This is a genomic window from Bacteroides faecis MAJ27 (assembly GCF_900106755.1).
GTDB classification, from domain to species: domain Bacteria; phylum Bacteroidota; class Bacteroidia; order Bacteroidales; family Bacteroidaceae; genus Bacteroides; species Bacteroides faecis.
The window spans coordinates 57,672-108,498 of the sequence record NZ_FNNN01000021.1; the positions used below are offsets into that span (position 1 = coordinate 57,672).

Consider the following 50,827-nt stretch of genomic DNA (forward strand, 5'->3'; position numbering starts at 1 on the left):
AGCGGAGTCAAACATAATCAGTTTCCTGATGTTCATCTGAGCCAGTTGCCGGCAAAGCTCGCTACCAATACTACCGGCAGCTCCCGTTACCAACACGACCTTGCCACAGAACTCGGTCATCACTTCCTCCATATTGATATGAATCTCTGAACGGCCTAGTAAATCCTCAATTTTGATAGGACGTACCCATTGATGGAAACTTCCGTTCTCATCGGCCTCACTAATACTTGGAGATATTAGTGTCTTCAATCCGCTTCTTTTGCAATACTGGAGCAGGCGGTCTTCCTCTTCACGGGTATTTTCATAGCGGGCAAACAGGATGCCTCCGATACATTTCTTATGAATCAGTTTGTTGAAACATTCTTCATCCTTAAAAGAATAAACGGGAAGGTCAGCCACACGCCGGATAGAATCTCCTGTTCCATAAATGCAAAAACCTACAACTTTATAGTGGGAGCTATTCATTAGACGGACTTTCAATGCCACACTCTTATCATCAATACCATAGATCAGAATATGCATATTCTTCTTATTCAGCAGATTCAGCAAGAACTCATAAACCAGAATCAACTGGATACGGAACCCTACCATGACAATAAAAGTAAGCATGCCATCGAACAGTACAAAGACTATTTTCTGACTGTTGTGCAAGCCCGTTTGAGACAGGAGGAACCAGATGGCAATTGCTAAGCAGACGGCCTTTATCAGTGCACTCCCCGCCAGTCGCCACAATTCCTTCAACTGGGAAAAACGGATCGTATTGCGATAGGTATGAAATAAAACGGAACCTAAAATACTGGATACAACAGAAATTGCCAGAATATAAAATAACGCGGTAATTTCCTTGGGAGTTTCCGTAATATAATGAATGCCGATAAATGACACCCAGGTACAAACCAAAGCTATGAATGTATCAATTCCCAATACAATCCAATAACTAAAGTAATTTTTCTGCAAGTATTGAACAAAACGGTCAAATGCGTGTTTCATAATTAAATACCCCAATAAATTATAAAGTCTTTATAAAACGTAATTCATAGACATACTATGATAGTAGTTCATTGTAAATGGTGTGTAACCGATTTTTCAATGGTGAGGAGAATAGATTTTGTATAATCTTTTGAGAACGAATAAGAATGGTTTGTTTTTTTATCTCATCTTCAGGATTAGCATACATAGATACACTATATCCCATCAAAAGAGATAAACATAAAGCAGCTTCCTGCTCGGTTGTTTCACCATGATAAAGATACAGATCATTGATCTGTTCATGAATTTCCTTATTGAGTAGTGCTAGATCGTCGACACATATACAGCTCGCATTCTCACCCATATGGAGCAAAGTATCAACTGTTTTTTGAAGTTTATCTATTTTCCCCTGTATACTAGTGAAGGTCCCCATCACCCACTTAATTTCTCTCGTCAATTTGCTCTACATATCCGACAGGCATATCGACACAAGCGCATCCCAGCATATCCAAACGAACTGCTATTTTGTTTTTGCCATCTAATGCAACAAGCTCCCCTACAAGTCCCGTCAAAGGTCCTTTGATAACACGAACCTTTTTACCACGGGCCAACGGAGAATAACTCATACAGATTGCCTCTTCCGAATAATCGAGCATAAAACGGAAACGAGCCATCTGTTCATCAGGAATCACAGCAGGCTTCCCCTCACCACGCAACACCATATAACGGCTTACGGTAGAAAGAGTCAGAGCAGCCATGCGTTCTTTAGGATCAGCATGAACAAATACCATCATCGGAAGAAGAACGGTCTCGACTAATTTGCGGCGATCACTCCATTGATGAATTTCTTGCTGGACAGGAACAAAAGTCTCAATTCCCATTTTCCCCAAATACTCAGCTACTTTTTTTTCGTGATGTATGCGAACATGTGCCACATACCAGCGTTTTAAGCATGCTACGCCCTCCCCTGTCCCATTTTTGGTTCCGAGGATGGCTGATTTCTCTTTTGTTAGAATCATGTTTTTTTACCCCATATGTTTCCGTTACTTCTTAGGTAACGGAAAAAATCATAACTATACTGTACCAAAAGAGAAAAGTTAAAAACAAAGACAAATAAATGAATGAGGGCGTGTACACCCTAAGAGAAGGGGTATATTCCAGTGGAAATTAGGTATATAAGTGGCTGGACATAAAAATAAGCATTTTTCATGTCACAATATATTTTTGCCTTATATTTCGGATAAAACTAAAAAAAATGTGGTTTTATTTGTTCTCTATTTATGTTTTTGTCTATCTTTGCGTCAAAATCAATTCCGTTACCTAAGAAGTAACATACATACTTTAGTGTTGATTATTAAAATTTTGAATATTTACACCCGAGAATTCGGAGCACTCCTCACGTAATATAAATTCATTCGATTTACTTCCGTGCGCTCCCGCAGTTCAAAACCCTTCAAGTAGATTTGTGTCGTCTTTATTGATTTATGCCCCAACAACTCGCTAATCATTTCAATGGAAACTCCCCGATATTTTGCCGTAGTAGCCCAAGAATGACGAAGCGTATAAGAAGTCACGGGAGAAGTAAGGCGCAAGGCCTTCGCAAGCCCTTTCAGCCGATTATTAAATCGACGGAGAGCAGACTGATATTCGCGGTAGCCACTCTCATCTTTACGCTTCTTATCTCCCGAGAGGATATTAAATAGGTAGTCGGGACAATTCGGATGAGGAGGCTGACGATTGCGAAGCTGATTAATCATATCTTTAGCTGTATCCAGGATTTCTACGCTTATAGGCGTTTTGGTCTTGACGCGATTGTATCGAATGACATTCTGTTCTAAAGATGATTTCTCCAGATGAGCCAGATCGGCAAAAGACATTCCGCAAAACTGAAACATCAAAGCAGCAATCATTTGCGTATTCCGCAGATAATCTGACTTGGGATCTTCATAGAGAAGTCTGCGAAGCTCACCTACAGGCAATGCCTTCTTCTGACGAACATCCACACCCGTATACACCTCATGAAACAAACGGTGCACATATGGAGCACTACCGGCTTCCACCCCCCGATTGTAAATGCTCCGAAGCATACGCATATAGGTAGAAACGGTGTTGGGCTTTAAACCGGCTTCATAAAGATACTCCCCATAACGCCGCAAACGCTCGCGGGTGATGTGTCTGAAAGCTATACTTTTTGTGCCACAAAACTTGGTAAAAGAGAAAAGGGCATTCTTGTAAACATGGGCAGTAGAATAGCGCCCTTCTTTTCGTAAACGACCGATATACAACTCTGCACAACGGCTAAATCCATTTTTATTCATCTTATATAATCACTAGTAATTTTATACAAGTATAAGACGAAAAAAGCGATTTAACAACAGATTTTTAAACCTTTCCAAAAAATATCAAAAATAAAGTGGAGGTAAAATCCGGCTAATACCATAAAATAGCAAACTAAGGAAGTGCATAATGCTTTTCATTAATCTGTTTGATGGCTTCTTCAGCACACCTTTCTTTCTATAACGCAAAGCAGGCGAGAAAGTTTTTCTCGCCTGCCCGGTCTATACTTTTATCAATAATATTGTCTATTATTTATACGTATGTTTCCAGCAATTTTACGTTTCCAGCTTCCGGAGTAATTGTTACATCCTGTGTGGTAGCAGGAAGCAGAATAGATTCTCCGGCACCTACTTTCAGTTCATTACCTTCATTGTCTTTTATCCTGCATGCACCTTCCATACAAATGAAGATCACGAATGAATCGAGTTCTGAATAATCACAGCTGATTTCTTCGGTCATATCATACACGGAAGTAGTGAAGTACGGACAAGCTACAAGTTCCACCGGCTCATCTTTCACTGCCTCGTATTTGGTACGGTAATCATCCAGCACCTCGTAATTGATAGCCTCACGCGCCAGGTCGGTATGCAATTCACGAGTCTTTCCGTTTGCATCCTTACGGTTGAAGTCATAGATACGGTAAGTGATGTCCGAAGTCTGCTGAATTTCGGCAATAAACGCACCGGCACCAATACTGTGAACACGTCCGGCAGGAAGGAAGAATACATCTCCCGGCTTAATCTCATACTCCTGCAACACATCGGTGATCGTATTGTTCAACACACGCTCTTTATATTCTTTCGGGGTGATTTGCTCGGAAAAGCCAGAACGCAGCTTCGCTCCTTTATCAGCATCCACTACATACCACATTTCCGTTTTACCCATTGAGTTGTGTCTCTTCTTTGCCAGATCATCCGCCGGATGCACCTGGATAGACAGATCCTGCTTCGCATCGATGAATTTAATAAGCAACGGGAATTTGTTACCAAAACGAGCATAATTCGCTTCGCCAACCAATTCCTCGCGATATTTTCTCACCATATCAGCCAAGGTTAAACCTTTGTCCGGGCCATTAGCCACAACAGATTCATTGTCCTCTACGCCGGAAATCTCCCAGCTTTCTCCTACTCCTTTCAAGTCTGAGTTCAAATGCTTGAACGGAATAATTTTGTCGCCCCCCCAAAGCGTCTGCTTCAGAATAGGTTCGAATTTTAATGGATACATTTTTGTTTTTCTTGTTAATAAACTTAGATTAAATTCTCCCGGATTATTATAATCCGGGAACAAACATACGAAAAAATGTTCACTTTAAAAGAAAAGAAGGATGAAAAATACAGAAACCTAAGTGAGAACGCTAAACTTTCCTAAACTACCCACTATATTTAGCCGGAATAATTTGTGAGTAACAAAGAATTTACCTTTATTTGCAAGAAAATTTTAAGAATACCAGACATGAATAACACATTCCCAACAGAAGGGAATCTATCAGGGCTCAGCCGGAAAGATTTCCAAAAGGAGATAAATGATAAAGAAACTGATTTATTTATCCTCAAAAACAAAAAGGGAATGGAAGTCGCCGTAACTAACTACGGATGCGCCATTCTCGCTATCATGGTACCGGATAAAAATGGAAAATATGCAAACGTTGTCCTCGGACACGACAGCATAGACCACGTTGTCAACAGCCCGGAACCATTCCTCAGCACTACTATCGGACGCTACGGCAACCGTATCGCCAAAGGAAAATTCACTTTGTATGGAGAAGAGCATGAGCTCACTATCAATAACGGACCCAACTCCCTGCACGGAGGACCCACCGGTTTTCACGCCCGCGTCTGGGATGCCGATCAACTGGCTGAAAATATAATCCAATTCAATTATATCTCAGCCGACGGCGAAGAAGGTTTCCCGGGCAACCTGGAGGTTGAAATGGTTTATCGCCTGGAAGAAGAAGAAAATGCATTGGTTATCGAATATCGTGCCACAACGGACAAAGCTACTGTAGTCAACCTGACTAATCACGGTTTCTTCAATTTGGCTGGTATCAGCAATCCTACTCCTACTATCGAAAACAACATTGTTACTATCAACGCTAATTTCTATACGCCTATTGATGAGGTTTCCATCCCGACTGGAGAAATTGCCAAAGTAGAAGGTACTCCGATGGACTTCACCACTCCGCATGCCGTAGGTGAACGCATCAACGATAAATTCCAACAACTGATTTACGGTGCCGGATATGACCACTGCTATGTACTGAACAAGATCGAAACAGGTTCATTGGATCTGGCTGCTACTTGTTTCGAACCGAATAGCGGTCGTACCATGGAAGTATATACTACCGAAGCCGGCGTACAGCTTTACACCGGTAACTGGCTGAATGGATTCGAAGGTGCTCACGGAGCAACATTCCCTGCAAGAAGCGCTATCTGCTTCGAAGCACAATGTTTCCCCGACACTCCGAACAAACCGCATTTCCCCTCGGCTACTTTATTGCCGGGTGACGAATACCAGCAGGTGACTATCTACAAATTCGGTGTGGAAAAATAAAAGATGAAAAAATAACTAACCTAATTTTATAAACTAACATTTTTAATAGAACCATGACACAAGAAAAAAAGAATGGAAAAATCATTGCCATTATCACGATGATTTTCCTTTTCGGTATGATTTCATTCGTTACTAACCTCGCAGCTCCTATGGGTATTGTGCTGAAGAATCAATTCGACGTATCCAATGCCTTGGGTATGCTGGGAAACTTCGGTAACTTTATAGCTTACGCAGTAATGGGTATCCCGAGCGGTATCTTGTTGCAACGTGTAGGATATAAGAAAACAGCCCTCATCGCAGTAGCTATCGGTTTTATCGGCGTAGGTATCCAATTCCTGTCCGGTCATTCAAGCCCGGAAATGGCTTTTGCCGTTTATTTGATTGGTGCATTCGTAGCAGGTTTCTCTATGTGTTTGCTTAACACTGTAGTAAACCCGATGTTGAACAAACTGGGTGGCGAAGGTAACAAAGGTAACCAGCTTATCCAGGTGGGCGGCTCTTTCAACTCAGTAATGGCTACCATTACTCCGATGTTCGTTGGTATCTTGATCGCCGGATCTATCGAAAAAGCTACTATTTCTCAGATTTTCCCTGTAATGTACACTGCAATGGCTGTGTTCGCTTTCGCTTTCTTCGTACTTTTGTTTGTACGTATTCCGGAACCCAACGCTGCTACTACAACTGAACCGATCAGCACACTGATGAAAGGTGCTTTGAAGTTCCGTCACTTTGTATTAGGTGCTATCGCTATCTTTGTATATGTAGGTATTGAAGTAGGTGTACCGGGTACTCTGAACCTGTTCCTTACTGACCCTGTAGAAAAAGGCGGTGCCGGTATCGCTTCTACTATCTCCGGTTTCGTAGTAGGAACTTATTGGTTCCTGATGTTGATCGGTCGTCTGGCCGGTGCTTCACTCGGTGCAAAAGTTTCCAGTAAAGCGATGCTTACATTTACATCTGGACTGGGATTGATTTTAGTATTCCTTGCCATCTTCTCTTCTACAGGAACATTGGTTAATCTGCCTGTACTTCAACAAAGTGCAACCGGCGGTTTGTCATTCGGTTTTGCAGAAGTGCCCATCAACGCTATGTACTTAGTATTAGTCGGTTTCTGTACTTCTATCATGTGGGGTGGTATCTTCAACCTTGCTGTAGAAGGATTGGGTAAATATCTTGCTGCTGCTTCCGGTCTGTTTATGGTATTGGTATGTGGTGGAGGTATCCTGCCTGTTATCCAGGGATGGGTAGCTGACGTTGCCGGTTTCATGCCAAGTTACTGGGTAATCATCATTGCTCTGGCATACTTGCTGTACTACGGTCTGGTAGGTTGCAAAAATGTAAATAAAGATATTCCAGTAGAATAAAACTCTGAATTTAATTTATTCACCTTATAAAATTGATTTATCATGGATATAGAACACGTAAGAAGTCGCTTCATTAAGCATTTTGATGGAACTACAGGATTTATATATGCCTCTCCGGGTCGCATCAACCTGATTGGCGAACATACTGACTACAACGGTGGATTCGTATTCCCCGGAGCTGTGGACAAAGGTATGCTTGCTGAAATCAAACCGAACGGCACTGACAAAGTAAGAGCTTATTCTATCGACCTGAAAGATTATGTAGAATTTGGCCTGAACGAAGAGGATGCTCCCCGCGCAAGCTGGGCAAGATACATTTTCGGTGTATGCCGTGAAATGATCAAACGTGGCGTAGACGTGAAAGGATTCAATACTGCTTTCTCCGGTGATGTGCCTCTGGGTGCCGGTATGTCTTCTTCAGCTGCTTTGGAAAGTACATATGCTTTCGCTCTGAACGAACTGTTCGGTGAAGGTAAGATCGATAAATTTGAATTGGCTAAAGTGGGTCAGGCTACTGAACACAACTATTGCGGTGTAAACTGCGGTATCATGGACCAGTTCGCTTCTGTATTTGGTAAAGCAGGCAGCTTGATCCGTCTGGACTGCCGTTCACTGGAATACCAGTATTTCCCATTCCATCCGGAAGGTTATCGCCTGGTATTGATGGATTCAGTAGTGAAACACGAACTGGCTTCTTCTGCTTACAACAAGCGTCGTCAGAGCTGCGAAGCTGCTGTTGCTGCTATCCAGAAAAAACATCCGCACGTAGAATTCCTGCGCGACTGTACAATGGATATGCTGGAAGAAGCTAAGGCTGACATCAGTGCTGAAGACTATATGCGTGCCGAATATGTAATCGAAGAAATCCAACGCGTACTTGACGTTTGCGACGCGCTGGAAAAAGACGATTACGAAACAGTAGGTCAGAAGATGTACGAAACTCACCACGGTATGAGTAAATTGTACGAAGTGAGCTGCGAAGAACTTGACTTCCTGAACGATTGCGCTAAAGAATATGGTGTAACCGGTTCACGCGTAATGGGTGGCGGCTTCGGTGGTTGTACTATCAACCTTGTCAAGAACGAACTGTATGACAACTTCGTTGAAAAGACAAAAGAAGCTTTCAAAGCTAAATTCGGCAGAAGTCCGAAAGTATACGATGTGGTAATCGGTGACGGTTCTCGCAGAGTAGAATAAGCTATTATTCATCAGAATAAATAAGAAGGGCGTCTTTCCGGAATGGAAGGACGCCCTTACTTTTCAATTAACAAAAAAGCTAAAACCTATTATCTAACCTAACCCTATAATTTACTGTTTATTGTACGCCTTCCGTTGTCATCTGAATGCGTTTCATGGTACCATCCTCGTTATAATACAAGCGGTCTATGCAGACAGAACGACGGAAACTGCCTCCGGCTGTATTGATGCTTCCATTATGATAAATGAAATACCAGTCGCCCTTGAACTCGATAATAGCCTGATGATTGGTATTGGAATTGCCGGCTATCTCATTAAGGATGCCTTTGTATTCCCAAGGTCCGGTAATGCTACGGCTCATGGCGTAACATATCTTTTCCGGAAATTCAGAAGCATATGAAAGGTAGTACCACTCTCCACGCTTATGTATCCACGGAGCTTCCGTATATCGGGGCAGATGAACCGGTACGATAGGACCATCCAGCTCAATCATATTCTTTTTCAGTTTGACATAGTAGCATTGGGTATTCCCCCAATAAAGATATGCCTGTCCGTCGTCGTCAATAAAAACAGTCGGGTCGATATCTTCCCAGGAGATCTTGGTAAATTCGGTCGTCATATCATTGGTGATCAGTGCGGAACCACGGGCATCCACAAAAGGACCGACAGGCGAATCAGATACGGCTACACCGATGGATTTTCCGTGAATAGTGCCATGTTCCACTGTCACATACCAATAGAACTTTCCGTCACGTTCTATCACCTGACTAGCCCATGCTTCCCCTTTTGCCCAACTGAAATCTTTGGCTTTCAAAGGAACTGGATGCTCCGTCCATGTCTTCATATCGGGAGACGAGAATACACACCATTCATTCAACTGGTAATGTTCTCTGGGAGGAGGACATTCGTCATGTCCGGCATAAATGTACACCTTACCGTCATGCACCATAGCACCCGGATCGGCTGTATATTTATATTTTATGATGGGATTGCCATTGGCTACAAAAGTAGTGTCATTCTGCGCAGACAGCCCGGAAAAGGCTGCCAATGCGCATGAAATCATAACTAGTTTAACGCTATTCATTTTATTTCTTCGTGAATTTATAAACTGCAAATGTGTTCGGTCCGAGTTCGGTGGTTAACGCATGACCATTGATCGTTACCGGTGTCTCCTGCGGAGTGATGGCAAACGGTTGTTCAAGCGTATTATCTTTGTCCTGATCGAGTGAGCTAAGAGTGATGCAACGTCCTTCGGACAATACATCCTGCTTTTTCAGACCTTCGAAAGTCAAGGATACAGGCTGTGTCTTATCGGAAGTATTAGCTACTTTGACAATCAGTTCGTTCTTATCCTTATCATAGACTGCACTGGCAAAAAGTCCGTTTTGTCCTTCCGCCCCCGTTACCGGTTTCTTGTTCATAGTGAGAGGAAGTACATTCGTTCCTTTGTTCTGTGCGTACAGCTGCTGCACATAATAACTTACGGTACGCACCGAGTTAAGATTATCAAACCAAATCATGTCCGGACGCCATTGCCATCCCTCCACATGAGCGAAAAGCGGCGCATAAGTAGCCATATGTACGATATCGGCATTGCGTTCCAATCCGGTCATGAAGGCTGCTTCGAGCAAGGCAGCATGGAAGTGGTTCCATTTCTTTCCTTTTCCGTGACAAGCATATTCGCCGGCAAATACTTTCGGTCCTTTGCGGTCATAGTTATCATAGCGTGCTCCCTGACTGAGGAACCAGCTTTCGGGACGGTAGAAGTGTTCGTCTACCAGATCAGCTTTCAGACGTTTCATCTCAGGCCACAGGTAATCGAATTCTTTTCCTTCGGAGTTCGGGCCGGAACTGCCTACAATCATGATTTCCGGATGCGCCTTGCGAAGAGCCTTGATAAACGGTTCGAGACGTTCGGGATACTCTTTTCCCCACTGTTCATTACCGATGCCCAGATATTTCAAATTAAAAGATGCCGGATGTCCCATATCGGCACGTACTTTCCCCCAAGTCGTGTTCACGTCTCCATTGGCAAATTCGATCAGATCGAGTGCATCCTGAATATAGCTGTCCAGGTCGCAAACTGCTACGTGAGCTTTTTCTTCATTGTTCTGATACTGACAGGCAAGTCCGCAGTTCAGGATCGGAAGCGGTGCCGCTCCCATTTCTTCAGAAAGAAGAAAATATTCATAGAATCCCAGTCCGTAGCTTTGATAATAATCCGGATAGAAACGATGGGTAAAGGTATATTGCCAACGATTTTCGTTCAATGGACGGTTTTCTACCGGCCCCACGGATTTCTTCCAGTCATAACGGGTTTCGAGATCCGTACCTTCAACGATGCAACCACCGGGGAAACGGAAGACTCCCGGATGAATATCCGCCAAAGCCTGTGCAAGGTCTTTGCGAAGACCGTTCTCATGTCCCTTCCAAGTATCGACAGGAAAAAGGGAAATATGCTCCAAGTCTACCGTACCCTGGGAAGCAAGGAAAATACGAAGCGTTGCTTTGGGATTGGTAACACCCGCTTTTAAGATTACCTGATACTTCTTCCAGTCTTTGGAATCAATGGTCAGTGTCTGAGAGGCAAAAGCCTGATGTTCGCCCATAGATTTGGTATCTACAAGTTCCACACGTATCTTTTCACCTGTACCTCCGTGCGGCAGACGTGCCCACACAGAGAAGCGGTATTCTTCACCTTGCTTAACCCCGATGCCGAAGAAGCCTTCATTATCCAGTCCGGTATGCTTGTGGGCATGTCCCGGATTATCAAGACGCACATAATGCGGATTGCGTTCAAAAGGACCGTCATCCTGCAAAGTCACCTTTCCATAAGTCTTCCATCCCATCAGACGCTGGGGAAATTCGAATGAACGGTTCTTTACCAGTTCGGCATAAAGTCCGCCATCGGCAGCATAATTGATGTCTTCAAAAAAGAGTCCGTACATTGTCGGCTGGATTTCAGCACCCAACTTCTTAGCCTGGATCACCATTTCATTGGTTTGTGCATGAAGTGCCATGCCGGTAGATAAGGCTAATGCAGCCAGTAATTCTGTGTATCTTCTCATGGTTTTCAATAAAATTATATATAGTTATTTGATTCTTTTTCCCCAGACAGAACGTCCCCGGCTATCGAGTCCGGTAAAGAGAATTGTTTCGGTTTCGTTCTCCCAATCGTGTCCTGCAAAGATAACCAGATTCTCAATCTTCTCCGAGTTCAAATCTACCATTAATAGATGTTTTTCGGTCAAAAAGGACCATTTTCCATTCATTTGAACTATATTCCATTCGTTATCGGTCATCTGCCCTTTGCACGTGCCGTCTTTTGCCAAAGTCATTCGGGTGGACAGGTTCCACTCCTTCTCTTTCAGTTCTCCTTCTCCCCATAAAATCTGTCCGGCTTCCAGCTGACGTTCGTATGCCGGTTCCTGCACTCGTATGATTTCCCATTCACCGACCAGATCTTCTTTGCTGAATTGACGCGAAGCAGTCCCTGCATATCTCTCGGGAGAAGCGACTGGCCAGCCTTCGGGAGTGAAGAACAACTGCCGTATATGCAACACCATTAACTGATTTTGCGGTGACAGACGTCCCTGATGCGCCATAAAATAGTTTCCCTCATTATCTGAAAAGACAGCACAATGTGCAGTACCCGCCCATCCGGTATGATTCTCAAAACGGTATGGTGCGGTCAGTATCGGAAAATTATTGGTTGTATCCTTCACTGCCTTACCGAAATAGTCTGTAAACGGACCTTCGGCGGCATCCGAACGGCTGACACGTACATTATAAGTCGTCATCAGCGGATCATAGGAAGTGAAAAGATAATATTGTTTCAGCTCCGGATGATAGATAATTTCCGGTGCTTCGAGATTATCCTTCCGATAGTTGGCACGTCGTGCTACAAGGTGGCCCCAATCGCCTTCGTTTAAAACCAATCCGGTTTCCGGATTCAGTTCGACGCAATACAGACCACCGAAGAAGGAGCCGTAGTGCATCCACCATTTACCGGTACTCTCGTCAGCTATAACACTTGGATCGATGGCATTCATCGCGGTAGAATCATCTGTTTTAACGATACAGCCCTTCTGCGTCCACGGCCCTTCGGGAGAAGTTGATTCGGCAAGTCCGATATAGGATGTCTTACGTCCGAATGCGGATACGCAATAATAGAGGCGGTATTTATCTTTATAAGGAATGATATATGGTGCCCAGATATTAGTTGCTCCCTGCCCATTCGCATGAGATTGTACCCATTGGACAGCTTCTTCCGGTATTTCCGGAAATGCCCATCCCAGAAACTCCCAGTGTACCAGATCCTTGGAACGGCGCATCTGGATAAATCCCAACGGCACGCCTTTCTCTCTCGCCTCTTTCCGGTTTTCACCGAAAATTGCATCTGTAGAATACATATAGTAATAGTCGCCCAACTTCCGGCAGGACGGATCGTGTACATTGTATGTTCCCCATTGACGGTAATCTTCCATTTTGGCTACTGATAAATAATTATCATCCCAAGGATTAGCAGAAGGAGTCGGAGTAAACACGGCAGAAGTGCAACTTGCAAAGAAGCTGCCTGCTACTAAAAGAACTGGCAAAAACAAGTTTTTCATAATATCTGTGTATTCGTTCATCAATTATGCTACAAAAATACGTCCCGTTTCCCCTATGAAAGGTGGACATACGAACACGATTGGTGGACAATCCGATAATCTGCTGAAAAGAAGTTCTTCTCATTTTTGTGATTGAAGAGATTCTTCTAACTTTGCCCTTATTAATACGTACATATATGAAAAAACACCTACTTATATACCTTATAATATATAGTATCTGTTCACTGGCCGGGCAGGTTCGGGCACAGGAACGTTTTGCCGACCGCTATAATATTACGTATGTGACCATGAACGAGGGGCTTCCACATAATTTTATCGACGATCTGTACAAAGACAGCCGGGGATTTATGTGGATTTCGACTGCCGGAGGCGGGCTTTCCCGTTATGATGGCTATGAGTTTGTAAACTACACTCCCAATAATCACCAATGCAAACTAAAAAGCAACTTTATACGCAATGTCTGTGAAGACGCCTTCCAACGCCTTTGGATCGTCTCCGAAGGGGGAACGGATATTATTGACTTATCCACTTTAAAACCGATTATCCCCCGTGACCCGAAAGGGATACTTCCAAAGATACTGGAACTACCGGCTACCCGTATCATGAAAGATACGCAAGGCTGTATCTGGCTTCATTGCGACAATGCCCTTCACCGTATCGAATTCAATGACAAAGGAGAAGTGCAAATCCTGTCTACCCTCAGTCCCGTCTATCTGAATGGTCCGGACATTGCTCTGAAAGACATTGACGAGGATGGAAAAATATGGATGGGAAACAATGGAGAAATACGAAAAGTGGCATTAAGTCCGCAAAAGAGACTGATAACCATCCCCATAGCCGACTGCCTGAAGTTCGAAACGGGAACTTATATTTCGGATTTCCTCTGCAAAGAGAATGAAGTCTGGATCTCCAGTGACCGCGGACTATTCCGTTATAATAAAAGCGGCAATGTGATAAAACGATATGAGCATGATTCCGGCAATTCCTATTCGCTATCGCAAAATTACCTGACAAGTTTAGCTATCACCAGCGACAAACAGTTAATCGTCGCGACGCTACGTGGCATTAATATCTACAACCCGATGACGGATAATTTTGAACGTATAGCCTGTGACCTTCCGAATGGCGGTACCAATCTGCTGAACAGCAACTTTATTAATTGCATATTGACTGATGGAGAGCATATCTGGTTCGGTACGGAAACCGGAGGTATCAATCTGTTAAATCCACGACAACTATCGATACGGAGCTACCGACATGACAAGGAAAACCCGTCAAGTCTATCCTATAATCCTGTCAATGCAATTTATGAAGATGCATACGGAACCTTATGGGTAGGGACAGTGGAAGGCGGACTGAACAGAAAAGAACGGAACAGCGAAGATTTTACCCATTATACACGTGAACACGGAGGACTGAGTCACAATTCCGTCAGTGCCCTGACTTCCGATGCCGACAACCACCTATGGATTGGCACATGGGGAGGAGGTCTCAACCTGCTTGATCTGAAAGCTCCCCGACAGATACAGGAGGTGATTTCCTCACAGACCAGCGGAGGCTTTCCGATTAATTTTATTGGGGTATTGAATTATGACCCTATTAATAAAGGTATATGGATAGGCGCCAATCAAGGACTCTATTTTTATGATCCGATAAAAAAAGAGATAACTGCTCCATTACCGGATAAGATTGCTGAAAATATCCATGGCTGTATCGGTTCTATCATCGATAAGGAGGGTAAACTCTGGGTCGGTTGTCTGGAAGGGGTTTATATCATCGATTTGCATTCCCGTTCCTCCAAAGGAGAATTCCAGTACAGGCACCTGAACTACAAACTGGACGATCCGTCCTCCCGCCTGATTGAGAAAATAACCTGCTTTTATGAAGGTAAGGACGGTACTTTATGGCTAGGCAGTAACGGATATGGCATTTATCAACGAAAAATCGATGCTCAAGGAAAAGAACAGTTTATCTCTTATAGCACAGCGCAAGGACTACCGAACAACAGTGTTCGGGGAATACTGGAAGATAACAACGGTAACTTATGGATCAGCACCAATAATGGACTCTCCTGTTATCATCAGGCAGAGAATCGCTTCATTAACTATACCATACAGGATGGTCTGATTGACACACAGTTTTATTGGAACGCCTCATGCGGTTCTTCTCATGACTTACTCTATTTCGGCAGTGTAGGCGGATTGGTTGCAATCGAAAGCAATCGTCCGGCGGCGTCTCTTCCGGCTGCCAAAGTCCGTTTCACCCGCCTGCGGATAGGTAATGAAGAAATATTGCCGGGCAGCGAATACCTGTCGGAAGACATTGCCATAACGACGGAACTGAGGCTGCATGAAAAAGAAAAATCTTTCTCACTCGAATTTGCAGCGCTCAACTTTGAGTCAAACAATACAGCCATATACAGTTATCGTCTGGTCGGTTTTGACGATAAATGGGTACAGGTTCCGGGGAACCGGCGTTTTGCCAGTTATACGAATTTACCTCCCGGTTCATATGCTTTACAAGTCAGATATACTCCTGACGGTGAAAACGAAGGAGAAAACATAACGGAACTGAAGATTACGATTGTACCTTATTTCTATAAAACTGTATGGTTCATTCTACTCACCATCGCATTGTTGTCTGTCAGTGTATGGCAATTCTATCAATGGCGCATCCGCAATCTGAAACGGCAGAAAGAATATCTGCACCGCACGGTAGAAGAGCGCACTCATGAACTGGAACAGCAGAAGCATCTGTTAGAGAATCAAACGGAAGAACTGTCGCGCCAAAATCAGATGCTGATTCAGCAGAATGAGAAAATCACGAGGCAGAAGGCACAACTGATTCGTATGTCCCGCAAAGTGCAGGAATTGACGCTTGACAAGATTTCATTCTTTACGAATATTACCCACGAATTCCGCACGCCGATTACTCTCATTATCGGTCCTATCGAACGTGCATTGAAATTAAGCTACAATCCGCAAGTCATTGAGCAATTAAACTTCGTAGAACGCAATTCCAAATATCTATTGTCTCTCGTCAATCAGTTGATGGATTTCCGGAAGGTAGAGTCCGGCAAACTGGAGATTGTGAAGACTCGGGGAAATTTTCTGAAATTTATCGATTCACTGATCACTCCGTTTGAAGTATTCGCCCAAGAGCGGAACATTGTGCTCAAACGCTATTACCGGATGGAGATGCCGGAGATTTTGTACGATGAGGAAGCAATGCGTAAGGTGGTCACCAATCTGTTGAGTAACGCTATCAAGTTTACTCCGAACGGGGGAACTGTGTCTCTCTACCTATCTGCTTTTTTCGCCAAAGACAGTGAAAAGGAGACTCTGTATATTTGCGTCAAAGACAGTGGTTCGGGCATCCCTGAAGAAGACCTCAACCGAATTTTCAACCGTTTCTACCAGTCGCAGAATCAAGTGAAATATCCGGTATACGGACAAGCAGGCACTGGCATCGGTTTATACCTCTGCAAGCGGATTGTACAAATGCACGGCGGAGAGATCAAAGCATTCAATAACCGTCATGCAGGATGCTCTTTCCGCATCCTCCTCCCCTTGCAACGGGAAGAAGGAAAAGACGAAAAGACAATCATTATTGATCACAACGATTCGTCCTCAATCCCTGTTCAGGATTACGGCTCTCCCAAAGAGAAAGAAGCTTTAAATATGCTGGTTGTGGAGGATAATGCTGATATGCGGGGATATATCCGCTCTATTCTTCGTGAACAGTATCATGTGCTGGAAGCTGCAAATGGCGAAGAAGCGCTACATATACTTAACAGTAATCCAATAGACTTTATTATCAGTGATTTGATGATGCCTGTCATGGACGGAATCGAGCTGTCCCGAAAGGTAAAGGAAACATTTGCCATTTCGCATATTCCTTTCCTGATGCTGACTGCCAAAACCTCACAAGAAGCCCGACTGGAAAGCTATCGTATGGGAGTGGACGAATATCTGCTGAAACCTTTTGATGAAACATTATTATTGACCCGTATTCAAAATATTCTGGAGAACCGGAAACGATATCAGCGTAAATTTACACTTGATATGGACGTGGACATACTCAATATGGAAGAAGAATCCGGTGATAAGAAGTTCCTCAATCAGATAATGGAGGTTATCAAAGAGAACTACAAAAACTCGTATTTCGAAGTCAGCGATTTTTGTGAAGCCGTCGGGGTAAGCAAAAGCCTGCTGAACAAAAAACTGCAAAACTTAATCGGTCAGTCCGCCGGACAGTTCATCCGGAATTACAGACTGAACATCGCACGGGAATTGATTCTGAAGAATCGGGAAACAAAGAATATGAATATAGCGGAAGTTGCCTACGAAGTAGGATTCAATGATCCCAAATATTTTACAAGATGCTTCACGAAACATTTCAATGTGACACCAAGCGCACTGCTGAATAACGAAGAATAACTGATATAAGGGTTGCTATTATGAAACAATGATAGCAGCCCTTCGTCTTTAAATGAGCTGATTTTAAGAGACATCCATCCGAGATTATACTCGAAGTGTAAAAAAGACACTTATATAGTCGTTTATCCACCTCGAAAATTCATTTGTCCACCTTTAATATACTCATCGGTTGTATTTTTGCGACACTACAACGAGTAGAATTATTGTTGAACCATTAATATCAATATCTATGAAGACAAGGAAATGGCCGTTACTACTTATGGCAATTCTTACCGTTCTCAGCATGAGTTCTTGTCAGGATTGGGGAGAAGCCGATCCACCGGCAGGAAATCAAAAACTTCCGGCAAAGCCGGATACCTCCGCTAAATTAATAGCTGAATTTACATTTGACGAAGATTTCAACTCTACTGCCACCGAAGGCGAAACACCTGTATCGGGAGAAGGTTTTGCATACAGTGCAGATCAGGAGATACCGGAAATCGTACAGGATGACGAAAGAGAAAGTGGAGTTATGCACGCCAACGGCGGATATCTCCGCATTCCCAACCCTCTTATCGGTGCAGATATCCAGACAGGAGTCTCATTCAGTTTTTTCGTAAAGCCGACTAAAACAGACCATACAGGTGCACTGATCTCTTTCAGTGATGGAACGAACAAACTGTATTTCACTGCAAATGCTTTTCTGAGCTATACCGGCACAGGAGGCTATCTGGACGTAAATGATCCGGAAGTCAGTGTAACGAACGCAATACCTTACGGGACATGGCATTATGTTGCCTTGACTTTCACAGGGAAAGGATACGCCATTTATATCGATGGCACCAAGAAATACGATACCAACAACCATGCCAGCATCAGTTCCGGAAAGACAAGGGCTGTGAGCGTAGGTGACTTCGATTATTCCAATATGATCGATTTATTGTCATCTGCCACCTATATATATTTAGGCTATGGTTCGGATACGGAAACAGCCGAAGCCTATTACGATGATCTGAAGATCTGGACAAATACCTTCTCGGACAGCGATGCTCAGGGACCGAATATCGGTGGCGGAGTATATGTGCCGGATCCTGTTTATCAAGCTACTTTCGAAACGACTACCGGACTACAGATCATTGGCGGTGGCAGCTTTGTTACAGATGATAATAGCGCCTTCGGAACCGTATTCAAGAATATCCCCGGAGGAATGCGTCAGAATTACTTGTTGCTTCCGGAAGATGTTATGTCACATTCTGCCGAAACGAAGGAAATGTCTATCGGTATGTGGGTGAATGCGAAGGATGCCGGAATCTCATCCACTTATATGTGGTCACCATTATTCAGCGCTCACGGACAGGCACCGGGCATAGCAGGTACTGCCAATACAGACAACTGGCCTATGTTTGCATTGTATGTAAGAGGAACATTACAACTGAATAATGCCGGATGGTGCAACTTTGATGATGCACAGAATGTAAATGGTACCAATGCTCTATATCATGACGCCACTGACTGGTTAGCCGATCATGGGTGGCATTACTATACAGTAACTCTCACCGCTACTTCCGCCAAAGTATATATGGATGGCGAACTGAAGAACGAATGGCAGGTAGCAGGTACCGGAGATAACAATACAATTGAAGGTGCATTCATTTATGGTGCCAACTACAAATACATCACTTTAGGCGGAAATCAGGCGTTCGACTGGGGCGATCCCGATCCGGGATTCATGTTTGACGACTTCGCAGTCTATAACAAAGAATTGTCTCCGGAACAGATCAAGCAGATTATGGAAGACAAGACATTGGCTCTGCCGACTCCCGTCTACATCAATACCTTTGAAGAAGGAGCCGGAGATGCAAAAATCGTAGGTTCGGGCAAAATAGTTTCAGTGGAAGACAAAGGTTTCGGACAAATATTCCAGAACGTAGCCGGCTCTAAAGGCACTAATTATCTGATGTTGCCTCAGGATGCTCTTTCCCACTCCGTAGAATCTCAGGAAGTGAGTATCAGTGTATGGGTGAATGCCAAGAATGCCGGAGGGTCGGATGATTACCGTTATTCACCGCTGTTCACAGCGTACGGAAATGAGCCGTCAGCAGGATCAGAGAATATATGGCCATTGTTTGTCCTGCAATCCCGCGGACTCGCCCAAATAAACTGTAACGGATGGACAGACTTCACCGCCGCACAGAACGAGAAAGGTGTCAACACCGTTTATTGTTCGGAATATGCAGCAGATGGAATCGTTTGTGAGGAAGACTGGCTGAAGGATCATGAATGGCATCTTTACACAGCTGTTCTCACGACTACCACCTGCAAAATCTACCTCGACGGAGAAGTCGCTAATTCATGGACAGTATCAGGCAGCGGTGACGGCAATACCATCTCCGGAATATTCACCAACGGTGCAGACTTGAAATACATCTCATTGGGCGGAAATCAGGCATGGACATGGGGCGATCCGGATCCCGGATTTATGTTCGACGACATCGCTATCTACAACAAAGCACTGACAATCGATGAGATACAGGCTATTATGAAAAAGAAAAAGAATTAAACCTTAAAGTTTAGTATACATGAAGAATTTTATACTGATACTCTGCCTCGCTACATTCAGCCAATGGGTGTATGCGCAGAACAAGCAGATCACCGGACGGGTAGTTGATACCAAAGGCGAAGCCGCCATTGGTGCAAGCATACTTGAAAAAGGAACTACGAACGGAACCATTACCGACTTTGACGGTAACTTCAAACTGACGGTCGGACCGAAAGCCGTGTTACAAATCAGTTATATCGGCTATAAGACACAGGAAATTCCTGTAGCCAACAAGACGAAACTGAATATCACTATGGAGGAAGACACGGAAGTGCTGGATGAAGTCGTAGTAGTCGGCTACGGTGCACAGAAGAAAGAGAGTGTGGTAGGTGCCATCTCGCAGGTTTCTTCCAAAGAACTGTTGAAATCTCCGGCAGCCAATATTTCACAGGCGATTGCCGGTAAGATTTCGGGTGTAATCACTTCTCAGACTTCCGGTGCGCCGGGGGCTGACGATATGAAGATTTATATCCGTGGCCGTGCTTCTTTCGCAGGAGACAACCAACCGTTGATTCTGGTAGACGGCGTAGAACGCGAGTTCTCACAGATTGCTCCGGATGATATCGAATCGATCTCTACGTTGAAAGATGCTTCCGCTACTGCCGTATATGGTGTACGTGGTGCAAACGGTGTGATGCTGATTACAACGAAGCGTGGTAAGGAACAGAAACCGACCGTCAGCCTGACCGCCAACTGGCAAATACAGTCCCCTACCCGCCAGGATACTTATCTGGATTCTTACAATTCGGTTGTATTATTGGAAGAAGCGCTGGCTAATGACGGACTACCTTCTCAATATTCGGCATCCGATATCGAAATGTATAAAAGAGCCTCAGCCGGACAACTTAGCGGAATCGATGCCCTCCTCTACCCGAATGTAGACTGGTATGACACCGTTTTGCGCAACAGTGCACCGGCACAACGCTACAATGTCAACATACAGGGCGGTACCAAACGTATGCGTTACTTTACTTCTGCCGAATATTACAACCAACAGGGATTGTTCAAGGAATTCAGTCAGGACGAATACGGAAACAAGTCGAACTCAAGCTTCAAGCGTTTCGCTTTCCGTGCCAATCTCGACTTTCTGATGACCAAAGACCTGACTCTTTCAGTCAACTTCGGAACACGTTTCGAAGAACGCAGAGGCCCGAACTCGAATGAAGCGAGGGACGGATCCTACAGTCAGGCTTTTTACGAAATGAATCATACTCCGGGATGGTTGTTCCCGGTATCCTACACCGTGGGTGAAGGCGAAGACCAAAAGACATTATATAGCGGCAGCTCACAATATCAGAATAATATCGTAGCACGTTTAGCCAAAGCCGGTTTCTACCGCTCCACCAATACGATCAATGAAACAAATTTCATTGTGGATTATAAGATGGACTGGCTCACCAAAGGGCTGGCAGCAAAAGGAATGGTATCTTTCGACTACGACGCTTACTATATGCGTGCTTTCAATGCCGACTTTGCCACTTATGAGCTGAATGACCGTACTAATTATAATTCAATAGACGCTTATACCCAGTTCAATACAGATACGGAACTTGCTTATCTGGGCAATAACCAGACTACTACTTATAAACTTTATATGGAATTCCAGCTGAACTGGGCACGCAAATTCGGGAAACATGATATCACCGCTATGGCACTGTACAACCAGAATGACTACCGTTATCAGGCAGACCTTGCCGAACGCTACCAAGGACTGGTAGGGCGTGCCACATACGGCTACGACGACCGTTACCTGGCAGAAGTCAACTTCGGCTATAACGGTTCGGAAAACTTCATGCGAGGCAGACGCTTCGGTTTCTTCCCTTCTTTCTCCGTAGGATGGAGAATCAGCAACGAAGCTTTCATGAAAGGAACGGAAGACTGGCTGAACAATCTGAAAATCCGTGCATCCTATGGTGAAGTAGGTAACGATGTATACAAAGTGAATGGCGTAAAACAACGTTTCCTGTATCAGGCAGTGTGGACACAGATAGCCAACGACTATCACTTCGGAACAACCGGATATACCGGTATCTATGAAAGCCAGTACCCTAACTATGCAGTGACTTGGGAGCGTGCTCACAAATACAACCTGGGACTGGAATTTGGTTTATGGAACGGACTGTTGAACGGTAATATCGACGTATTCTACGAAAAGAGAAACGATATCCTGACTCCTTACCTCACCCGTCCGCAATGGGTAGGCGTCAATATGGCTGCCGGCAATCTGGGAGAGACCAACAACAAGGGCTTCGAAATCGAACTGAAACATGCGAACCATATCGGAAAGGACTTTACCTATAATGCAAGTCTGACTTTCTCACACGCCCGCAATGAAATCCGGAACATGGACGAACCCGCCACAAAGACAGCATATCGCAAACAGGAAGGTCATCCGATCAACCAATACTTCGGTCTGGTGTGCGATGGTTTTGTGACCCAAGCCGACCTGAACAACCCCGATTTTCCGGTTTCTACTTTCGGCAACGTACAGGCAGGCGACCTGAAATACCGTGATATGAACGGAGACGGATTTATCGACAGCCGTGATGAAACATTTATCGGCTATAGCGATGTTCCCGAAAACACTTACGCCTTGTCTCTGGGATGCGAATACAAAGGCATCGGATTCAGCATCATGTTTCAGGGAGTAGATCATGTTTCCAGATATTATGATGCAGAGGCAATGTACGCTTTCGTGAATGGCGGTAAGGTAAAAGAACATCATCTGAACCGCTGGAATCCCAACCAGTCGGAAGCATACAACCTTGCCAATGCCAGCTATCCGCTGCTCCATTATGACAGCTACGGTGACCATAACCAGCGTAAAAACTCGTTCTTCCTGAAAAACGGTAACTTCCTCCGTCTGAAGAATATCGAACTAAGCTACTCGCTTCCGGCCCGATGGATCAGAAAAGTAGCCATGAACGAATGCCGCGTCTATGTGAATGCAAACAATCTCATCACATGGGATAAACTGGATGGTCTTTGCGATCCGGAAAGTGAAGGTTCCAACCGTTACCCGATTATGAAGACGGTAAACTTTGGTGTAAACATTAAATTCTAACAGATATAAGACATGAAAAAGACAATCATATATACCGCCTTTTGGTTGGCAACCGCCGGAATCGCCCTGACTTCCTGTGAAGATATATTCGGTGGTTTTCTGGACAAACAGCCCAGCAACGAACTGACAGAAGAAGAGGTATTCAGCCAGTGGACTACTACCCGCGAGTTCCATTTCGATACTTACAACTTCCTGCGCCACGGTGCCTGCCGCATCAACAACTCATGGATGGATGCAGCCACCGACTTAGCCGAAACCAGCTACGCCAGCGGCGGCACGCGTACAAGTTTCAACATCGGTAACTATTATGCCAGCAGTGCCGCCACTGAACTCACCGACACATGGGAACACTATTACCGGGGTATCCGCAAATGCAATATGCTGTTAAAGAATATCGACGACGTGCCCAAAGCTACGGACGACTCGGAAGAAGCACACGCTACCTATGTGAAACAATACAAGGCGGAAGCTCATTTCCTCCGCGCTTATTTCTACTGGGAAATGTTTCTCCGCTACGGCCCCGTCCCTCTGGTGACAGATGTACTCGATCCGGACGGGGACTTGCTGAGCAACTATACCACCCGCCCTTCCCTGAAAGAATATGTAGTTGACTTCATTCTGAAAGAACTGAAAGATTGCGAAGAAGGATTGATGGATAAAGCTACTTCTGCCGAATCGGGCAACCCCGGACGTATCAGCCAGCCAATGGCTCGTGCACTGTATTCCCGCATTATGCTTTACATGGCAAGCGACCGTTTCAGAAGCGAATCGGGTATCAGCTGGCAGCAAGCCGCCGATGCAGCGCAAAGCTTCATGACGGATTACGGAACGCTCTACGGACTTTACACGACCGACACCGATCCGAAGACCTGCTACACCAATGCTATTCTGAAGAACGCACATGACGAGAAAAATAACGAAACGATTTTCTGGCGTAATGATGTGGCTGTAGGATGGGGAGCGATCTATAACGATACGCCGGTAGGCGAAGGCGGCAACGGAGGTTTGTGCCCGTCACAGAATTTAGTGGATATGTACGATATGGCAAACGGGCAGTCTCCTTTCAGCAGTTATGATGAAACCGGTGCCCCTGTTTATAATGGAACAGCCACTCCCGCCATCAACAACACCAGCGGATACAAGAGCAATGATCCTTACAGCAACCGCGACCCGCGTCTGGCAGCTACCGTACTCTACAACGGTGTGAACTGGGGTAATGGCATAATTAATGTACTCAAAGGACAACGGGATAACCCGCAAGGAAATGCAAATGCAACGCCGACCGGATACTATACCCGCAAGTATATTCCGGAAGTGATCCTGAACAATAACCATACCGGCAGCAACTACCGTAACTGGATTATCATCCGCTATGCGGAAATCTTATTGAACTATGCAGAAGCCTTGAATGAAGCCGGCGGGTCACGTGCCGACGTACTGAATGCCATCCAGCCTCTCCGCGACCGTGTAGGGATGACTGCCAAACTCACAGACCGCAGCGATCTTCAGACCATTGCCGACCGCCGTAACTTCATCCGCAAGGAACGTACCGTCGAACTCGCTTTTGAAGATCATCGCGCATGGGACGTACGTCGCTGGAATGTAGCGGAAAAAGCATTGGCACGTCCTGTCTACGGAATGGAGGTTACCAAGGAAAACGGAAAGTTTGTCTATACACGTAAAGTTGCCCAGAACCGGGTATTTACGGAGAAAATGTATCTCTACCCGATACCGGAAGGAGAAGTATGGAAAACGAATATCGAAAACAACCCGGGTTGGAACAATTAACTGAATGAATATGCAACCGATGAAATTAAATAACATACAGACAGGATTCAAAAGAATCCTGCTCACCGTAGCCACAGCTTTCATGCTGGGCAACGGATGGGCGCAAGATGCTAAAGTCCTGAAAGGACGAATCGTAAATGCAGAGGGTGAACCTATCGCAGGTGCGGTGGTCAACGTAGCGGAAGCAAGCCGCATCGCACTCTCGGACAAGGACGGTTTCTTCACTTTGAAGAATGTAAAACCTGCCGACGAACTTTATGTAAGCAGCGTAGGTTATCTGCCGACAACGGCCATTGCCGACTTCGAAGAGAATTTCAAGATTGTCATGGATGCCGACCTGGATGAATATGCTCATACAACTCCGCTTCCTTTCAACCGCAAACCCAAGAAGTTTGTGACAGAGTCCACCTCCATCGTCACCGGAGAAGAACTGGAAAAACATCCGGTAACCGTTTTGCAGAATGCGTTTACCTCCACTGTCACCGGTGTAGAGACGTATGAAGCGCAATCCGAACCGGGATGGAGTGAAACGGCTATGTATATCCGTGGCATCCGTACCATGAATGCCAGCGCACGCAGTCCACTGATCATCGTCGACAATGTGGAACGTGACCTCTCATTCCTCGATGCCTACCCTATTGAATCGATTACGATATTGAAGGATGCCGCCGCCACCGCTATCTATGGAATGCGTGGAGCCAACGGCGCAGTACTCGTAACGACCAAACGTGGAGAAACCGGTAAGACTAAAATCAACTTCACACAAGAAGTCGGCTTCCAGACTATTGCCGGAATCCCCGAAAGCCAGAATTCTTATAACTATGCGCTGAGCCGTAATCAGGCACGATACCTGGACGGATTAAGTCCCGAATATTCCGATGAAGACTTGGAATACTACCGTCGTGTCTGCAACGGTGAGCAGTTGGAAGGAATGGCCAAATACAAATACTTCAATACGAATTGGCACGACACCATGCTGCGGGATGCAGCTCCGCAATACCGTACCAACCTGTCTGTCAGCGGCGGTAACGCACGTGCACGCTACTATGTCTCCTTCTCTTATCTCCGCCAGGAAGGTTTGTTCGACACCAAATGGACGGAATGGAACGAAGGCTACAGCACACAGGAAGTATTGAACCGCTATAACCTGCGTTCGAACATCGACATCGATGTAAACAAGTTCCTGAATGTATCGATGGACTTGGGCGGACGTATCGACAATATCTCCCAACCGGGCATTGACGTATGGAACCTCTTTACCTGGGGAGCCGGCGAAAACCTTCCGGTGTATCCCGTATTCTGCCCGAACGGTGAATTCTTTATGCCGACCAGCAGCGACAGTAAAAACGGTGCCGCACAAATCGCCGGACGTGGTGTGGAACAGAACCGCCGCCGTAACCTCTATACAACCGTAACGGCTACCGGAAACCTGGATGCCCTCGTTCCCGGACTGAAAGCCAAGATGACGTTCAGTTTCGACTCTTACGAAACATTCCAGAAGGTGCAGCAAGCCGATGTCAATGTCTACTACTATAACTATATGGCTGATGTCAACGACCCGTCGGAATATACATACCAACGCATGAGAACATACAAAGCACTGCCCAATGCCACCACTTCTCCACGTGACTATTACTATAATCTCAATATGAACGGAGGACTGGCATACGAACATACCTTCGGCAAACATGCCGTCAATGCTCAGGCTTTCATCCGTACTTATCAGAATGTGGTACGCGGACAGGAATCATCCAACCGCTACCTTTCTTATAACGCGCAAGCTACCTATGTATATAACAACCGGTATATCCTTTCCGGCAATATCTCCCGTATGGGCAGTGATAATTATGCCGACGGCGAACGCTTCGGAACATTCCCCGGCGGTTCCGTGGGATGGGTACTTTCCGAAGAATCATGGCTGAAGAACTCGTTCGTGAATCTCCTGAAACTCCGTGCTTCTTACGGACGGGCGGGACAAGCTGTGACAGGCGTCAGCCGCTACCCGTACCAAGGTACATTCACCGAAGGAGGCGGATATAATTTCGGTACTTCCCAATCTTACACGGAAGGTGTATATGAATCGACAGCCGGCAACAAGAATATCAAATGGGAAATCTCGGACATGGCAAACTTCGGCGTTGACTTCGACTTGTGGAACAAGAAAATCTACGGTTCCGTGGACTTCTTCAAGGAATGGCGTTCCAATATTCTGGTATCCCGTTCCACCGTGCCCGGCTTATTCGGTGTAAATGCTCCGCAAGACTCTTACGGCAAGGCCGAAACGAAAGGTTTCGAAGTCACTTTAGGACACAGCAACCGGATCGGTGATTTCGAATACTATATCGACGGTATGCTGACTTTCAACACCAACAAGATCACCGAAATGGATGAACTGACTCCCGATTACGCTTATCAGACAAGAACCGGCAACCGTATCGACCAGAGCCAGCTCCTGATCTGGAAACAATGGGCAAGTAATCCCGACCTGATTCCGGAGTCTTATGAAGACGCTGTTGCCAATCCTCAGAAATATCCGTGGAACGCTGCCGGTAAATACAAGCTCGGCAATGCCGTATTCCAGGATACGAACGGCGACCGTAAAATAGACAGCTACGACAAAGTACCGACCGGATACACGAATATTCCGGAATTAATCCCGACCATCCGTTTAGGTTTTAGCTGGAAAGGGTTCGATGCACGTGCCGTGCTGACGGCTTATCTGAACCGCACCGTTCCCTGTCGCGAGAATATGGACTATGGTTTCGGCTGGGGAGGTACTTCCACTCATGAAATCACCAACACATGGGGATATTATACCGATGATCCGACAGACCCGCGCAATATCAACGCCAAATATCCGCGTCTGTCTACTTCCTTCAGTGACCTCGACCGGAACTATCCGTACAATGAGTCTACCATCTGGGTAGTCAACGGAGATTTCCTGTCATTGCGGAATGTGGAAGTCGGCTACTCGCTTCCTGCACGACTGATTTCTAAAGTCAATATGACGAAATGCCGTCTTTACTTCAGCGGTTACAACCTGTGCAACTGGAGCCATCTGCCTAAAGGCTTTGATCCGGAAAACCCGACCAACTATATCTGGGCATATCCCAAGACACGTTCATTTACGTTCGGTGTGAATATCGGATTCTAATCATTCAATAAAACAGCAAAGAATTATGAAAAGAATATCAACTTATATAGCTACTCTGGTCCTCGCACTCGCAGGCAGTTCGTGCAGCGACTACCTCGACAAAGAGTACGATGCCTCCTTGTCTGAGAAGAAAGTGTTCAATAACCAGAACCTGACACGCGAGTTCCTCGCCAACATCTACACGAATCTGCCGGATGGGCTGGCGCCATTGTCGGACGACCAGTTCACAGGTGCTTCACGTGACTGTATGACGGACAATGCAGTGACCTGCTGGGGACTTCATTATTATACAAAGATCGGCAGCGACGGATACACCGCCGGCGACCATCCCCTGCTGGGCTTCTGGAACACCGACTTATACGGGATTCGGAAATGTAATATGTTTCTGAAGAACGCCAAGGCATCCGTAGTAGGAAATACGGTGAAGGACGGCGACGACAACCGCCTTTACGACCGTTACTGCGCAGAAGCCAGACTGCTTCGCGCTATCTTCCATTTCGACTTAATCTGCTGGTTCGGCGCTGCCCCTGTCATTGCGGAAGATGAATCCGGCGAACCGATCATCTTCGACTTGTCCGATCCTTCGGCAATGAACATGTCCCGTACTCCCGCTGCCGAAGCACTTGAATGGGTAGCCGACCAATGCGACCAGATCAAAAACCAGCTTCCCTTCCGCTACAGCGATGAAGCATCCAACTGGGGACGTGTCAACGGAGCCGCCGCTTATGCTTTAAAGGCAAGAGCCCTGCTCTACCGTGCTTCCAAACTGAACAATCCGGACGGCAACACCGCATACTGGGCGAATGCGGCGCAGGCAGCAGCCGACTTCATCACTCAGAATAACAAGCAAAGTTATCCTTACCGACTGTACAATACGGGAAATCCGGAGAATGACTATTACGAATGTTTCACGACCAATCCGGTATACAACAATGAAATTATCCTTGCACGCTCCGTATGGAATACCAATCAGGTAGAAAAAGTATTCCTGCCGGTAGGCTTTACCGGTTCTTTCTCCGGAAACGGACGTACCAACCCGACACAGAATCTGGTGGACGCTTACGAAATGAGCAACGGCAAACGGATCGATGAGAACGGCAGTACCTACGATGCCGCCAATCCGTATAAAGACCGTGACCCGCGTCTGGCACAAACCATCTTCTATCAAGGCATGATGTGGGGACGTGCCGACAAAGAAGAAAGACGTGCCATCGACGTACGCTACAACTCGGATGCGGACAAAGGAGTGGATTACACCTCAGCCATGGGAGGTACCTACACCGGATACTATCTGAAAAAGTACGTGAATAACATATCCTGCAAAGAACCGGCCACCTATCCTCACGCATGGATGATTTTCCGTTATGGCGAAATTCTGCTGAATGCCGCCGAAGCCTATAATGAAGCGGAAGGTCCTGCCAAGGCATACAGTTATATCAATGAGATACGCGCCCGTGCCGGTATGCCGGCCTACGCAGATATGTCGCAAAGTGAACTCCGCGAACGTATCCGCAACGAAAGACGCATCGAACTGGCTTTCGAAGATCATCGTTTCTTCGATGTACGCCGCTGGAAACTATATGACAATGTAACCTCTACGGGAGAAACCGGAAAGCCCCGTTACAACCAGTTGCTGAATCTTTATGGAGTGAAAGTCACCGGCAGCGCAGATACTCCCTCCTATACCTTCGGACTGGCAGAAACGGTCAATTCACGCACGTTTGTCAATCCCAAGAGTTACTACTTCCCGATACCTGCCAACGAAGTGAAACGGGCACCCAATCTGGGACAGAATCCGGGATGGGACACCGGAAGCGCTTCTAACGAATAAACATCAAAACAATCTAAAAAAAGAAAGACTGAGATATGAAATACTTAAAGACCATCTATCTTCTACTCTGTTGCACGCTCGCTCTGGCAGCGTGCAGTGACGATGATGAAAACTCCGCATCAGGAGCTTTAAGCATCACAACGCCGGCATATACGAATGTGGGGTACAACAAAGCAACCTTATCCGCCAATATCAGCGGAACGGAAGGAGTGAATATCGTCAAACGGGGATTCTGTTATGGCACGGCATCCCATCCGGACATTTATGACACGACCTCCGAAGTCAGAGGATCGGAAATCAGTACGACCCTGACCGGCCTGACTCCACAGACGACGTATTACGTAAGAGCCTTTGTCACCCTTTACAACGAAGAGCCCAGATACTCGGAGGAAACTTCTTTCACGACTCCCGCCGAGACACTGAGCGATGAACTGGCAGCGTACGAAGCACCCACGTATGTAGACGACTACACAAGTTTCTCAGCCTGGAGCAACCGTTATGACTGGAACCTTGCCAACGTACACGACCCTACGGTAATGAAAGCCGATGACGGATATTACTATATGTATCAGACAGACGCTTCTTACGGAAACGCGCACAGCGGAAACGGACACTTCCACGCAAGGCGTTCCAAAGACCTCGTAAACTGGGAGTACCTGGGAGCAACTATGAGTGAAACACCCCCGACATGGATCAAAGAAAAGCTGAATGCCTACCGTCAGGAGATGGGACTGGAACCGATTGACAATCCGTCTTACGGATACTGGGCACCTGTTGCACGAAAAGTATCGAACGGAAAATACCGTATGTATTATTCCATCATAATCACGAACTACATCCAAACCGGAAAACCGGAAATTGAGAACAACGGCAACTTTGACGGTTCATGGACCGAACGCGCGTTTATCGGACTGATGGAAACTTCCGATCCAGCAAGTAATATATGGGAAGACAAAGGATTCGTTGTCTGCTCTGCCAGCGATAAGGGAAAGACGGATTATGGGCGCAGCAGCATCAATGACTGGGAAGGGTATTTTAAAATCAATGCGATAGACCCTACTTATATAATAACGGAAAATGGCGAACACTGGCTGATCTATGGTTCATGGCACAGCGGTATCGCTGCCCTGCAGGTAAATCCGGAAGACGGCAAGCCGTTGAATGCTTTGGGAAATCCCTGGAACATCACAGGGGAAGACAATTCGGGTTATGGAAAGATAATCGCCACACGTGGCACCAGCCGCTGGCAGGCATCCGAAGGTCCCGAAGTGATCTATCGGGACGGTTATTACTATCTGTTCCTGGCTTACGGTTCACTGTCGGTAGAATACAACACACGTGTCTGCCGTTCCAGAAACATCGACGGTCCTTATGTAGACATACACGGAAATTCCGCTATGGGAAGCGCGCAACTATATCCGATACTGACTGCTCCTTACCGGTTCGACAACAGCTACGGCTGGGTAGGAATTTCCCATTGCGGCATCTTCGATGACGGAGCCGGCAACTGGTTCTATACTTCACAAGGACGTTTCCCCGTGAACGTAGGCGGCAATGAATACTCCAACGCCATCATGATGGGACATGTACGCAGCATCCGCTGGGATGCCAACGGATGGCCTCTCGTTATGCCCGAACGTTACGGAGCCGTTCCGCAAGCACCTATCACGGAAAATGAAATAGCGGGAGACTGGGAACATCTGGCATTGACCAACAATACAGGCACCCAACGGACTTCCGAAACGATGACCTATGATCTCGACACGCATAAGATAACTTCCGGCAGCTGGAAAAATGCTACATGGACATTTGATGCAGCGACTCAAACCATCACGACAAGCGCCGGAGTAGTACTCTATCTGCAACGCGAAGTCGACTGGGAAGCCAGTCCGCGGACACATACGATTGTGTATGCGGCCCAAGGTAATCAAAAGACATATTGGGGGAAGAAACTCCAATAACTCTCTATAGAAAAATAAATATGTGTTTTGCTGTCACCGTCACAAAACAGAGCATAACTCGCTTATAATGAAGAAGTAAAGCTGTGACAGCAACCAGTGACAGCACTGTGATGGCAATTTTTGCCGTCACAGTGCTGCTATATCTACCGGACTTTGCCGACAGGTCATGCGTAGGTCCATTCGTTTCCATATGCCGGAACCAACGGTTCCAAGCGGATGAAACTCTAGTTTCAAGCAGAGGAAACTTTAGTTTCAAGCTGAAGAAACTTTAGTTTCAAGCTGGTGAAACTCTGGTTCCAAGCCCTAGAAACTATCCAGCTCTATATAGAAAGAGAAAATGCAATACAACGATCCCGCTCCGAAGATGGGAACATGCGATAGTTTTATACGTAACAGTAAAGTTCTTATCCTTTTATGTTGCACAACATATACAAGTGTATTTGATACACCAAACAAAAGTGTTACTTTTACACCCAAAATAAGATAAGCATCTCATTTACATTAAAAATAAAACCATGAAAAAACATTTTCTACTTGCAGGAATTGCCGCGCTGATGCTTGCCGCGTGCAATAACAAGCCGGCTTCCGAGCTGACTTTATCCGGTCTTGACCCGGCAAAATTTCAAACAGAAGTGAACAATGCCCAAACAGCTCTTTATACCTTAAAGAATAAGGCGGGTATGGAAGTATGCATCACTAACTTTGGCGGACGTATCGTATCCATCATGGTGCCCGACAAAAACGGTAAGATGCAGGATGTAGTTTTAGGTTTTGACAGCATTGCTGATTATATTAATGTACCCAGTGATTTCGGTGCTTCTATCGGCCGTTACGCCAACCGCATCAACCAAGGGCGTTTTGTACTGGACGGAGATACCATCCAACTGCCGCAAAACAACTTTGGCCACTGTCTGCACGGAGGTCCGAAAGGATGGCAATACCAAGTATACGAAGCCAACCTTATCGATCCGGCAACATTGGAACTGACTCTTATCTCTCCGGACGGTGACGCGAATTTCCCCGGAAATGTGACTGCTAAAGTAACCTATCAACTGACAGATGACAATGCCATCGATATCAAATACAGCGCTACTACCGACAAAAAGACAATCATCAACATGACCAACCACTCTTACTTCAATCTGGCTGGTGATCCGTCAAAAACATCGACAGACAACATCATGTATGTAAATGCAGATTACTATACTCCGGTAGACAGCACCTTCATGACAACCGGCGAAATCGCTCCGGTCAAAGATACTCCGATGGACTTCACTACTCCGAAAGCGGTAGGCAAAGATATCAACAACTACGACTTCGTCCAACTGAAGAACGGCAACGGATACGACCACAACTGGGTGCTCAACACCAAGGGTGACATCTCTCAGGTAGCTGCCAGACTGACGTCTCCCGAAACCGGAATCACACTGGAAGTATATACCAACGAACCGGGTATTCAGGTATACACAGGTAACTTCCTCGACGGAACCGTAAGCGGAAAGAAAGGTATCGTTTACAACCAACGTGCTTCTGTCTGCCTCGAAACACAACACTACCCCGACAGCCCCAACAAAGCCGACTGGCCGTCCGTTGTGCTGGAACCGGGACAAACGTACAACAGCGAATGTATCTTTAAATTCTCGATAGAGAAATAATATTAACTTATAAATCAAATTTATTGTGGAAGCATTAGATTGGCTAGTAATTGGAGTCTTCTTTTTGGCTCTGATAGGTATTATTGTTTGGGTAGTCAGACAAAAACAAAATGACTCGGCAGATTATTTCTTAGGCGGACGTGACGCAACATGGCTTGCGATCGGTGCCTCTATCTTCGCATCAAACATCGGTTCGGAACACTTGATCGGCCTGGCGGGAGCAGGAGCTTCAAGCGGTATGGCGATGGCTCACTGGGAAATTCAGGGATGGATGATCCTGATTCTGGGATGGGTATTCGTACCTTTCTATTCACGAAGCATGGTATACACGATGCCGGAATTTCTGGAACGCCGTTACAATCCTCAGTCACGTACCATCTTATCGGTCATTTCTCTGGTAAGTTACGTATTGACCAAAGTAGCGGTTACAGTATATGCCGGAGGTCTGGTATTCCAGCAAGTATTCGGTATCAAAGAACTCTGGGGAATTGACTTCTTTTGGATTGCTGCCATCGGACTGGTTGTTCTCACTGCACTATATACGATCTTCGGTGGTATGAAGTCGGTACTTTATACTTCTGTACTTCAGACTCCGATTCTTCTGTTAGGCTCATTGATTATCCTTGTTCTCGGTTTCAAAGAACTGGGAGGCTGGGACGAAATGATGAGAGTTTGCGGAGCCGTTACGGTCAATGATTACGGCGATGCCATGACCAACCTGATCCGTAGCAATGATGACGCGAACTTCCCTTGGCTGGGTGCTTTGATCGGTTCTGCCATTATCGGTTTCTGGTATTGGTGTACTGACCAGTTCATCGTACAGCGTGTACTTTCGGGAAAGAATGAAAAAGAAGCCCGTCGCGGTACTATCTTCGGTGCTTACCTGAAGCTGTTGCCTGTATTCCTGTTCCTGATTCCGGGTATGATTGCTTTCGCATTACATCAAAAATATATCGGTGCCGGTGGCGAAGGTTTCCTCCCGATGCTTGCCAATGGTACTGCCAACGCTGACGCCGCCTTCCCTACCCTGGTAGCTAAATTGCTTCCTGCCGGTGTGAAAGGTCTGGTAGTATGCGGTATCCTCGCTGCCTTGATGAGTTCGCTGGCTTCACTGTTCAACTCATCTGCCATGTTGTTTACAATCGACTTCTACAAACGCTTCCGTCCGGAGACTCCGGAAAAGAAACTGGTAGGTATCGGTCAGATAGCAACTGTAGTGATCGTAATCCTCGGTATTCTCTGGATTCCTATCATGCGTAGCGTAGGTGACGTACTTTATACTTATTTGCAGGATGTTCAGTCTGTATTGGCTCCGGGTATTGCCGCTGCCTTCCTGCTGGGTATCTGCTGGAAACGTACTTCTGCCCAAGGTGGTATGTGGGGATTGATCGCCGGTATGGTCATCGGTCTGACTCGTCTGGGTGCCAAAGTATATTACAGTAACGCAGGTGAAGTGGCAGATTCTACCTTCAAATATTTATTCTACGATATGAACTGGCTGTTCTTCTGCGGATGGATGTTCCTGTTCTGTATCATCGTAGTTATTGTAGTCAGCCTTGCCACGGAAGCTCCGACAGCGGAAAAGATTCAGGGACTGGTATTCGGCACAGCTACTAAAGAACAAAAAGCAGCTACCCGTGCAAGCTGGGATCACTGGGATATTATTCATACAGCAATCATCCTTGCTATCACTGCTGCTTTCTACTGGTATTTCTGGTAATTAAATAAATTCATTCAAACGATGAAAAACTATTATAGTTCGAATCCTACCTTCTATCTCGGTATCGACTGCATCATCTTCGGTTTTAATGAAGGCGAAATAAGCCTGCTGCTGCTGAAGAGAAACTTCGAACCGGCAATGGGCGAATGGTCACTGATGGGAGGATTCGTGCAAAAAGACGAAAGCGTGGACGATGCTGCCAAACGTGTACTAGCTGAACTTACAGGTTTGGAAAACGTATACATGGAACAGGTGGGAGCCTTCGGCGCCATCGACCGCGATCCGGGCGAAAGGGTAGTTTCGATTGCCTACTATGCGCTGATCAACATCAATGAGTACGACCGCGAACTGGTTCAGAAGCACAATGCTTACTGGGTAAACATCAACGAACTCCCCGCACTGATTTTCGACCATCCGGAGATGGTCGATAAAGCACGGGAGATGATGAAACAGAAAGCATCTGTCGAGCCTATCGGATTCAACCTGTTGCCGAAGCTGTTCACACTGTCCCAACTGCAAAGTCTCTACGAAGCTATTTACGGCGAACCGATGGACAAACGGAATTTCCGCAAGCGTGTCGCAGAAATGGACTTTATCGAAAAGACGGATAAAATAGATAAACTGGGTTCCAAACGGGGTGCAGCCTTGTATAAATTCAACGGCAAAGCCTACCGCAAGGACCCGAAATTTAAATTATAATCAATATGCTGGAAGAACTGAAAGAAAAAGTATTTCATGCCAATCTCGAATTGGTGAAGCATGGATTAGTCATCTTCACATGGGGAAATGTTTCTGCCATCGACCACGAGACGGGACTGGTAGTCATCAAACCCAGTGGAGTCAGTTATGATGATATGAAAGCGGAAGATATGGTAGTAGTGGACCTGGATGGCAAAGTCGTCGAAGGACGGCTGAAGCCATCCTCAGATACTCCTACTCACGTGGTACTCTACAAAGCATTCCCCGAAATCGGCGGAGTGGTACACACCCACTCTACTTATGCTACCGCATGGGCGCAAGCCGGTTGTGACATTCCTAATATCGGAACAACTCACGCTGATTATTTCCATGATGCCATCCCTTGCACAGCGGACATGACGGAAGCTGAAGTAAAAGGTGCCTATGAACTGGAAACCGGAAACGTGATCGTAAAACGTTTCGAAGGCCTGAACCCTGTACATACACCGGGAGTATTGGTCAAGAATCATGGGCCTTTCTCTTGGGGAAAAGATGCACATGATGCAGTACACAATGCAGTAGTGATGGAACAAGTTGCCAAAATGGCAAGTATTGCCTATGCTGTAAATCCGAATTTAACAATGAACCCGCTGCTGATAGAGAAACACTTCAGCCGCAAGCATGGTCCGAACGCTTACTACGGACAATAAAATAATTGACAATTGACAGTTGACAATTGACAATTAATGCGAGAGGACATGAAGGATAATGTAGTAAAAGATAAAAGTTTGGAGTTCGCTGTTCGGATTGTGAATTTATATAAGTTTTTAGTAAATGAACAAAAGGAGTTTGTGATGAGTAAGCAAATATTGCGATCCGGGACCAGTATTGGTGCCAATATTCGTGAGGCTGAGCAAGCACAAAGTCGGGCTGATTTTATTAATAAGTTGAATATAGCACTTAAGGAAGCGAACGAAACAGAGTATTGGCTGGAATTATTGATTAGAACAGAGTATATCACTCGGGAACAATATGAGAGCATCAATAATGACAGCACAGAAATAAACAAATTATTAATATCTATAATTAAAACAACAAAAAACTATTAATAATAACCCGCAATTGCCATTTGACTTTCGACATTCTCTCATTGTCAATTGTCAATTGTCAATTGTCAATTCAATAAATTATGAATAACGTATTTGATCAGTATGAAGTATGGTTCGTAACAGGAGCACAGCTCTTGTACGGAGGTGATGCAGTAATCGCAGTAGACGCACACTCTAACGAAATGGTTAACGGTCTGAATGAATCGGGCAAACTTCCTGTTAAAGTAGTATACAAAGGAACGGCCAACTCTTCTAAAGAGGTGGAAGCTGTATTCAAAGCAGCCAACAACGATGACAAATGTGTAGGCGTCATCACTTGGATGCATACTTTCTCTCCTGCTAAAATGTGGATTCATGGTCTGCAACAATTAAAGAAACCATTGCTGCACCTGCATACTCAGTTCAACAAGGAAATTCCTTGGGATACAATGGATATGGACTTTATGAATCTGAACCAGTCAGCTCACGGCGACCGCGAGTTCGGACATATCTGTACCCGTATGCGCATCCGTCGCAAAGTAGTGGTAGGCTACTGGAAAGAAGAAGAAACATTGCATAAGATTGCTGTCTGGATGCGTGTTTGCGCAGGTTGGGCTGACTCTCAGGATATGCTGATCATCCGTTTCGGCGATCAGATGAATAATGTAGCCGTAACCGATGGTGACAAGGTAGAAGCAGAACAACGCATGGGCTATCATGTGGATTACTGTCCGGCAAGCGAACTGATGGAATATCACAAAGAAATCAAAGATGCTGATGTAGATGCTTTGGTAGCTACTTACTTCAATGATTACGATCACGACGCTTCTCTGGAAGACAAATCAACCGAAGCTTATCAGAAAGTATGGAATGCTGCCAAAGCCGAACTGGCTCTCCGTGCTATCCTCAAAGCGAAAGGCGCCAAAGGATTCACTACCAACTTTGACGATCTGGGTCAGACTGACGGTAGCTATTTCGATCAGATTCCGGGACTGGCTTCTCAACGCCTGATGGCAGAAGGCTACGGATTCGGTGCTGAAGGCGACTGGAAATCGGCTGCTCTTTATCGTACTGTATGGGTAATGAATCAAGGACTTCCGAAAGGCTGTTCATTCCTCGAAGACTATACACTGAACTTTGATGGTGCCAACAGTTCTATCCTACAGTCACATATGTTGGAGATCTGTCCGCTTATCGCAGCTAACAAGCCTCGTCTGGAAGTACACTTCCTCGGCATAGGTATCCGTAAGAGCCAGACTGCCCGTCTTGTGTTCACTTCAAAGACAGGAACAGGCTGCACCGCAACTGTAGTGGATATGGGTAACCGTTTCCGTCTGATCGTAAACGATGTAGAATGTATCGAACCGAAACCACTTCCGAAATTGCCGGTTGCTTCCGCACTCTGGATTCCGATGCCTAACCTCGAAGTAGGTGCAGGCGCATGGATTCTGGCCGGTGGAACTCACCACTCTTGCTTCTCATACGACCTGACAGCAGAATACTGGGAAGATTATGCAGAAATCGCAGGCATCGAAATGGTACATATCAATAAAGATACGACTATCAGCTGCTTCAAGAAAGAACTTCGCATGAATGAAGTATATTACATGCTGAACAAAGCGCTTTGCTAAAAACCAATCACTGAGTCCACTTAAAAAAATCGGTACCATCTCCATTGGTACCGACTTTTTAGTCACACACAGTATGGATACTGGCGACTTTTAATTCAACCCGAGTTAAAGACACTTCCGCCTTTTGAAAGCAGACTCAGTTTTTGTTCTCCACACTTATTGTTATACCTTAAAATATCGGTTTCAACATGAAATTAGATGCAAAATCAACCATAGAGACAGGTAAAGCCATCCTTGGCATAGAACTCGGTTCTACACGAATAAAAGCTGTTCTGATTGACCAGGAAAACAAACCTATCGCTCAAGGCAGCCACACATGGGAAAATCAACTGGTCAACGGACTTTGGACTTACAGCATTGATGCCATCTGGTCCGGACTGCAAGATTGCTACACCGACCTCCGCTCCAACGTGAAGAAATTATACGACACAGAGATCGAAACTCTGGCAGCCATCGGTGTCAGCGCCATGATGCATGGTTACATGCCTTTCAATGAAAAAGAAGAAATCCTCGTGCCTTTCCGCACTTGGAGAAATACCAATACAGGCCGTGCTGCGGCAGAATTATCCGAATTATTTGTCTATAACATCCCTTTGAGATGGAGCATTTCTCATTTGTACCAGGCTATTCTGGACAACGAAGCGCACGTCAAAGACATCAAGTTCCTGACAACTCTTGCAGGTTATGTACATTGGCAGATAACAGGCGAAAAGGTGTTGGGCATTGGTGACGCATCGGGTATGCTCCCCATAGATCCGACTACCAACAACTATTCCGCCGAAATGGTGGCCAAATTCGACAATCTGATTGCTTCGAAAGAATACAGTTGGAAACTGGAAGACATTCTGCCCAAAGTATTGTCGGCTGGTGAAAATGCCGGTGTCCTCACACCGGAAGGCTGTAAAAAGCTTGATGCATCCGGTTATCTGAAGGCAGGAATACCGGTCTGCCCGCCGGAAGGAGACGCAGGCACCGGCATGGTAGCAACCAACGCCGTCAAGCAACGCACCGGCAACGTATCGGCAGGTACTTCTTCTTTCTCTATGATCGTATTGGAAAAAGAATTGTCGAAGCCATACGAAATGATCGACATGGTCACCACTCCCGACGGAAACCTCGTAGCCATGGTACATTGCAACAACTGTACTTCGGATCTTAACGCATGGGTCAACCTGTTCAAAGAATACCAGGAACTTCTGGGTATACCTGTAGATATGGATGAACTCTACGGCAAACTTTATAACATTGCCCTCACCGGTGATACCGATTGCGGTGGTCTCCTCTCCTACAACTACATTTCAGGTGAACCTGTAACGGGACTTGCCGAAGGAAGACCTTTGTTCGTACGTTCGGCCAATGACAAGTTCAACCTTGCAAACTTTATGCGGGCTCATTTGTACGCCTCAGTCGGAGTTCTCAAGATTGGCAACGACATCTTGTTCAACGAAGAAAAGATCAAAGTCGACAGAATCACAGGCCACGGAGGATTGTTCAGAACCAAAGGAGTCGGTCAAAGAGTACTTGCAGCAGCCATCAACTCGCCCATATCTGTTATGGAAACAGCCGGTGAAGGCGGTGCATGGGGAATTGCCCTGCTGGGTTCTTACCTGGTAAACAATAAAAAGGGTCAATCTCTTGCCGATTTCCTGGATGAAAGTGTATTTGTCAGCGATGCTGGTGTCGAGGTATCACCCACCCCCGAAGATGTAGCCGGCTTCAACACATACATCGAAAGCTACAAGGCAGGTTTGCCTATAGAAGAAGCAGCCGTCAAATTCAAATAAGCGGCTTCACGGAGACCTTTCTCCCCCTTTCCCTGAATTTAGTATTAACATAAATATCCTCATTCCCTCTCCTTTTTGGAGGGGGTCAGGGGGAAGCTATTATCATGAAAACCACCTCGTTCATACTTGCCCTTATTATATCCATCTCCATCGGAAAAGCCCAGACGAACCATCAGGTCTCTTACTTTTCCCTTCAAGATGTGAAGTTATTAAGCAGTCCTTTTCTGCAAGCTCAACAGACTGATTTACATTATATCTTAGCTCTCGATCCGGACAGATTATCGGCTCCTTTCCTTCGCGAAGCCGGACTGACACCCAAAGCCCCAAGCTATACCAACTGGGAGAATACAGGACTGGACGGCCACATCGGCGGACATTACCTTTCCGCACTTTCCATGATGTATGCCGCCACCGGAGATACGGCGATATACCACCGTCTCAACTATATGCTCAACGAACTACACCGTGCACAGCAAGCTGTCGGCACAGGATTTATCGGAGGAACACCCGGTAGCCTCCAACTTTGGAAAGAAATCAAAGCGGGTGACATTCGTGCCGGAGGCTTCAGCTTAAACGGCAAATGGGTACCCCTCTATAATATACACAAAACGTATGCCGGACTGCGGGACGCTTACCTGTATGCCCACAGCGATCTGGCACGTCAGATGCTGATTGATCTCACCGACTGGATGATTGATATTACTTCCGGTCTTAGCGACAGCCAAATGCAGGATATGCTCCGCAGTGAACACGGCGGCTTAAATGAAACGTTTGCGGATGTAGCGGAAATAACAGGCGATAAGAAATACCTGGAACTGGCACGCCGTTTCTCTCATAAAGTCATTCTCGACCCGCTTATCAAAGACGAAGACAGGTTAAACGGAATGCATGCTAACACACAAATTCCTAAAGTAATCGGATACAAACGGGTAGCCGAAGTTTCAAAGGATGACAAAGACTGGAATCATGCAGCAGAATGGGATCATGCAGCCCGTTTCTTTTGGAATACCGTAGTCAATCACCGTTCCGTGTGTATCGGCGGGAATAGCGTACGCGAACATTTTCATCCATCGGACAACTTTACGTCTATGCTGAATGACGTTCAGGGACCGGAGACTTGCAATACTTACAACATGCTCCGGCTGACCAAAATGCTTTATCAGAACTCCGGAGACGTTGACAACTCCAACAAACCGGACCCACGTTATGTAGATTATTATGAACGTGCACTCTACAATCATATCCTGTCATCACAAGAACCGGATAAAGGCGGATTCGTCTACTTTACTCCAATGCGTCCCGGGCATTACCGGGTCTATTCGCAACCGGAAACATCGATGTGGTGCTGTGTAGGATCAGGTCTGGAAAATCACACTAAGTATGGTGAGTTTATTTATGCACATCGGCAAGATACACTTTACGTCAATCTTTTTATTCCTTCACAACTGAACTGGAAAGAACAGGGTGTGACATTAACACAGGAAACCCTCTTTCCCGATGATGGAAAAGTAACCTTACGAATAGATAAAGCATCTAAAAAGAAACTGACATTAATGATTCGTATACCAGGATGGGCAGGAAGTTCTAAAGATTATGCAATCACGATCAACGGTCAGAAAAAGAAGTATGCCATACGTCCGGGAGTCAGTACTTACCTACCCATCCATCGTAAATGGAAAAAAGGAGATGTGATCACCTTCAATCTGCCGATGGAGGTCAGCCTGGAACAAATTCCGGACAAGAAAGATTACTATGCTTTCCTGTATGGCCCCATCGTTCTGGCAGCTTCTACAGGAACGGAACATCTTGACGGCATCTATGCAGACGACAGCCGTGGCGGCCATATTGCTCACGGCAAACAGATTCCTTTGCAAGAGGTTCCGATGTTGATTGGAAATCCCGTCTCTATCCGTACTTCTCTTCATAAACTGAACGGAAACAAATTAGCTTTCAGCTATGATGGTAATATTTACCCGGCACAGATGGGTAAACCATTAGAACTTGTTCCATTCTTCCGCCTGCATAATTCCCGTTATGCTGTTTATTTCCGCCAAACCAGTGAAGAGCAATTCAAGGCGATTCAGGAAGAAATGGCTACAGCCGAGCGAAAGGCGACAGAATTGGCTAACCAGACAGTCGACTTAATCTTCCCCGGTGAACAGCAACCGGAATCCGATCATGGGATTCAATATGAAGAATCTGAGACCGGAACCCATAAAGACCGCCATTTCCGTCGTGCTAAAAAGTGGTTCAGCTACAATCTGAAAGTAAAAAAAGAAGCAAGTCAATTAATGCTGACCATACGAAAAGAGGATCGGAATAAGACAATGATCTTACTGAATAACGAGAGACTAACCCTTACTCCGACTATCAGCAAAGCTGACAAAGACGGCTTTATCACGCTCAACTATCTTCTGCCTCAAAAATTAAAAGCAGGAAGTTGTGAGATTCTTTTGAAGCCGGATGGTACAGAGTGGACCTCTGCCATTTACGAAGTACGTCTGTTGAAATAAGCGTAAGAATGAGAAAATGACCATTATAAAAATCAAACATCTATATAACCATTTAAACAAATTCCATTTATGAAAGCAAAACTATTAGTCAGCACGGCCTTTCTGGCAGCCTCCGTATCTCTTTCTGCACAAAAGAATGCTACCATCACTGTACATGCCGACCAAGGCAAAGAAATCATCCCGAAGGAAATCTACGGTCAATTTGCCGAACACCTGGGCTCATGTATCTACGGTGGTCTTTGGGTAGGCGAAAATTCGGATATTCCTAATATCAAAGGATACCGGACAGACGTATTCAATGCATTAAAAGAGTTGTCCGTTCCTGTTCTTCGCTGGCCGGGCGGCTGCTTCGCCGATGAATATCACTGGATGGACGGAATCGGTCCCAAAGAAAATCGCCCGAAGATGGTGAACAACAACTGGGGAGGCACGATTGAAGATAACAGTTTCGGAACACACGAGTTCCTGAATCTTTGTGAAATGCTGGGCTGTGAACCATATATCAGTGGAAACGTAGGTAGCGGTACGGTAGAAGAGCTTGCTAAATGGGTGGAATACATGACTTCCGACGGTGACTCTCCGATGGCAAACCTGCGCCGTAAGAATGGTCGTGACAAGGCATGGAAAGTAAAATATCTCGGCGTAGGAAATGAAAGCTGGGGATGTGGCGGTAGTATGCGCCCTGAATATTATGCCGATCTGTATCGCCGTTATTCTACTTATTGCCGTAACTATGACGGTAATCATCTGTTTAAGATAGCCAGTGGTGCCAGTGATTACGACTATAACTGGACGGATGTACTGATGAATCGTGTCGGTCACCGGATGCAAGGTCTATCCTTACACTACTATACAGTTACAGGATGGAGCGGCAGCAAAGGCGCGGCAACCCAATTCAACAAAGACGATTATTACTGGACTATGGGCAAATGTCTTGAAGTGGAAGATGTACTCAAAAAACATTGTGCCATCATGGACAAATATGATAAAGACAAGAAGATTGCCCTTTTGCTTGACGAATGGGGCACTTGGTGGGACGAAGAACCAGGAACGGTCAGAGGTCATCTGTATCAGCAAAACACATTGCGTGATGCTTTTGTTGCTTCTTTAAGTCTCGATGTATTCCACAAATATACCGACCGTCTGAAAATGACGAACATCGCTCAGATAGTCAACGTTCTGCAATCTATGATCCTGACTAAAGACAAAGATATGGTACTTACTCCTACTTATTATGTATTTAAGATGTACAAAGTGCATCAGGATGCAACCTATCTTCCACTCGACCTGACTTGCGATAAAATGAACGTACGCGATAACCGTACAGTTCCTATGGTCAGCGCAACAGCTTCTAAGGACAAGAACGGAGTGATCCATATTTCTCTCTCCAACGTGGATGCAGACAACGCACAGGAAATCACAGTCAATCTTCCGGACGTAAATGCCAAAAAAGCGATTGGAGAAATCCTGACTTCTGCTAATCTGACCGATTACAACTCTTTCGAAAAACCTAATATTGTAAAACCGGCTTCCTTCAAAGAGGTAAAAATCAATAAAGGAATTATGAAGGTAAAACTACCGGCTAAGTCAATTGTTACTTTAGAGTTACAGTAACCTAATAGTAAATACTTACTGTATTGTAAACAAGAAGGCTGTTAAAAAGCCTACAAAAAAGATAGCTCTTTTGGATGGTTAATTACACATAAAGAGCTATCTTTGCCAACATTATGAGAAATATGCCAAGTAATTGGCACATTGACAGACTAGCAAATCTATTAATTATTAAAGATATGAACGATAATAAACTTATGAATCGTGCAGCGGATAACATCCGTATTCTTGCTGCTTCAATGGTTGAGAAAGCCAATTCCGGTCACCCGGGTGGCGCCATGGGTGGTGCTGACTTTGTAAATGTACTCTTCTCTGAGTTTCTAGTATACGATCCTGAAAATCCGCGTTGGGAAGGTCGTGACCGTTTCTTCCTTGATCCGGGTCATATGTCTCCGATGCTCTATTCAACTTTGGCATTGACCGGTAAATTCACTCTGGACGAACTGAAAGAATTCCGCCAATGGGGAAGCCCTACTCCGGGACATCCGGAAGTAGACATCATGCGTGGCATTGAAAATACTTCCGGTCCGCTGGGACAGGGACATACTTTCGCCGTAGGTGCCGCTATCGCAGCTAAATTCCTGAAAGCTCGTTTCAACGAGGTAATGAATCAGACAATTTATGCATACATCTCCGACGGTGGTATTCAGGAAGAAATCTCTCAGGGTTCCGGACGTATTGCCGGTGCATTGGGACTCGACAACCTGATTATGTTCTACGACTCCAACGATATTCAGCTTTCTACAGAAACGAAAGATGTAACGGTTGAAGATACCGCCATGAAATATGAAGCATGGGGATGGAATGTACTCAGCATCAATGGTAATGATCCGGACGAAATCCGTGCAGCTATCAAAGAAGCGCAGGCTGAAAAAGAACGTCCGACACTGATTATCGGTAAAACGGTAATGGGCAAAGGCGCACGCAAGGCAGACGGCAGCAGCTATGAAGCTAACTGTGCTACTCACGGTGCTCCGCTCGGTGGCGACGCTTATGTAAATACAATCAAGAACTTGGGCGGTGATCCTACCAATCCGTTCGTAATTTTCCCGGAAGTTGCCGAACTGTATGCTAAACGCGCGGCAGAATTAAAAGAAATCGTAGCTGAAAGATATGCAGCAAAAGCCGAATGGGCTAAAGCCAATCCGGAACAGGCCGCTAAGCTGGAATTATTCTTCTCAGGCAAAGCTCCGAAAATAGACTGGACTGCTATCGAACAAAAAGCAGGTACTGCTACTCGTGCTGCTTCTGCAACCGTTCTGGGAGCTCTTGCCACACAAGTAGAAAATATGATCGTTGCTTCTGCTGACCTTTCCAACTCTGACAAGACTGACGGTTTCCTTAAGAAAACTCATTCTTTCAAGAAAGGTGATTTCAGCGGTGCATTCTTCCAAGCCGGTGTATCCGAATTATCGATGGCTTGTATCTGCATCGGTATGTCACTCCACGGTGGTGTGATCGCTGCTTGCGGTACTTTCTTCGTATTCTCCGATTATATGAAACCTGCTATACGTATGGCTGCCTTGATGGAACAACCTGTGAAATTTATCTGGACTCACGACGCATTCCGCGTAGGTGAAGATGGTCCTACTCATGAACCGGTAGAACAGGAAGCTCAAATCCGCCTGATGGAAAAGCTGAAAAATCATAAGGGACACAACTCTATGCTGGTACTTCGTCCGGCTGATACAGAAGAAACAACTATTGCATGGAAACTTGCAATGGAAAATATGTCTACCCCTACAGGCTTGATCTTCTCTCGTCAGAATATCGCCAACCTGCCGGTTGGAACTGATTACGAACAAGCAGCTAAGGGCGCTTATATCGTAGCCGGTTCTGATGAAAATCCGGATGTGATCCTGGTAGCTTCAGGTTCCGAAGTATCTACTTTGGTTGCCGGCACGGAACTGCTCCGCAAAGATGGTGTGAAAGTTCGTATCGTATCTGCTCCATCAGAAGGTCTGTTCCGCAGCCAGTCTAAAGAATATCAGGAATCTATTCTTCCGGCTGACGCTAAGATTTTCGGTCTTACTGCCGGTCTGCCTGTTACTCTTCAAGGTTTGGTAGGTTGCCACGGTAAAATTTGGGGATTGGAGTCTTTCGGTTTCTCTGCTCCTTACACAGTATTGGATGAAAAACTTGGTTTTACTGCCGAGAACGTATATAACCAGGTAAAAGCAATGATTTAATGAAAACAATCGGATTAGCATGCGACCATGCCGGTTTTGAACTGAAGGAATATGTTCGCGGCTGGCTGGAAGTAAAAGGCTGGGCTTACAAAGATTTCGGAACTAATTCTACCGCAAGTGTAGATTATCCGGATTATGCTCATCCGCTGGCTATCGCAGTAGAATCGGGCGAATGTTATCCCGGTATTGCAATCTGCGGCAGTGGAAACGGAATCAACATGACTCTGAACAAGCATCAGGGAATACGTGCTGCTCTTTGCTGGAATGCAGAGATTGCACACTTGGCCCGTCAACATAATGACGCCAATATTCTTGTGATGCCGGGACGCTTTATCAGCACAGAAGAAGCGGACATGATACTGACTGAATTCTTCTCGACACAGTTTGAAGGAGGTCGTCATCAGAATCGTATTGATAAGATTCCTGTTAAATAAGGCCTAATAACAATTTAAATATAGATAAAGCTGTTCTTCTTTCTCGGAGAACAGCTTTATTTGTAGATACTGATTACAAAAAAGCGATTGCATCGTCTTATTATATGACAAAGTTAAAAACAGAAGTTATGGGCAAACTGAATATGAAAGACTGGATCGACCAAACGATCCAGAATAAAAAAACGATCGCAATTCCTATCATGACACATCCGGGCATTGAGCTTATCGGAAAGAGTGTTCATGATGCAGTAACAAACGGACAAGTCCATTATGAAGCGATTAAGGCACTCTGTGATAAATATCCTACCGCTGCTGCAACAGTTATCATGGATTTAACAGTGGAAGCAGAGACATTCGGAGCGGAAATCGTATTTCCGGAGAATGAAGTTCCAAGTGTATCCGGTCGATTGCTGACAGACGAAACAGCTATTGAGGCATTGGAAATACCGGCACTGAATAAAGGACGCATCGCACAATACCTTAAAGCGAATATGCTGACTGCAAGAAATATAACAGATCGTCCGGTATTTGCAGGCTGCATCGGTCCTTATTCATTAGCGGGACGATTGTATGATATGTCCGAAATCATGATGCTGATTTATATCAATCCCGAAGCAGCCAATACTTTACTACGAAAATGTACCGATTTCATTATCCGTTATTGCATGGCTCTGAAAGCAACCGGAGTAAACGGAGTTGTGATGGCGGAACCTGCCGCCGGATTGTTATCCAACGAAGATTGCCTGCAATATTCTTCTGTATTCGTTAAAGAGATAGTAGAGAAAGTACAGGATGATCATTTCACCGTTGTACTTCATAATTGCGGAAATACCGGAAATTGTACGCAAGCTATGGTATATACCGGTGCTGCAGCCTATCATTTCGGTAATAAAATCAAAATGGAGGAAGCATTAAAAGAAGTTCCTGTTCATGCTCTTGCGATGGGTAATCTTGACCCGGTCAGTCTCTTCAAGATGTCAAGTCCCGAGGAAATGAGACAAGCAACTCTTCAACTTCTGGAAGCTACCAGCGCACATCCAAACTTCGTCTTGTCGAGTGGTTGCGATGTGCCACCCTATACACCATTAGCCAATATAGACGCCTTTTATGCTGCATTGGAAGAATTCAATGCAATGCGGAATTAGCCTATAATCCGGCTAATGCTATTTAATGATGTTTGAACAAGAACTCACTTATCAAGACTTACATATCCCATCGTCCGAAATTTATGAAGCGATGGGATACAAAGATTCTATACCGGACCCAATGGTGATAGAAGAAACTCATACGTTGCTAAAACGCATTATCCCCCGGCTTCGTCCACGATACACTTTCTTTCTTACGGAAGGTACGGTTGATACAGAGAAAGAATCCCTGCATACGCATGATACCGTTTTCTCTATCGGTAAAACCATCGCCCGTCAATTAAGAGGTTCAGAAGCTTTTGCTTTTTTTGCAGCTACTGCCGGAATAGAGTTTGAGGAATTCCAGCATACATTGCAACAAGAAGGAGATATGGTCAAAATATACATCGCAGATTCATTAGGAAGCGTCATCGCAGAAAAGACAGCTGATTGTATGGAAGTCGCTTTAGCGGAATATATACAGAGCAAGAATTGGAAACACACCAACCGATATAGTCCGGGCTACTGTGGATGGCACGTTTCGGAACAACAAAAACTGTTTCCATTGTTTCCCGTCACTTCTCCTTGCGGCATTCGGTTAACAGATTCCAGCCTCATGATACCTATCAAATCTGTCAGCGGTGTAATCGGTGTAGGTACTGATGTCCGCAAGCTTGAGTATACTTGCGGACTGTGTACCTACGAAAACTGCTATCGCAAAAGAAAACACCAATAAAGCTATTATTCTTTACCGAATGATTCATCTTTTACCGGAGAATTCTTCTTTAATGACCATTAAAAAAGATATAAAGCCCTATCATAGTCACGATAAGCAATGCCCATAAGACAAGTACTATCCGGGCAGGCTTTGCTTCTATCTTCTCCATATTCAATATCTCAGCCTGAGGGGTTTTATCCAATAGACTGATAACCATCATTCCTATCCCGATAATAACAAACAGATAGAAAGACAATAACATAAAATGAGGCCACGCAGCATACTGGTCGGCAGGAAATACCCATAGATACAACACACCTACTCCGATACTGAATACCGTACCAACTGTGAGGGCTGCATTAGCAGCCAAAGTAGTCGTACGCTTCCAGAAAACGCCAAAAAGGAAAACCGCTGCCATCGGAGGTGCAATGAACCCCAATACAGACTGGAAAACATTAAATAAATTCAATCCATGAATGCTGTCAATGGCTATCGTTATAATCACCGATATCAGTGCACCGACTACCGTCACTATCTGTCCGACCCGAATGATCTCCTTTTGCCTGGCCTGTGGTCTGATCTTCTTCACATAAATATCCATCGTAAACACAGTACTCAAAGCATTCAGTGCCGACCCGATAGTACTGACAAGAGCAGCTGTCAATACAGCCAATACCAACCCGACCATTCCAACAGGGAATAAATGAGTTACCATAGTCATATACGCCTCATCGGGATTCTCTAACTGCGGAAACAAAGCCAGACAGATGATACCCGGAAGAATATAAAGAGGAACATCTAATATTTTCAGCCAACCGGTAAAGTTCGTTCCCAACTGTCCTTCCTTCAAATTCTTAGCAGCCAATACCGGCTGTACCATTGACTGATCCGTGCACCAAAACCATACTCCCATCACAGGATATCCCAGAATAATCGGCAGCCACGGGAAAGCGGGATCATCATTCGGCCTGAAAAGATTCCAGAAGTCTGCCGGAACAGCATCTGTCAAGGCAGAGATACCTCCAACCTTACAGATTCCTACGATAGCCAGTGTAGCTGAAACAAGAATCAACAGAATCATCTGATAGACATTCGTGTAGGCAACAGCCTTCAATCCTCCGAGCATTGTGAAGAATGCCGAAATAATCAATAAGATCAAAGCGGACTGCCACATCGGTATATCGAATACCTGACGAATCAGAACACCACCTGCGAATAAAGTCAATGCTAACCAGGAAATCAATATCGTAACAATTGTATACCATGCCAGAATATTGCGGGTAGACTGCCCGAACCGCTTTCCCATAAACTCCGGCAGAGTCGAAACACGGGTTCCCAAATAACGGGGAGCAAAAACAAAGGCAAGCAGACATATAAAGACAAACGCATACCAAGCATAATTGCCCGAGACAATACCGGTAGTAAACCCGGCACTGGCAGATGCAATCAGCATGGAAGGTCCCACGTTCGTTCCCCACATAGAGAATCCGATGTGGTGCCATCGCAAAGAACGTTCCGCCAAAAAGAGACTGCTCCCTTTTTTTCGTTTGGAACTTGCCCAAACACCTATGGCGATAAGAATCAGAAAATAGGCAATCAGAATACCCCAATCCAATGTATCCAGAAATTTCACATGCATAATTCAAGTATTAAATAAGTAACGTAAGTTCAATTATAGTTCTCTTTCAGGCACGGATTACACTGATTTCACGGTTTTAATAAACTATATAGTTAAAAACCAGAGGGACTATCCATCTGATTGTGTAAATAGAAAACTACGGGATTTTTCTCGTAGTTTTTTTATTTATGTATTAACTTTGTAAAAATCAGATTTAAT

General features: G+C 45.3%; 32 protein-coding genes (1 of these 32 running past the window's edge). 23 read left to right on the forward strand and 9 right to left on the reverse strand.

The genetic code is table 11. The features are described from left to right. From BLW31_RS17275 to BLW31_RS17295, 5 genes are all read right to left on the reverse strand, one after another. Positions 1 to 990: the 5' portion of a polysaccharide biosynthesis protein gene (locus BLW31_RS17275; protein ID WP_010537668.1), read on the reverse strand. It extends 945 nt beyond the left edge of the window; the window shows 990 of its 1,935 coding nt (coding positions 1-990); its start codon is at positions 988 to 990; its stop codon lies beyond the left edge, outside the window. A gap of 55 nt (positions 991 to 1,045) precedes the next feature. After that, positions 1,046 to 1,402, reverse strand: a complete 357-nt coding sequence (locus BLW31_RS17280; protein ID WP_010537667.1) for a UpxZ family transcription anti-terminator antagonist — start codon at positions 1,400 to 1,402, stop codon at positions 1,046 to 1,048. Between the two features lie 7 nt (positions 1,403 to 1,409). Further along, entirely contained in the window at positions 1,410 to 1,988 is a 579-nt protein-coding gene (locus BLW31_RS17285; RefSeq protein WP_010537666.1) for a UpxY family transcription antiterminator, read from the reverse strand. Between the two features lie 351 nt (positions 1,989 to 2,339). Beyond that, complete coding sequence (locus BLW31_RS17290; protein ID WP_010537665.1) at positions 2,340 to 3,287, reverse strand: tyrosine-type DNA invertase cluster 3b; 948 nt, start codon at positions 3,285 to 3,287, stop codon at positions 2,340 to 2,342. 271 nt (positions 3,288 to 3,558) lie between these two features. Continuing rightward, a complete protein-coding gene (locus BLW31_RS17295; RefSeq protein ID WP_010537664.1) occupies positions 3,559 to 4,530 on the reverse strand; it encodes a type I phosphomannose isomerase catalytic subunit in 972 nt (323 codons plus the stop codon). A 228-nt stretch (positions 4,531 to 4,758) separates the two neighbouring features. Between BLW31_RS17295 and BLW31_RS17300 the strand changes: the two genes are divergently transcribed. The 3 genes from BLW31_RS17300 to galK are packed head-to-tail and all read left to right on the forward strand — an operon-like array spanning position 4,759 to position 8,417. Further along, entirely contained in the window at positions 4,759 to 5,856 is a 1,098-nt protein-coding gene (locus BLW31_RS17300; protein WP_010537663.1) for an aldose epimerase family protein, read from the forward strand. Positions 5,857 to 5,909: 53 nt separating this feature from the next. Beyond that, positions 5,910 to 7,220 (forward strand): sugar MFS transporter, encoded by a 1,311-nt coding sequence (locus tag BLW31_RS17305; RefSeq protein WP_010537662.1) that lies wholly within the window; start codon positions 5,910 to 5,912, stop codon positions 7,218 to 7,220. A 42-nt stretch (positions 7,221 to 7,262) separates the two neighbouring features. Continuing rightward, positions 7,263 to 8,417: a galactokinase gene (galK, locus tag BLW31_RS17310; protein WP_008760656.1), complete on the forward strand. Its 1,155-nt coding sequence runs from the start codon at positions 7,263 to 7,265 to the stop codon at positions 8,415 to 8,417. Between the two features lie 118 nt (positions 8,418 to 8,535). On the opposite strand, the gene BLW31_RS17315 is transcribed toward galK, so the two are convergent. The 3 genes from BLW31_RS17315 to BLW31_RS17325 are packed head-to-tail and all read right to left on the reverse strand — an operon-like array spanning position 8,536 to position 13,051. Beyond that, the gene (locus BLW31_RS17315) at positions 8,536 to 9,480 is read right to left on the reverse strand and encodes a glycoside hydrolase family 43 protein (RefSeq protein WP_010537661.1); all 945 of its coding nucleotides are present in this window, start codon (positions 9,478 to 9,480) and stop codon (positions 8,536 to 8,538) included. A gap of 22 nt (positions 9,481 to 9,502) precedes the next feature. Then, positions 9,503 to 11,485, reverse strand: a complete 1,983-nt coding sequence (locus tag BLW31_RS17320) for an alpha-L-arabinofuranosidase family protein (RefSeq protein WP_029425504.1) — start codon at positions 11,483 to 11,485, stop codon at positions 9,503 to 9,505. Between the two features lie 24 nt (positions 11,486 to 11,509). After that, positions 11,510 to 13,051, reverse strand: coding sequence for an arabinan endo-1,5-alpha-L-arabinosidase (locus BLW31_RS17325; RefSeq protein ID WP_010537659.1), 1,542 nt, complete (start codon positions 13,049 to 13,051; stop codon positions 11,510 to 11,512). A 155-nt stretch (positions 13,052 to 13,206) separates the two neighbouring features. Here BLW31_RS17325 and BLW31_RS17330 point away from each other — a divergent pair, with 155 nt between their 5' ends. From BLW31_RS17330 to BLW31_RS17425, 20 genes are all read left to right on the forward strand, one after another. Then, a complete protein-coding gene (locus BLW31_RS17330; RefSeq protein ID WP_029425503.1) occupies positions 13,207 to 17,469 on the forward strand; it encodes a hybrid sensor histidine kinase/response regulator transcription factor in 4,263 nt (1,420 codons plus the stop codon). 229 nt (positions 17,470 to 17,698) lie between these two features. Continuing rightward, a complete protein-coding gene (locus BLW31_RS17335; protein WP_229112883.1) occupies positions 17,699 to 20,008 on the forward strand; it encodes a LamG-like jellyroll fold domain-containing protein in 2,310 nt (769 codons plus the stop codon). Between the two features lie 19 nt (positions 20,009 to 20,027). Further along, the gene (locus tag BLW31_RS17340; RefSeq protein WP_010537656.1) at positions 20,028 to 23,111 is read left to right on the forward strand and encodes a SusC/RagA family TonB-linked outer membrane protein; all 3,084 of its coding nucleotides are present in this window, start codon (positions 20,028 to 20,030) and stop codon (positions 23,109 to 23,111) included. Positions 23,112 to 23,123: 12 nt separating this feature from the next. Beyond that, on the forward strand, positions 23,124 to 24,899 hold the full coding sequence (locus BLW31_RS17345; RefSeq protein WP_010537655.1) for a RagB/SusD family nutrient uptake outer membrane protein: 1,776 nt from the start codon (positions 23,124 to 23,126) through the stop codon (positions 24,897 to 24,899). A 4-nt stretch (positions 24,900 to 24,903) separates the two neighbouring features. Then, the gene (locus tag BLW31_RS17350) at positions 24,904 to 28,053 is read left to right on the forward strand and encodes a SusC/RagA family TonB-linked outer membrane protein (protein ID WP_010537654.1); all 3,150 of its coding nucleotides are present in this window, start codon (positions 24,904 to 24,906) and stop codon (positions 28,051 to 28,053) included. Between the two features lie 25 nt (positions 28,054 to 28,078). After that, positions 28,079 to 29,884 (forward strand): RagB/SusD family nutrient uptake outer membrane protein, encoded by a 1,806-nt coding sequence (locus tag BLW31_RS17355; RefSeq protein ID WP_010537653.1) that lies wholly within the window; start codon positions 28,079 to 28,081, stop codon positions 29,882 to 29,884. A 35-nt stretch (positions 29,885 to 29,919) separates the two neighbouring features. Beyond that, the gene (locus tag BLW31_RS17360; RefSeq protein ID WP_010537652.1) at positions 29,920 to 31,845 is read left to right on the forward strand and encodes an arabinan endo-1,5-alpha-L-arabinosidase; all 1,926 of its coding nucleotides are present in this window, start codon (positions 29,920 to 29,922) and stop codon (positions 31,843 to 31,845) included. A 515-nt stretch (positions 31,846 to 32,360) separates the two neighbouring features. Continuing rightward, a complete protein-coding gene (locus BLW31_RS17365) occupies positions 32,361 to 33,500 on the forward strand; it encodes an aldose epimerase family protein (protein ID WP_010537650.1) in 1,140 nt (379 codons plus the stop codon). 25 nt (positions 33,501 to 33,525) lie between these two features. Next, the gene (locus BLW31_RS17370) at positions 33,526 to 35,220 is read left to right on the forward strand and encodes a sodium:solute symporter (RefSeq protein ID WP_010537649.1); all 1,695 of its coding nucleotides are present in this window, start codon (positions 33,526 to 33,528) and stop codon (positions 35,218 to 35,220) included. Positions 35,221 to 35,241: 21 nt separating this feature from the next. Beyond that, on the forward strand, positions 35,242 to 35,919 hold the full coding sequence (locus BLW31_RS17375; protein WP_008760645.1) for an NUDIX hydrolase: 678 nt from the start codon (positions 35,242 to 35,244) through the stop codon (positions 35,917 to 35,919). 5 nt (positions 35,920 to 35,924) lie between these two features. Then, complete coding sequence (locus BLW31_RS17380; protein WP_010537648.1) at positions 35,925 to 36,608, forward strand: L-ribulose-5-phosphate 4-epimerase; 684 nt, start codon at positions 35,925 to 35,927, stop codon at positions 36,606 to 36,608. A gap of 48 nt (positions 36,609 to 36,656) precedes the next feature. Further along, positions 36,657 to 37,007, forward strand: coding sequence for a four helix bundle protein (locus BLW31_RS17385; RefSeq protein WP_010537647.1), 351 nt, complete (start codon positions 36,657 to 36,659; stop codon positions 37,005 to 37,007). An 80-nt stretch (positions 37,008 to 37,087) separates the two neighbouring features. Next, entirely contained in the window at positions 37,088 to 38,617 is a 1,530-nt protein-coding gene (gene araA / locus BLW31_RS17390; protein WP_010537646.1) for an L-arabinose isomerase, read from the forward strand. A gap of 188 nt (positions 38,618 to 38,805) precedes the next feature. After that, entirely contained in the window at positions 38,806 to 40,401 is a 1,596-nt protein-coding gene (locus tag BLW31_RS17395; protein WP_010537645.1) for a xylulokinase, read from the forward strand. A 104-nt stretch (positions 40,402 to 40,505) separates the two neighbouring features. Next, a complete protein-coding gene (locus BLW31_RS17400; protein ID WP_010537644.1) occupies positions 40,506 to 42,914 on the forward strand; it encodes a beta-L-arabinofuranosidase in 2,409 nt (802 codons plus the stop codon). A gap of 69 nt (positions 42,915 to 42,983) precedes the next feature. Continuing rightward, positions 42,984 to 44,528 carry an alpha-N-arabinofuranosidase gene (locus BLW31_RS17405; RefSeq protein WP_010537643.1) on the forward strand — a complete coding sequence of 515 codons (1,545 nt, stop codon included), beginning with the start codon at positions 42,984 to 42,986 and terminating at the stop codon, positions 44,526 to 44,528. Positions 44,529 to 44,704: 176 nt separating this feature from the next. Further along, positions 44,705 to 46,714 carry a transketolase family protein gene (locus tag BLW31_RS17410; protein WP_010537642.1) on the forward strand — a complete coding sequence of 670 codons (2,010 nt, stop codon included), beginning with the start codon at positions 44,705 to 44,707 and terminating at the stop codon, positions 46,712 to 46,714. Further along, a complete protein-coding gene (rpiB, locus tag BLW31_RS17415) occupies positions 46,714 to 47,148 on the forward strand; it encodes a ribose 5-phosphate isomerase B (RefSeq protein WP_010537641.1) in 435 nt (144 codons plus the stop codon). The genes BLW31_RS17410 and rpiB overlap by 1 nt, the downstream gene beginning before the upstream one ends. A 128-nt stretch (positions 47,149 to 47,276) precedes the next feature. Beyond that, entirely contained in the window at positions 47,277 to 48,293 is a 1,017-nt protein-coding gene (locus BLW31_RS17420; RefSeq protein ID WP_022302259.1) for a uroporphyrinogen decarboxylase family protein, read from the forward strand. A gap of 28 nt (positions 48,294 to 48,321) precedes the next feature. After that, positions 48,322 to 49,008: a vitamin B12 dependent-methionine synthase activation domain-containing protein gene (locus tag BLW31_RS17425; RefSeq protein ID WP_010537639.1), complete on the forward strand. Its 687-nt coding sequence runs from the start codon at positions 48,322 to 48,324 to the stop codon at positions 49,006 to 49,008. Positions 49,009 to 49,057: 49 nt separating this feature from the next. On the opposite strand, the gene BLW31_RS17430 is transcribed toward BLW31_RS17425, so the two are convergent. Then, positions 49,058 to 50,629, reverse strand: coding sequence for a sodium:solute symporter (locus BLW31_RS17430; protein WP_010537638.1), 1,572 nt, complete (start codon positions 50,627 to 50,629; stop codon positions 49,058 to 49,060). Positions 50,630 to 50,827: the final 198 nt, after the last annotated feature.

Bases quoted from the DNA above. Each gene is read 5' to 3' on its own strand.
- BLW31_RS17365 (WP_010537650.1), top strand. From the start codon at position 32,361: ATGAAAAAACATTTTCTACTTGCAGGAATTGCCGCGCTGATGCTTGCC.
- BLW31_RS17410 (WP_010537642.1), top strand. From the start codon at position 44,705: ATGAACGATAATAAACTTATGAATCGTGCAGCGGATAACATCCGTATT.
- BLW31_RS17345 (WP_010537655.1), top strand. From the start codon at position 23,124: ATGAAAAAGACAATCATATATACCGCCTTTTGGTTGGCAACCGCCGGA.
- BLW31_RS17425 (WP_010537639.1), top strand. From the start codon at position 48,322: ATGTTTGAACAAGAACTCACTTATCAAGACTTACATATCCCATCGTCC.
- BLW31_RS17330 (WP_029425503.1), top strand. From the start codon at position 13,207: ATGAAAAAACACCTACTTATATACCTTATAATATATAGTATCTGTTCA.
- BLW31_RS17420 (WP_022302259.1), top strand. From the start codon at position 47,277: ATGGGCAAACTGAATATGAAAGACTGGATCGACCAAACGATCCAGAAT.
- BLW31_RS17280 (WP_010537667.1), bottom strand. From the start codon at position 1,402: ATGGGGACCTTCACTAGTATACAGGGGAAAATAGATAAACTTCAAAAA.
- BLW31_RS17385 (WP_010537647.1), top strand. From the start codon at position 36,657: ATGAAGGATAATGTAGTAAAAGATAAAAGTTTGGAGTTCGCTGTTCGG.
- BLW31_RS17315 (WP_010537661.1), bottom strand. From the start codon at position 9,480: ATGATTTCATGCGCATTGGCAGCCTTTTCCGGGCTGTCTGCGCAGAAT.
- BLW31_RS17375 (WP_008760645.1), top strand. From the start codon at position 35,242: ATGAAAAACTATTATAGTTCGAATCCTACCTTCTATCTCGGTATCGAC.
- BLW31_RS17380 (WP_010537648.1), top strand. From the start codon at position 35,925: ATGCTGGAAGAACTGAAAGAAAAAGTATTTCATGCCAATCTCGAATTG.
- BLW31_RS17430 (WP_010537638.1), bottom strand. From the start codon at position 50,629: ATGCATGTGAAATTTCTGGATACATTGGATTGGGGTATTCTGATTGCC.
- BLW31_RS17405 (WP_010537643.1), top strand. From the start codon at position 42,984: ATGAAAGCAAAACTATTAGTCAGCACGGCCTTTCTGGCAGCCTCCGTA.
- BLW31_RS17340 (WP_010537656.1), top strand. From the start codon at position 20,028: ATGAAGAATTTTATACTGATACTCTGCCTCGCTACATTCAGCCAATGG.
- galK (WP_008760656.1), top strand. From the start codon at position 7,263: ATGGATATAGAACACGTAAGAAGTCGCTTCATTAAGCATTTTGATGGA.
- BLW31_RS17360 (WP_010537652.1), top strand. From the start codon at position 29,920: ATGAAATACTTAAAGACCATCTATCTTCTACTCTGTTGCACGCTCGCT.
- rpiB (WP_010537641.1), top strand. From the start codon at position 46,714: ATGAAAACAATCGGATTAGCATGCGACCATGCCGGTTTTGAACTGAAG.
- BLW31_RS17285 (WP_010537666.1), bottom strand. From the start codon at position 1,988: ATGATTCTAACAAAAGAGAAATCAGCCATCCTCGGAACCAAAAATGGG.
- BLW31_RS17305 (WP_010537662.1), top strand. From the start codon at position 5,910: ATGACACAAGAAAAAAAGAATGGAAAAATCATTGCCATTATCACGATG.
- BLW31_RS17335 (WP_229112883.1), top strand. From the start codon at position 17,699: ATGAAGACAAGGAAATGGCCGTTACTACTTATGGCAATTCTTACCGTT.
- BLW31_RS17320 (WP_029425504.1), bottom strand. From the start codon at position 11,485: ATGAGAAGATACACAGAATTACTGGCTGCATTAGCCTTATCTACCGGC.
- BLW31_RS17325 (WP_010537659.1), bottom strand. From the start codon at position 13,051: ATGAACGAATACACAGATATTATGAAAAACTTGTTTTTGCCAGTTCTT.
- araA (WP_010537646.1), top strand. From the start codon at position 37,088: ATGAATAACGTATTTGATCAGTATGAAGTATGGTTCGTAACAGGAGCA.
- BLW31_RS17350 (WP_010537654.1), top strand. From the start codon at position 24,904: ATGAATATGCAACCGATGAAATTAAATAACATACAGACAGGATTCAAA.
- BLW31_RS17395 (WP_010537645.1), top strand. From the start codon at position 38,806: ATGAAATTAGATGCAAAATCAACCATAGAGACAGGTAAAGCCATCCTT.
- BLW31_RS17295 (WP_010537664.1), bottom strand. From the start codon at position 4,530: ATGTATCCATTAAAATTCGAACCTATTCTGAAGCAGACGCTTTGGGGG.
- BLW31_RS17400 (WP_010537644.1), top strand. From the start codon at position 40,506: ATGAAAACCACCTCGTTCATACTTGCCCTTATTATATCCATCTCCATC.
- BLW31_RS17300 (WP_010537663.1), top strand. From the start codon at position 4,759: ATGAATAACACATTCCCAACAGAAGGGAATCTATCAGGGCTCAGCCGG.
- BLW31_RS17290 (WP_010537665.1), bottom strand. From the start codon at position 3,287: ATGAATAAAAATGGATTTAGCCGTTGTGCAGAGTTGTATATCGGTCGT.
- BLW31_RS17355 (WP_010537653.1), top strand. From the start codon at position 28,079: ATGAAAAGAATATCAACTTATATAGCTACTCTGGTCCTCGCACTCGCA.